At 62.4% G+C, this 52,297-nt stretch carries 47 protein-coding genes (1 of these 47 cut by a window edge); 31 read left to right on the top strand and 16 right to left on the bottom strand.

Features of this window, described 5'->3' with window-relative positions:
- From ACUCV0_RS19090 to ACUCV0_RS19080, 3 genes are all read left to right on the top strand, one after another.
- Positions 1-316, top strand: a 316-nt coding sequence (locus ACUCV0_RS19090; RefSeq protein ID WP_482213278.1) for an aldehyde dehydrogenase family protein, incomplete at its 5' end; no start/stop codon positions are given.
- A gap of 227 nt (positions 317-543) precedes the next feature.
- The gene (gene gabT / locus ACUCV0_RS19085) at positions 544-1,824 is read left to right on the top strand and encodes a 4-aminobutyrate--2-oxoglutarate transaminase (RefSeq protein ID WP_313648322.1); all 1,281 of its coding nucleotides are present in this window, start codon (positions 544-546) and stop codon (positions 1,822-1,824) included.
- Between the two features lie 188 nt (positions 1,825-2,012).
- The gene (locus ACUCV0_RS19080) at positions 2,013-3,209 is read left to right on the top strand and encodes an HDOD domain-containing protein (protein WP_482213383.1); all 1,197 of its coding nucleotides are present in this window, start codon (positions 2,013-2,015) and stop codon (positions 3,207-3,209) included.
- Here ACUCV0_RS19080 and ACUCV0_RS19075 read toward each other — a convergent pair.
- From ACUCV0_RS19075 to oscA, 6 genes are all read right to left on the bottom strand, one after another.
- Complete coding sequence (locus tag ACUCV0_RS19075; protein WP_482213382.1) at positions 3,206-4,756, bottom strand: methyl-accepting chemotaxis protein; 1,551 nt, start codon at positions 4,754-4,756, stop codon at positions 3,206-3,208. The two genes, ACUCV0_RS19080 and ACUCV0_RS19075, sit on opposite strands and share 4 nt — an antisense overlap.
- A 145-nt stretch (positions 4,757-4,901) precedes the next feature.
- Positions 4,902-5,870 (bottom strand): sulfate/molybdate ABC transporter ATP-binding protein, encoded by a 969-nt coding sequence (locus tag ACUCV0_RS19070; RefSeq protein WP_323147939.1) that lies wholly within the window; start codon positions 5,868-5,870, stop codon positions 4,902-4,904.
- A gap of 6 nt (positions 5,871-5,876) precedes the next feature.
- Positions 5,877-6,743: a sulfate ABC transporter permease subunit CysW gene (cysW, locus tag ACUCV0_RS19065; protein ID WP_271652973.1), complete on the bottom strand. Its 867-nt coding sequence runs from the start codon at positions 6,741-6,743 to the stop codon at positions 5,877-5,879.
- A 10-nt stretch (positions 6,744-6,753) separates the two neighbouring features.
- The gene (gene cysT / locus ACUCV0_RS19060; protein ID WP_133861341.1) at positions 6,754-7,566 is read right to left on the bottom strand and encodes a sulfate ABC transporter permease subunit CysT; all 813 of its coding nucleotides are present in this window, start codon (positions 7,564-7,566) and stop codon (positions 6,754-6,756) included.
- A 106-nt stretch (positions 7,567-7,672) separates the two neighbouring features.
- Positions 7,673-8,674: a sulfate ABC transporter substrate-binding protein gene (locus ACUCV0_RS19055; RefSeq protein ID WP_482213381.1), complete on the bottom strand. Its 1,002-nt coding sequence runs from the start codon at positions 8,672-8,674 to the stop codon at positions 7,673-7,675.
- 76 nt (positions 8,675-8,750) lie between these two features.
- A complete protein-coding gene (gene oscA, locus ACUCV0_RS19050) occupies positions 8,751-8,936 on the bottom strand; it encodes a sulfur starvation response protein OscA (protein WP_059316129.1) in 186 nt (61 codons plus the stop codon).
- Between the two features lie 249 nt (positions 8,937-9,185).
- Between oscA and desA the strand changes: the two genes are divergently transcribed.
- From desA to ACUCV0_RS19035, 3 genes are all read left to right on the top strand, one after another.
- Entirely contained in the window at positions 9,186-10,379 is a 1,194-nt protein-coding gene (gene desA / locus ACUCV0_RS19045; RefSeq protein WP_059316128.1) for a delta-9 fatty acid desaturase DesA, read from the top strand.
- Positions 10,380-10,492: 113 nt separating this feature from the next.
- The gene (locus ACUCV0_RS19040) at positions 10,493-11,470 is read left to right on the top strand and encodes a sensor domain-containing diguanylate cyclase (protein WP_059316127.1); all 978 of its coding nucleotides are present in this window, start codon (positions 10,493-10,495) and stop codon (positions 11,468-11,470) included.
- A gap of 840 nt (positions 11,471-12,310) precedes the next feature.
- The gene (locus tag ACUCV0_RS19035; RefSeq protein WP_482213380.1) at positions 12,311-13,681 is read left to right on the top strand and encodes an OprD family porin; all 1,371 of its coding nucleotides are present in this window, start codon (positions 12,311-12,313) and stop codon (positions 13,679-13,681) included.
- A 60-nt stretch (positions 13,682-13,741) separates the two neighbouring features.
- On the opposite strand, the gene aguA is transcribed toward ACUCV0_RS19035, so the two are convergent.
- Positions 13,742-14,839 carry an agmatine deiminase gene (gene aguA, locus ACUCV0_RS19030; protein WP_482213379.1) on the bottom strand — a complete coding sequence of 366 codons (1,098 nt, stop codon included), beginning with the start codon at positions 14,837-14,839 and terminating at the stop codon, positions 13,742-13,744.
- Positions 14,840-15,094: 255 nt separating this feature from the next.
- Positions 15,095-16,471: a glutamine synthetase family protein gene (locus ACUCV0_RS19025; protein ID WP_007160769.1), complete on the bottom strand. Its 1,377-nt coding sequence runs from the start codon at positions 16,469-16,471 to the stop codon at positions 15,095-15,097.
- A 405-nt stretch (positions 16,472-16,876) separates the two neighbouring features.
- On the opposite strand from ACUCV0_RS19025, the gene ACUCV0_RS19020 reads away from it, so the two are divergent.
- The 9 genes from ACUCV0_RS19020 to ACUCV0_RS18980 all read left to right on the top strand — a co-directional run bounded on the left by ACUCV0_RS19020 (position 16,877) and on the right by ACUCV0_RS18980 (position 26,742).
- Positions 16,877-17,626 (top strand): gamma-glutamyl-gamma-aminobutyrate hydrolase family protein, encoded by a 750-nt coding sequence (locus tag ACUCV0_RS19020; protein WP_482213378.1) that lies wholly within the window; start codon positions 16,877-16,879, stop codon positions 17,624-17,626.
- A 36-nt stretch (positions 17,627-17,662) separates the two neighbouring features.
- Positions 17,663-19,021 (top strand): glutamine synthetase family protein, encoded by a 1,359-nt coding sequence (locus ACUCV0_RS19015; protein WP_017640877.1) that lies wholly within the window; start codon positions 17,663-17,665, stop codon positions 19,019-19,021.
- A 22-nt stretch (positions 19,022-19,043) separates the two neighbouring features.
- Positions 19,044-20,402, top strand: a complete 1,359-nt coding sequence (locus ACUCV0_RS19010) for an aspartate aminotransferase family protein (protein ID WP_482213377.1) — start codon at positions 19,044-19,046, stop codon at positions 20,400-20,402.
- Between the two features lie 105 nt (positions 20,403-20,507).
- Positions 20,508-21,605 carry a polyamine ABC transporter substrate-binding protein gene (locus tag ACUCV0_RS19005; RefSeq protein WP_059316122.1) on the top strand — a complete coding sequence of 366 codons (1,098 nt, stop codon included), beginning with the start codon at positions 20,508-20,510 and terminating at the stop codon, positions 21,603-21,605.
- A gap of 148 nt (positions 21,606-21,753) precedes the next feature.
- Entirely contained in the window at positions 21,754-22,812 is a 1,059-nt protein-coding gene (locus ACUCV0_RS19000) for a polyamine ABC transporter substrate-binding protein (RefSeq protein ID WP_169853377.1), read from the top strand.
- 54 nt (positions 22,813-22,866) lie between these two features.
- A complete protein-coding gene (potA, locus tag ACUCV0_RS18995) occupies positions 22,867-24,021 on the top strand; it encodes a polyamine ABC transporter ATP-binding protein (protein WP_059316120.1) in 1,155 nt (384 codons plus the stop codon).
- Positions 24,018-24,926, top strand: a complete 909-nt coding sequence (locus tag ACUCV0_RS18990; RefSeq protein ID WP_059316119.1) for an ABC transporter permease subunit — start codon at positions 24,018-24,020, stop codon at positions 24,924-24,926. The genes potA and ACUCV0_RS18990 overlap by 4 nt, the downstream gene beginning before the upstream one ends.
- The gene (locus ACUCV0_RS18985; protein ID WP_059316118.1) at positions 24,923-25,819 is read left to right on the top strand and encodes an ABC transporter permease subunit; all 897 of its coding nucleotides are present in this window, start codon (positions 24,923-24,925) and stop codon (positions 25,817-25,819) included. Before ACUCV0_RS18990 ends, ACUCV0_RS18985 begins: the two co-directional genes overlap by 4 nt.
- 128 nt (positions 25,820-25,947) lie before the next feature.
- Positions 25,948-26,742, top strand: coding sequence for a thymidylate synthase (locus ACUCV0_RS18980; protein WP_017640870.1), 795 nt, complete (start codon positions 25,948-25,950; stop codon positions 26,740-26,742).
- A 17-nt stretch (positions 26,743-26,759) separates the two neighbouring features.
- Here the strand turns inward: ACUCV0_RS18980 and ACUCV0_RS18975 are convergent, their stop codons facing one another.
- The 3 genes from ACUCV0_RS18975 to ACUCV0_RS18965 all read right to left on the bottom strand — a co-directional run bounded on the left by ACUCV0_RS18975 (position 26,760) and on the right by ACUCV0_RS18965 (position 28,573).
- The gene (locus ACUCV0_RS18975) at positions 26,760-27,254 is read right to left on the bottom strand and encodes a gluconokinase (RefSeq protein ID WP_059316117.1); all 495 of its coding nucleotides are present in this window, start codon (positions 27,252-27,254) and stop codon (positions 26,760-26,762) included.
- A 41-nt stretch (positions 27,255-27,295) separates the two neighbouring features.
- Positions 27,296-28,159, bottom strand: a complete 864-nt coding sequence (locus ACUCV0_RS18970; protein ID WP_059316116.1) for an EamA family transporter — start codon at positions 28,157-28,159, stop codon at positions 27,296-27,298.
- Between the two features lie 69 nt (positions 28,160-28,228).
- On the bottom strand, positions 28,229-28,573 hold the full coding sequence (locus ACUCV0_RS18965) for a hypothetical protein (RefSeq protein WP_059316115.1): 345 nt from the start codon (positions 28,571-28,573) through the stop codon (positions 28,229-28,231).
- A 228-nt stretch (positions 28,574-28,801) separates the two neighbouring features.
- Here ACUCV0_RS18965 and ACUCV0_RS18960 point away from each other — a divergent pair, with 228 nt between their 5' ends.
- From ACUCV0_RS18960 to bamJ, 6 genes are all read left to right on the top strand, one after another.
- Positions 28,802-31,246, top strand: a complete 2,445-nt coding sequence (locus tag ACUCV0_RS18960; protein WP_059316114.1) for a Lon protease family protein — start codon at positions 28,802-28,804, stop codon at positions 31,244-31,246.
- A 162-nt stretch (positions 31,247-31,408) separates the two neighbouring features.
- Entirely contained in the window at positions 31,409-31,750 is a 342-nt protein-coding gene (locus ACUCV0_RS18955) for a PA4575 family protein (RefSeq protein WP_007160783.1), read from the top strand.
- A gap of 80 nt (positions 31,751-31,830) precedes the next feature.
- Positions 31,831-32,319, top strand: coding sequence for a TIGR00645 family protein (locus ACUCV0_RS18950; protein WP_017640865.1), 489 nt, complete (start codon positions 31,831-31,833; stop codon positions 32,317-32,319).
- A gap of 144 nt (positions 32,320-32,463) precedes the next feature.
- On the top strand, positions 32,464-32,769 hold the full coding sequence (locus ACUCV0_RS18945) for a DUF6482 family protein (protein ID WP_017640864.1): 306 nt from the start codon (positions 32,464-32,466) through the stop codon (positions 32,767-32,769).
- A gap of 90 nt (positions 32,770-32,859) precedes the next feature.
- A complete protein-coding gene (locus tag ACUCV0_RS18940) occupies positions 32,860-33,018 on the top strand; it encodes a DUF2256 domain-containing protein (RefSeq protein ID WP_271652965.1) in 159 nt (52 codons plus the stop codon).
- Between the two features lie 40 nt (positions 33,019-33,058).
- Positions 33,059-33,676 carry a BamJ family beta-barrel-assembly machinery protein gene (gene bamJ, locus ACUCV0_RS18935; protein WP_482213376.1) on the top strand — a complete coding sequence of 206 codons (618 nt, stop codon included), beginning with the start codon at positions 33,059-33,061 and terminating at the stop codon, positions 33,674-33,676.
- A 4-nt stretch (positions 33,677-33,680) separates the two neighbouring features.
- Here bamJ and ACUCV0_RS18930 read toward each other — a convergent pair whose 3' ends face one another.
- Both ACUCV0_RS18930 and ACUCV0_RS18925 read right to left on the bottom strand, forming a co-directional pair.
- Positions 33,681-33,935, bottom strand: a complete 255-nt coding sequence (locus ACUCV0_RS18930; protein ID WP_059316112.1) for a hypothetical protein — start codon at positions 33,933-33,935, stop codon at positions 33,681-33,683.
- Between the two features lie 135 nt (positions 33,936-34,070).
- Positions 34,071-35,045, bottom strand: a complete 975-nt coding sequence (locus ACUCV0_RS18925; RefSeq protein WP_059316111.1) for a polyprenyl synthetase family protein — start codon at positions 35,043-35,045, stop codon at positions 34,071-34,073.
- A gap of 399 nt (positions 35,046-35,444) precedes the next feature.
- Between ACUCV0_RS18925 and rplU the strand changes: the two genes are divergently transcribed.
- The 4 genes from rplU to proB all read left to right on the top strand — a co-directional run bounded on the left by rplU (position 35,445) and on the right by proB (position 38,657).
- A complete protein-coding gene (gene rplU / locus ACUCV0_RS18920) occupies positions 35,445-35,759 on the top strand; it encodes a 50S ribosomal protein L21 (RefSeq protein WP_007160791.1) in 315 nt (104 codons plus the stop codon).
- A 26-nt stretch (positions 35,760-35,785) separates the two neighbouring features.
- Positions 35,786-36,046 carry a 50S ribosomal protein L27 gene (rpmA, locus tag ACUCV0_RS18915; protein ID WP_059316110.1) on the top strand — a complete coding sequence of 87 codons (261 nt, stop codon included), beginning with the start codon at positions 35,786-35,788 and terminating at the stop codon, positions 36,044-36,046.
- 265 nt (positions 36,047-36,311) lie between these two features.
- A complete protein-coding gene (gene cgtA, locus ACUCV0_RS18910; protein ID WP_059316109.1) occupies positions 36,312-37,523 on the top strand; it encodes an Obg family GTPase CgtA in 1,212 nt (403 codons plus the stop codon).
- A gap of 15 nt (positions 37,524-37,538) precedes the next feature.
- Positions 37,539-38,657, top strand: a complete 1,119-nt coding sequence (gene proB, locus ACUCV0_RS18905; protein WP_271652963.1) for a glutamate 5-kinase — start codon at positions 37,539-37,541, stop codon at positions 38,655-38,657.
- Positions 38,658-38,753: 96 nt separating this feature from the next.
- Here the strand turns inward: proB and rpsT are convergent, their stop codons facing one another.
- A complete protein-coding gene (gene rpsT, locus ACUCV0_RS18900) occupies positions 38,754-39,032 on the bottom strand; it encodes a 30S ribosomal protein S20 (protein ID WP_059316107.1) in 279 nt (92 codons plus the stop codon).
- Between the two features lie 243 nt (positions 39,033-39,275).
- On the opposite strand from rpsT, the gene murJ reads away from it, so the two are divergent.
- The 6 genes from murJ to ispH all read left to right on the top strand — a co-directional run bounded on the left by murJ (position 39,276) and on the right by ispH (position 46,602).
- Complete coding sequence (gene murJ, locus ACUCV0_RS18895; RefSeq protein ID WP_059316106.1) at positions 39,276-40,814, top strand: murein biosynthesis integral membrane protein MurJ; 1,539 nt, start codon at positions 39,276-39,278, stop codon at positions 40,812-40,814.
- A gap of 90 nt (positions 40,815-40,904) precedes the next feature.
- Positions 40,905-41,852 carry a bifunctional riboflavin kinase/FAD synthetase gene (gene ribF / locus ACUCV0_RS18890; protein WP_271652962.1) on the top strand — a complete coding sequence of 316 codons (948 nt, stop codon included), beginning with the start codon at positions 40,905-40,907 and terminating at the stop codon, positions 41,850-41,852.
- Position 41,853: 1 nt separating this feature from the next.
- Positions 41,854-44,688 (top strand): isoleucine--tRNA ligase, encoded by a 2,835-nt coding sequence (ileS, locus tag ACUCV0_RS18885; protein ID WP_482213375.1) that lies wholly within the window; start codon positions 41,854-41,856, stop codon positions 44,686-44,688.
- The gene (gene lspA / locus ACUCV0_RS18880; protein ID WP_271652960.1) at positions 44,681-45,184 is read left to right on the top strand and encodes a signal peptidase II; all 504 of its coding nucleotides are present in this window, start codon (positions 44,681-44,683) and stop codon (positions 45,182-45,184) included. The genes ileS and lspA overlap by 8 nt, the downstream gene beginning before the upstream one ends.
- Positions 45,177-45,623 (top strand): FKBP-type peptidyl-prolyl cis-trans isomerase, encoded by a 447-nt coding sequence (locus tag ACUCV0_RS18875; RefSeq protein WP_482213374.1) that lies wholly within the window; start codon positions 45,177-45,179, stop codon positions 45,621-45,623. The genes lspA and ACUCV0_RS18875 overlap by 8 nt, the downstream gene beginning before the upstream one ends.
- A 34-nt stretch (positions 45,624-45,657) precedes the next feature.
- Positions 45,658-46,602 carry a 4-hydroxy-3-methylbut-2-enyl diphosphate reductase gene (gene ispH, locus ACUCV0_RS18870; protein WP_482213373.1) on the top strand — a complete coding sequence of 315 codons (945 nt, stop codon included), beginning with the start codon at positions 45,658-45,660 and terminating at the stop codon, positions 46,600-46,602.
- 59 nt (positions 46,603-46,661) lie between these two features.
- Here the strand turns inward: ispH and ACUCV0_RS18865 are convergent, their stop codons facing one another.
- On the bottom strand, positions 46,662-51,797 hold the full coding sequence (locus tag ACUCV0_RS18865) for a PilC/PilY family type IV pilus protein (RefSeq protein ID WP_482213372.1): 5,136 nt from the start codon (positions 51,795-51,797) through the stop codon (positions 46,662-46,664).
- A gap of 17 nt (positions 51,798-51,814) precedes the next feature.
- Positions 51,815-52,297, bottom strand: partial view of a pilus assembly PilX family protein gene (locus ACUCV0_RS18860; protein ID WP_482213371.1) — the 3' portion only. 66 nt of this gene lie beyond the right edge of the window; only the last 483 of its 549 coding nucleotides appear in the window; its start codon lies off the right edge, out of view — the gene reads right to left on this strand; the stop codon is at positions 51,815-51,817.

Raw genomic sequence — 52,297 nt, 5'->3', positions numbered from 1 at the left:
AAGCGCCAAGGTGTCCAAGGAAGAGACCTTTGGCCCGCTGGCGCCGCTGTTCCGCTTCAAGGACGAGGCCGAGGTCATCGAGCTGGCCAACGACACCGAGTTCGGCCTGGCCTCCTATTTCTACGCCCGCGACCTGTCCCGCGTATTCCGCGTGGCCGAGGCGCTGGAGTACGGCATGGTCGGCATCAACACCGGCCTGATCTCCAACGAAGTCGCGCCCTTTGGTGGCGTCAAGGCTTCGGGCCTGGGCCGCGAGGGCTCCAAGTACGGCATCGAGGAATACCTCGAGATCAAGTACCTCTGCCTGGGCGTCTGATCCCGCCAGTCTGTTGGGCTTCGCTACGCTCAGCCCAACCTACGCTAGATACGTAGGTTGGGCTGAAACGGCTTCATCGTCGAAGCCCAACGGGGCCCGCCCGATCCAAAGATTTCTCCCGGCGCGGACGCCGGGCCGTTGGCAGTCGATCATCGTATGCTGCCCGGAATCCGGTCCGCGTTTTTCCCGTAGCCGGCCGCCACGATGAGCGGCCATCGAGGACTGCAATGAGCCACACCAATGATTCCCTGATGCACCGTCGCAGCGCCGCCGTCGCCCGTGGCGTCGGCCAGACCCACCCGATCTTCGTCGCCCGTGCGGAGAACGCCAAGGTCTGGGACGTCGAGGGCAACGAGTTCCTGGACTTCGCCGGCGGCATCGCCGTGCTCAATACCGGTCACCTGCATCCGCGCGTGGTGGCGGCCGTGCAGGAGCAGCTGACCAAGGTCTCCCACACCTGCTTCCAGGTGCTGGCCTACGAGCCCTACGTCGAGGTCTGCGAAAAGCTCAACGAGCTGGTACCAGGCAACTTCCCGAAGAAAACCGCACTGTTCAACTCCGGCTCCGAGGCCGTGGAGAATGCCGTCAAGATCGCCCGCGCCGCCACCCAGCGCGCCGGTGTCATCGCCTTCTCCAGCGCCTACCACGGCCGCACCATGATGACCCTGTCACTGACCGGCAAGGTCGCGCCCTATTCGGCCGGCATGGGCCTGATGCCCGGCGGCGTCTATCGCGCGCTCTACCCCTGCGAACTGCATGGCATCAGCGTTGATGACGCCATCGCCAGTGTCGAGCGCATCTTCAAGAACGATGCCGCGCCTGGCGACATCGCCGCCATCATCCTTGAGCCTGTGCAGGGCGAAGGCGGTTTCTATGCCGCGCCCAAGGAGTTCATGCAGCGCCTGCGCAAGCTGTGCGACACCCACGGCATCCTGCTGATCGCTGACGAAGTCCAGTCCGGCGCCGGTCGTACCGGCACCTTCTTCGCCATGGAGCAGATGGGCGTCGATGCCGATCTGCTGACTTTCGCCAAGTCCATCGCCGGCGGCTTCCCACTATCGGGCGTGACCGGTCGCGCCACGGTAATGGATGCCGTCACCCCTGGTGGCTTGGGCGGCACCTATGCCGGTAGCCCCATCGCCTGCGCCGCAGCCCTGGCGGTGATCGAGACCTTCGAGGAAGAGAAGCTGCTGGACCGGTCCAAGGCCGTGGGCGAGCGCCTTACCGCCGGCCTGCGCGAATTGGCCGCCAAGCACACGCAGATCTGCGACGTGCGCGGCCTGGGCGCCATGATCGCCATGGAACTGGGCAAGGGCGGCGACGTCGAGCAGCCCGATGCCGAGCTGACCAGCCAGATCGTGGTCCGGGCGCGCCAGAAGGGCCTGATCCTGCTCAGCTGCGGTAGCTACGGCAACGTGCTGCGCATCCTGGTCCCCCTGACCGCCAGCGATGAAGAGCTGGATCGCGGCCTGGCCATCATCGGCGAGTGTTTTGCCGAACTGGCCTGAGTCCTGACCAAACCGCCCTGCAACAGGGCGGTTTTTTTTCGCCTGCTCATCCCCGTCGGCCACCCTTCCGGCGCTAACCAAGCGGGTGAAAAACCCCATTACAGACGCTTTGTGTGGCCTGCTTGGCATAATGCCCGCTTTGCCGCATCATCCGCCGCTTCGCTTGCCTCATGCAGGAGTGGGTTGGGATGCCGCCCCTGATACTCATCGTCGATGCCAATCCTTGGACCCGTGATTTGCTCAAGTCACTCGTCCTGGCCGTGCGTGCCGATGCCGCTGTCCATGAATATGGCCATGGCTACCAGGCCCTCGCCGAACTGGATCAGTGCAAGAGATGCGCCCTGGTCATCGTCGAACGCCCCGCTGATTGCGATGGAGTCGATCTCCTGCGGCGGATCCGCCAGCGTGGCGCCCAGCCCCTGCAGCCGGTGATTCTGCTATCCGATCAGGCCGATGCCGCCTATGTGCGCGCTGCCCTGCGCCTGGCACCCACGGCCTATCTGGTCAAACCCTATGCCGCCGAAGAGGTGTTGCGCCGCCTGCGCAGCCTGTTGCCGCCTGCGGGTGACGAGACGCAGACGACCATTGCTACGGCGCTGGGCACGCTGGGTGACCATCTGCAGCGCATGGCAGCCGAGATCGATGCGGTGCCGCTGTTCGCCGACCTGCCCGCCATCATTCAGCGCTGTCGCGATAGCGCCAATTGCAGCCTGGGCGAGCTGGAAACCGAGTTCGGCCAGGATCCACTGGTCACGGCGACCCTGATCGCCGCGGCCAACAGTGCCTCCCAGCGCGTCGGACAGTCCTGCCAGACGCTTGGCCAGGCCCTGCCGCGCCTGGGCGTCGGCTTTACCCTGAACCTGGTCCTGGGTCTGAGTCTGAGGCGCGCGACACGCCTGGCCGAGCCGCTGCTGGCCGGGCGTGCCGAAGGCTATCTGCACCTGGCCCAGCGCGCCGCCGACTGTGCTCGCTTGCTGGCGCTGCGCTATGCCCGTGAGGACGCCGAGCGCTGCTATACCGCAGGCCTGCTGCACCGGCTGGGTGAGTTGGCCGTACTGCAAGGCGTGCAGCGCTGGTGCGAGGAGGGCGGTGCCATCGATGAGGCTGCGCTGGAGCGTGCCTTGCTGAGCTACAGTCTGGAATTCTCTGCGGAGTTGCAGCGGCACTGGCGCCTGCCGCTGGAGTTGCGCGAGCTGGTAGCCGCCGTGCACAGCCTGCACGGCGTGCTGCCCAAGCCGTCGCTGATCCTGCATCTGGCCGCTCAGGCAGCGAATCTGGCGCCTGGCGAAGCCCTCGACGATCTGCTCGAACACAAGGCCGGGCGCATGCTGGGCCTGGAGGCGCCGGTGTGGAAATTGGCCGTCACCCAGCTGCAGGTGACCTAGCGCGCGGTATCGGGGCGATAGCCCAGGCGCAGTCCGCCCCAGTGGCGACCGTTCACCAGGATGGGTACCGAGAGGTCGTGCATCACCTCGCCGGTGTCCCTCATGTAGGTCTGCAGCAACAGGCGGCGCTGATGGCTGCCACAACGCTTGCCGGTGCGATCGCTGAACAGTCGCTTGCTGCGGCTGCGCGCCGTGTCCACTGCCAGATCCCCGGTAGGCGGATGAGCGAAGGCGCGGTTGTGGGTGGGCACATAACCCTCCGGCGTACAGGCAATGGCGAACACCAGGCCGGGATGCTGCTCCAGCAGCGGCTCCTGGATCGCCGGTAGCACGCCATCGGTATAGCTGTCGAAGCGGGTGCGGTACTTGGCGGGTTGGCTGCCCTGAACGGGCTGGTACTGACGGTCGAAGAGGGCGTCCTGGGTGATGCGCCCGGCGGCCAGATCCTCTTCGAAGCGCCTGCCGATGGCATCCGCCCCCTGGCGCGCCAGTTCGAAGATACGCTGGTGATAGCTGTCCAGCCCGACCTCGGCCAGGCGCTCGCTGCTGGCTTCGGCCATGTCCACCAGCTCGTCGGCGGCGCTGCTGAGGCGGCTGGTCTGGCGTTCGCTGTCGGCCAGATCGCTATGCACCTGTTCCACTGCCTGGGCCAGGCTTTCCAGCTGCGCAAGATTGGCCGAGGTGCCCTGGGCGATGTCCTCGGCCTGGCGCTCGGCGGTCTGCGCCAGCTGGGCGATCTCCTGCAGGCCTTCGCCGGTGCGCTCCACCTGGCGGACACCGTCTTCCAGCGCCTGGGCCAGTTCCTGAATCTGGGCGACCACGGCATCGGTCTGCTGGCTGATGTCGGCGACGATCACCCCCACCTCACCGGTGGCGGTGGAGGTCCGCGCCGCCAGGCCACGGACTTCGTCGGCCACCACGGCGAAGCCGCGACCGTGCTCGCCGGCCCGCGCCGCTTCGATGGCAGCATTGAGCGCCAGCAGATTGGTCTGGCTGGCGATGGCCTGGATGACTTCGGTGACCTGCTGGATCTTGTCGGTGCGGGCACTCAGGCCGGCGATCAGTTCGCGGCTCTGGCGGGCGTGATTGCTCAGTGCGCGAATGGCGGCGATCGCCGAACTCAGCGCTTCGCGACCGATCTCGCTGCGCGCATGGACCTGCTGCGCCACTTCCAGGGCCTGGCGGGCGCTGCCGGCGCTGTCCTGCTCGGTCCGGGTGAGGGCAGTGGCACTGCTGGAAATTTGCGCAGCCGTGCTGGCCTGAGATTGCACCCGGGCTGCCAGCTGCTGGGCAGCAAAGGCCACGCCGGCGATGGCCACCGCATTGCGCGCGGTACTGCGCGACAGGTCGCTGGTGAGGTCGTCGAGCGCCAGGGGAGGGGCAGGCGGTGGCGCGGGGGAGCGCACCAGCAGCCAGGGCCACAGGGCGGCGACAGCGGTCAGGCCGAGGCCAAGGACGCTGGGCAGCGCCAGGAGTTGCCACGCCAGCAGGGCCCCGACCAGGGTGGCCAGGTGAAGCGACAACACGATCAGCCAGCGCCTGGGCATGGGACCTCCTTGTTATTCTGCTCGGATCGATGTCAAAGCGTGATGGCTGTCAGCTTTTATCGATCATGGAGCCAGCTTTCCGGAGGTTGCAACCGTTGTCTGACCTTGGCGGCTACGACTTTCGTCGTAGCTGCCCGCCCCGGATTCAGGGGGTGCGCGGCAGGAAATGCAGGGGCGTGCCCCGTTGCAGCCCGCTCAGCACCGGGTGGTCCTTGACCAGCTCCACCTCGATCACCTCGGTTTGCTCCGGTACTCGCAGGGTCACCCGGGTGATGGCCCCAAGCGGGCGGATGTCGCGCACTTCGGCCGCGTGATAACCCGGCCGCGGCTCGCGCTCCAGCTCCACCTCGTGGGGGCGGAACAACACCTCCTGTTCGCCCAGCGCCAGGCGATTGGAGTCACCCAGGAAGTGATAGACGAAGTCGCTTGCCGGCTGCTCGTAGACCTCGCCGGGCGAGCCCACCTGCTCGATCTGGCCCTTGTTCATAACCACGATGCGGTCGGCCACCTCCATGGCTTCTTCCTGGTCGTGGGTGACGAATACCGAGGTCAGGTGGATCTCCTCGTGCAGGCGCGCCAGCCAGCGCCGCAATTCCTTGCGCACCTTGGCATCCAGCGCGCCGAAGGGTTCGTCGAGCAGCAGGATCTTGGGTTCCACCGCCAGGGCACGGGCCAGGGCGATGCGCTGGCGCTGGCCGCCGGAGAGCTGCTCGGGATAGCGGTCGGCCAGCCAGTCGAGCTGCACCATGTTCAGCAATTCATGCACCTTGCTGGCGATTTGCGCCTCGCTCGGCCGCTCGCGGCGCGGCTTCATGCGCAGGCCGAAGGCCACGTTGTCGAACACCGTCATGTGGCGGAACAGCGCGTAGTGCTGGAAGACGAAGCCGACGTTGCGATCGCGCACGTCGCGTCCGGAGACGTCTTCGCCATGGAAACCGATGTTGCCGGTGTCCGGCGCTTCCAGGCCGGCGATGATGCGCAGCAGGGTGGTCTTGCCGCAGCCGGAGGGGCCGAGCAGGGCGACCAGCTCGCCGCTCTCGATGTGCAGATTGATGTCCTTGAGCGCCTGGAAGGCGCCGAACCTCTTGTTGATGCCCTGGATCTCGATGCTCATGGCGCCTTATTCCTCGTCACGGTGCTGCAGTTGGCGGCTCAGGCGACTCTCGCTCCACTGCCGCAGCAGCAGGATCACCAGGGCCATCATCAGCAGCAGGATCGCCACGCTGAAGGCGGCGACGATGTTGTATTCGTTGTAGAGAATCTCGATGTGCAGCGGCAGGGTGTTGGTCAGGCCGCGGATGTGGCCGGAGACCACCGACACCGCGCCGAACTCGCCCATGGCCCGCGCGGTGCAGAGCACCACGCCATAGATCAGCGCCCATTTCACGTTGGGCAGGGTCACGTGCCAGAACAGTTGCCAGCCACTGGCGCCCAGCAACCGCGCCGCCTCTTCCTCCTGGGTGCCCTGTTCCTGCATCAGCGGGATCAGTTCGCGGGCGACATAGGGAAAGGTGACGAAGATCGTCGCCAGTACGATGCCGGGCACGGCGAAGACGATCTGCACGTTCACGCTCTGCAGATAGGGGCCCATCAGCCCCTGGGCGCCGAACAGCAGCACATAGATGAGACCGGCGATCACCGGCGAGACCGAGAAGGGCAGATCGATCAGGGTGATCAGCAGGCTCTTGCCGGTGAACTCGAACTTGGTGACGCACCAGGCCGCTGCCAGGCCGAAGGCCAGGTTCAGGGGGACCGAGATGGCGGTGGCGAACAGCGTCAGCTTGAGCGCCGAGATCGCATCCGGTTCGCTGATGGCGTTCCAGAAGGCGCCGATGCCGTTGGCCAGGCCCTGGCTCAGCACCATGTACAGCGGCAGCACCAGGATCAGCAGGAAGATCAGCCAGGCGCTGGCGATCAGGGCGATGGCCACCGGGGTGCGCTGCTTGCTGGCGCGCGCATCGGCCTTGGTCGAAGTCATGAGGCTCATGCGGTCGTCCTTAGATGTTGGGCTGGATGCGGCGCTGCAGGATGTTGATCAGCAGCAGCATGACGAAGGACACCAGCAGCATGAACACGCCGATGCCGGTGGCACCCGTGTAGTCGTACTGGTCCAGCTTGGAGACGATGAGCAGCGGCAGGATCTCGGTCTTGAACGGGATGTTGCCGGCGATGAACACCACCGAGCCGTACTCGCCCACGCCGCGGGCGAAGGCCAGGGCGAAGCCGGTCAGCCAGGCCGGCAGCAGGGTCGGCACCAGCACGTAGCGGAACACCTGCCAGGGGCGCGCGCCCAGGCAGGTGGCGGCTTCCTCGATTTCCTTGGGAATGTCCGCCAGCACCGGCTGCAGGGTGCGCACCACGAAGGGCAGGGTGACGAAGATCAGCGCCAGGGTGATACCGATCGGGGTATAGGCGATCTTGAAGGGAAACAGCGAACCTATCATGCCGTTGGGCGCATAGAGCGCGGTCAGGGCGATGCCGGCCACCGCGGTGGGCAGGGCGAAGGGCAGGTCGACCATGGCATCGATCAGCTTGCGCCCGGGAAACTCGTAGCGCACCAGCACCCAGGCCAGCAGGGTGCCGAGGATGCCGTTGACCAGGGCGGCGAGCAGGGCCGTGCCAAAGGACAGCTGCAGCGCGGCCAGCACCTGGCGCCCGGTGATCAGCGACCAGAACTGGCCGAGGGTCAGCTGGCTGGCATGGAGGAACATGGCGCCCAGCGGGATCAGCACGATCAGCGCCAGGTAGGTCAGGGAAAAGCCCAGGGTCAACCCGAAGCCGGGTATGACCGGAGAGAGGCGGCGAGACATGAGACGTCCTTCTGCAAGGCGCCCCGGCGATGCCTTCGCCAGGGCGCAGAGGGGTGGAACGATACCTGTTCCGGGCTGGTCGGCGTGAGCCGTCCCGGCCGGGGTGCTATTTGTTGATGTCGGCGAAGATCTTGTCGAACACGCCGCCGTCGGCGAAGTACTTCGGCTGCGCCGCTTTCCAGCCGCCGAATGCCTGGTCGATGGTCACCAGCTTGACCGGCTTGAACTGATCCTTGAATTCCGCCGCCACCTTGGCATCGCGGGGCCGATAGAAATTCTCTGCGGCGATGCGTTGGCCCTCGGGGCTGTAGAGGTACTTGAGGTAGGCCTCTGCCTCTTTGCGGGTGCCCTTCCTGTCTACCACCTTGTCCACCACGGCCACCGGCGGCTCGGCCAGGATCGACAGCGACGGCGTGACGATCTCCAGCTGGTCGCCACCTTCTTCCTTGAGCGACAGATAGGCTTCGTTCTCCCAGGCGATCAGCACGTCGCCGAGCTGGCGCTGTACGAAGCTGATGGTGGCGCCGCGCGCGCCGGTATCCAGCACCGGCGCATGGCGATAGAGCTCGGTGACGAATTTCAGTGTCTCGGCATCGCTGCCGTAGGTGGCCTTGGCATAGGCCCAGGCGGCAAGGAAGTTCCAGCGTGCGCCGCCGGAGGTCTTGGGATTGGGGGTGATGACCTGGACGTCTTTCTTCACCAGGTCGTCCCAGTCCTTGATGCCCTTGGGATTGCCCTTGCGCACCAGGAAGACGATGGTCGAGGTATAGGGCGTGCTGTTGTCCGGCAGACGCTGTTGCCAGCTAGGGTCGACCAGCTGCTGGTGCAGGTTGAGGGCATCAATGTCACCAGACAGTGCCAAGGTGACGACATCGGCCTGCAGGCCATCGATCACCGAGCGGGCCTGCTTGCCGGAGCCACCATGGGAATTCTTGATGCTCACGTCTTCGCCGGTCTCGGCCTTCCAGTGCTTGGCGAAGGCGGCGTTGTACTGCTGGTAGAGCTCACGGGTCGGATCGTAGGACACGTTGAGCAACTCGACGGCCTGGACCTGACTGGTGAGCAAGGCGCCGGCAAGTGCGGCCATGGCGAAGCGGCGAAGGGACATGGGAAGGCTCCTTGACGTGGAAAGGCGGACACCGTCTGGCGGGCACCTTGCCCGCTCGTCCACTAATCTCGTGAACTCAATGCTTGTTTGACGGACCGGTCTGAGGCCGGAATTTTTCCTTGCGCTCGATCTGCACCACCTGGCCGTTGTGCACGGTGATCTCGATGGCGCCGAACCTGAGGCCACGCAAGGCCTGCTGGATGTCGCGGAGCAGTGCGGTTTCGTCCTGGTTTTCCAGGCTGCGGAACGGAGCGGAGCTCATGGGATGGCGTCCTCGAAGGAGGGGTAAGTGAAGAGGTGACGCCATCTTAGAAGGAGGTTTGTTATTTCTTAAAATTGCTAATAATGCTTTGTTTATGCGCTTTTAGAATTAGCGGTTTGTGAAGGACACGTTGTGTAGCAAAAGGTAGGGCTGGATTTATCGCCAACCCCGGCAATAATGCGCGAACGCCTGTTCACTGAACTTTCAGTGACAGTTGCACTACAACATCCGCGCGAGGTCCTCTGCGTCATGAGCTACAACGGCCTGCTCGACCTGACGGTCTGGCAACTGGTGGTGGTCACCCTGGTGCTGACTCACCTGACCATTGTCAGTGTCACCGTCTACCTGCATCGTTACTCCGCCCACCGCTCGCTGGAGCTGCATCCGGCGCTCAAGCACGCCTTCCGCTTCTGGCTGTGGCTGACCACGGCGATGAACACCCGCGAGTGGACCGCCATCCACCGCAAGCACCACGCCAAGTGCGAAACCGAAGACGACCCGCACAGCCCGGTGCACAAGGGGCTCGCCACCGTGGTTCGGCGCGGCGCCGAGTTGTACAAGGCCGAGGCGAACAACGCCGACACCTTGCGCATCTATGGCAAGAACTGCCCGGACGACTGGATCGAGCGCAAGCTTTATTCCAATCCGCGTACCCGCAATCTGGGGGTCGTGTTGCTGCTGCTGATCGACGTGGCTCTGTTCGGCGCCCTGGGTCTCACTGTCTGGGCAGTGCAGATGGTCTGGATTCCCTTCTGGGCCGCCGGTGTGGTCAATGGCCTGGGGCACGCGGTGGGCTATCGCAACTTCGAATGCCGCGACGCCGCCACCAACCTCGTTCCCTGGGGCATCGTCATCGGGGGTGAAGAGCTGCACAACAACCACCACACCTATCCCAACTCGGCCAAGCTGTCGGTCAAGCGCTGGGAATTCGACATGGGCTGGGCCTGGATCAAGCTGTTCACCTGGCTGCGCCTGGCCAAGGTCAATCGCGTCGCGCCCATCGCCCACCGTATCGAGGGCAAGGGACAGTTGGACATGGATACCGCCATGGCCATCCTCAACAACCGTTTCCAGATCATGGCCCAGTACCGCAAGCAGGTAATAGGTCCGCTGCTCCGGCAGGAGCGCGTCAGCGCCGCACCCTCCCAGCGCCCGCTGTTTCGTCGGGCGCGTGGTCTGCTAGCGCGAGAGACCAGTCTGCTCAAGGCGCGCCACCAGGTACGCATCGATGAGTTGCTCGAGCACAGCCAGACGCTGAAGCTGATCTACGAAAAGCGCCTGGCGCTGCAGCAGATCTGGGCCCGCACCAGTGCCAATGGCCACGACATGCTGGCCGCGACCCGGCAGTGGATCGGCGAGGCCGAAGCCAGCGGTATCCAGTCGCTGCGCGAGTTCGCCGAACAGCTGAAGACCTATTCGCTGCGACCGGCTGGGACCGCCTGAGAAAGGCTTCACAAAAGCCCACCGAAGCGGTGGGCTGCGCTGCGCGGGGATTGAACCAGCTTGCTTTCAGCTGTCTCTAATTCCCTCAGGACCCCGCGTAGGCGCATGTGTATATGGATGAACAACCCCCGCTGTCTGCTCTTCCCACTCCGGAAGAGAATCTTCTGGCGCTCCTGCACTCGCGGGCCGAAGCAGATCGCCTGCGTGATCGCGAACAGCTGTTCAGTGCGCTCCTGGAAAGCGTCAACGCCGTACTGTGGGCGCTGGACTGGCGCACTCGCCAGATCATCTACGTCAGCCCCGCCTACCAGCAGATCTTCGGTCGCTCCCAATCGCAGGTGTTGAGCGATTACAGTACCTGGCTCAACAACATCTATCCCGATGACCTCGAATACGCGCAACGAACCCTGGAACAGGTGATAGAGCAGGGCGCTATCGAATCGCGTGAGTACCGCATCATCCGTGCCGACGGCGAGATTCGCTGGCTCAGTGACAAATGCTTTGTCAGTCAGCGCAGCGAAGCCGGTATGCCGCTCCTGGTGGTGGGAATCGCCGAAGACATCACCGAGAAGAAGCGTATGGAGGAAGAGCTGCAGCGGCTCGCCACCACCGATGTCTTGACGCGAAGCAGCAACCGCCGCCATTTCTTCGAAAGCGCGCAACGTGCCTTCGAATTCGCCCGCAGCGAAGGGGAGCCGCTCGCCTTCCTGCTGCTCGATATTGACGACTTCAAGAAGATCAATGATCGCTTCGGCCACCAGATGGGCGATCAAGTGTTACAGCGTGTTGCCGAATGTGGGGCTCAAACTACCCGTCGCGGTGATCTTTTCGGCCGCATCGGTGGTGAAGAATTCGCCCTGTTGCTGCCGGGGTGTGACAGCGACCTCGCGCTGCAAATAGGCAGCCGCCTGCAGCGTGCCGTCCGGCAACTGGCGGTGCCCACTGCTGAAGGTCCACTGAAAGTTACCATCAGTCAGGGGGTCACCGTCCTGCGCGAAGAGGATGAGTCGCTGGATACCCTCTATGTTCGCGCTGACGAGGCCATGTACCGAGCCAAGCGCCAGGGTAAGGATCAGGTGGTTCAGGGCTAGCACGCCGTTGCCAGGCCCTGCTGTCCTTGGCTTCGCTGCGCTGACCAGCTCTCCCGACCGCTCTAGCAGGGCGGTTGCCCGGTAAAGGGCCTGCATCCTGGCAGGCCTTTCTACGTTCTACTCCCGCGCTCGATCTTGACGCGTCTCAAGAGCAACATCGCCCGTTAGCTGGCGCCTTCCTCGCCTGCCGTCAGTATCAACGCCTTTGCTTCATAGGCCGGCGCTCGGCATGAATTGACCGACGTCATGAATAGACTTTCGGACCTTTTCGTAACCAGACGAGCATGGTTCCGCGCGGACATTCTTACCGGCAGGTAAGGCAAGAATGCCTTCGGCTGTAGGGAGCAACCTTAGGGTCGACGGAAAAAAGCTGCAAGCCATTGAAATATATACAGAACTCTAATGGGTTTAGAGTGTGGTAGATCAGGGCGTGTGCTTTCTGAAGCGCTGAGATAGAGCGCGAAACTACCGTCCCAGAGCGTCCGGGAAGGGAAGGGGTCGAAGATATCAGGGAAAAGATTCGTCTTTACCACAGGTGCGGAAGAACAGGTTCCCCTTGTTCATGACCGACCGGTTACAGGGGAAGACCTTAGGGCGGTTTTTCGACCACGTATTGCTAGACGAAATGCTTTTTTGCAATTAGCTTTCGCAACGTGGAAGACGGTAGCAGAGGTCCTGTGCCGGAGGTCGCAACTCAAAAGTCGACCAGGCCCGGGAAAATTCTCGAAAATGAAACAAAAGCCCTCTAGCTTTCCCTTCCGCACGGCCCGTCGGGCATACCACCAGCAGGCGCTGACACCTCTGGTGGCTGCATAACAACGATTCACCCCTGGAGCACTCATGGTCAAGAAGCCACTGGTGGTCGCGGTCTCCGCGGCCTGTCTGAACCTGTCCCTTATTGCCGCCACTCAAGCTGCCGGCTTCGTCGAAGACAGCAAAGCAACGCTTAGTCTGCGTAACTTCTACATCAACACAGACAACCGTAACGGTACCGCCAATCCTTCTCGCGTGATGGATTGGGGTCAGGGCTTCATGCTGAACTACCAGTCGGGTTTCACCCAAGGCACTGTTGGCTTCGGCGTCGATGCGGTCGGCATGCTGGGCCTGCGTCTGGACAGCGGTGGCAAGGCTACCAATGCCAGTAGTGTGCAGAACGGGGGCATGTTCCCGCGCGATACCGATAACAGTGCCGTCGACGAGTTCAGCAGCCTGGGCGCTACTGCCAAGATGAAGATCTCCGAAACCGAGTTCCGCTACGGCACTCTGATGCCGAAGTTGCCGGTGGTGGTATCCAACGACGGTCGTCTGCTGCCACAGACCTATCAGGGTGCTCAGGTCACGTCCAAGGACATCAAGAACCTGACTCTGACCGCCGGCCAGCTTGAGCGTGCCAAGAACCGTAACTCCACCGACGAAGACGATCTGTCCATCGCTGGCTCCAACGGTGCGGCGAATGCCGCTCTGCGTCGCAACAGCGACCATTTCCGCTTCGTCGGTGCCGATTACAAGGTCACCAAAGACCTGACCCTGCAGTACTACTTTGGTCAGCTGGAAGACTTCTACAACCAGCACTTCCTGGGCCTGGTTCACAACGTCAAGCTGGGCGACGGTACCTTCAAGACCGACCTTCGCTATTTCGATAGCAACAGCCAGGGCGAGAACCGCAAGGCCGACAGCACCGGTCTCTACGTGTCCAGCGGCTACTACGGTGGTACCCGTACCACTGGCGAGATCGACAACCGCCTCTACAGCGGCCTGTTCACCTACTCGATCTACGGCCACACCTTTGGTCTGGGCTATCAGGGCAGCAACGGCAACAGCGCCTTCCCCTACCTGAACGAGAACGGTGGCGCTTCGACCTATGCCATCACCGATATTCAGATCAACAACTTCACCCGTTCCGGCGAAGACACCTGGCAGGCTCGCTACTCCTATGACTTCGCTCAGCTGGGCGTCAAGGGTCTGACCGCTGGCGTCATCTATCAGCGCGGTGACAACATCCGTACCCGTACTGGCGACGCCATGGAATGGGAACGCGACCTGACCGTCAGCTACGTGATCCCGGAAGGCCAGCTGAAAGGTCTGGGCTTCACCTGGCGTAACGCCATGCTGCGTTCCGACCTGCCGGCCGTTTCCCAAGCCGGTGTGCCGGGCCAGCGCGATGTCGACGAAAACCGTCTGATCGTCAGCTACACCCTGCCGCTGCTCTAAGCCGCGCTCAGGTCAAGAAAAAGCCCGTCGCAAGACGGGCTTTTTCGTTTCTACCGGAAGTCAGCGACCGGTTGGCTGCTGCTGGGTGATGCAATGGATGTTGCCGCCGCCTAGCAGGATCTCGCGGCCAGGCACCTGCACCACCTCGTGCTTCGGGAAGCAGGCCTGCAGGGTGCTCAAAGCCTCCGCATCCTCGGGGACGCCAAAGTTCGGTGCGATGATGCCGCCGTTGACGATCAGGAAGTTGACGTAGGAGGCCGCCAGGCGCTCGCCGGCACGACGTGGCTGGGTGCCGAGGCAGGCGTCCACGTCGCGGCATTCGTCCTCGCTGGCGAACAGCGGACCCGGGGTGACGATGCGGTGCACCTTGAAGGTGCGGCCACGGGCATCGGTCTCGCGCTCCAGCACGGCCAGCGCCTCGCGACAGCGGCTGTAGTTGGGGTCGGCCTGGTCGTCGCACCAGCTCAGCAGCACCTCGCCCGGGCGCACGTAGCAGCAGAAGTTGTCCACGTGGCCGTTGGTTTCATCGTTGTAGAGACCGTGGGGCAGCCAGACGACCTTGTCCACCGCCAGGTAGTCGCTCAGATAACGCTCGATCTGCGCGCGATCCAGGTGTGGATTGCGGTTGGCGTTGAGCAGGCATTCCTCGGTGGTGATCAGGGTGCCTTCGCCGTCGACATGGATGGAGCCGCCTTCGAGAACGAAATCCGGGGTGCGGTAGCCCGGAAGATTCTCGATTGCCAGGATCTTGCCCGCTACCTGGTCGTCGCGCTGCCAGGGGAAGTAGAGGCCACCGTCCAGGCCGCCCCAGGCATTGAAACTCCAGTCCACTCCGCGCACACCACCCTGGCCATCGCTGACGAAGGTCGGGCCGGTATCGCGGCACCAGGCGTCGTCATTGCTGATTTCCACCACCCGGATATTGGGATGCTGCAGGCGGGCGCGGGCGTTTTCGTACTGCTGCGCCGAGGCACCGATGGTGACCGGCTCGAAGCGGGCGATGGCCTGGGCGACCGCGGTGAAGGCCGCCTGGGCGGGTTTGCCGCCGAGGCGCCAGTTGTCGGGGCGCTCGGGCCAGACCATCCAGATCTGGCGCTGGTCGGCCCATTCGGCCGGCATGTGGAAGCCGTCGGCACGCGGCGTGGTGAGGGTAGTCATGGCGAGGCTCTCCATCCAGAGTCTTCGGGGGGCTGAAAGGGAAAAGTGCCGGCAGATCGCCTCAGGCGCAAAGGCGCGGGCGGGCTGGCGCAGTACGGCGGGAAACGTTCGAGGTCCGCAGTTTATCTCCTGTAACGGTAGGAGCGTCGGCGAGGGTGTTGCGGCGAGCGATGGGGCGATCGACCAGGCTCGGGGCGGGCGGTACGCAGCGCAGGTGCCTGCCGACCGGCGCGGGGCCGGTCGGCAGGCATACGCCTACACGGTGTGCAGGTACCAGTTGTACTCGAGGTCGGAGATGGAGTGTTCGAACTCCTCTAGCTCGTGCTCCTTGCAGGCGACAAAGATGTCGATGTACTTCGGATCGATGTACTCCGCCATCACCGAGCTGTCGTCCAGGTAGCGCAAGGCATCACGCAGGTTGTTCGGCAGGCTCTGCTCGTGCTGCTCGTAGGAGTTGCCCTCGGTCACCGGGCCGGGCTCGATCTGTCGGGTCAGGCCGTGGTGCACGCCAGCCAGGACACCGGCCAGCAGCAGGTAGGGGTTGGCGTCGGCGCCGGCTACCCGATGCTCGATGCGGTGCGCTTCCGGTGTACCGGTAGGCACGCGCAGGGCGGTGGTACGGTTGTCCAGGCCCCAGCTTGGTGCATTGGGCACGAAGAACTGCGAGCCGAAGCGGCGATAGCTGTTCACGTTGGGGCAGAGGAAGGCCATGCAGGCGGGCAGGGTCTCGAGCACACCGCCGATGGCGTGACGCAATGCGGCGTTCTGCTCGGGATCCTCGCCGGCAAAGATGTTGCGGCCTTCCTTGTCCAGCAGGGAAATATGCACGTGCAAGCCGTTGCCCGCCTGGCCCGGGTAGGGCTTGGCCATGAAGGTGGTATCCATTTCATGGTCGTAGGCGACGTTCTTGATCAGACGCTTGAGCAGCACGGCGTAGTCGCAGGCCTTGATCGGATCGGCGACGTGATTGAGGTTGACCTCGAATTGCGCTGGCGCTGATTCGGCGACGATGGCGTCGGCTGGAATGCCCTGGGCGCGGGCGCCGTCGATGATGTCCTGCAGGCAGTCGGCGTATTCGTCCAGATCGTCCATGGAGTAGACCTGGACCGACTGGGGACGCTTGCCGGAGATGGGTGAGCGCGGTGGCTGCGGACGGCCGTTGATGTTCTCCTGATCGATCAGATAGAACTCCAGCTCGAAGGCGGCGCAGACGGTGAGTCCGAGTTCGTCGAAGCGCTGCACGACCTGGCGCAGGACCTCGCGGGGATCGGCGAAAAAGGGCTCGCCTTCCATCTCGTGCATGGTCATCAGCAATTGCGCGGTGGGGCGCTTCTGCCAGGGCTCCATGGAGAGGGTGTCGGTGATGGGGAAACAGACGCGGTCGGCATCGCCGATGTCGAGACCGAGACCGGTGCTTTCGACGGTGGAGCCGGTGATGTCGAGGGCAAACAGCGAAGCGGGGAGGTTGATTCCTTTCTCGAAGACTTTGGGCAGATTGTTGCGCTCGATGCGTTTGCCACGCACCACGCCATTCATATCTGCAATCAGAAGATCGACGAACTGAACCTCAGGATGTTCCCTGAGGAAGTCGGTCGCTTCATCCAAACGAACGGCACGCGGGGGTACCGACATGATGAAACACCTTTGCTTTTGGCTGCGCTCGACAAAACGGTTAGCGCCTGACGCGCCTGTTTGCCCAGTGGGCCAACCGCAGTGAGGGCACGAGTGCCCGCTGTCGATCCGACAGCGACCTGAGAGTACGGTCTCGCCTGCGCTCCGACGCTTTGCCAGCGCCCCTGTTAAAAATATCAATCAGCGGAGTTACCACCCTGGAGTCAATCCGAAAGGCGGACCAAAGTCAACTGGCGGCAGCGGCGCTCAAGGGTGGTGCGGAGGTGCCTGTTTTTGGCGCACTCATGGGCGGTCGAGGACCTCTGTTTCGCTGCTTCTGTGCAGAATCTCGAAACTTTTTGGCGGTGGTTGTGAAAAATAACGAACAAGACTAGGCTCGGGTGATCCTGATCACCCCGGTGTCCCATGTCTGCGCTGCCGCTCATTGGTGTCACAGCCTGTACCCGACAACTAGGTCTGCATCCTTTCCATATCGCGGGCGACAAGTATCTGCGCGCGGTGGTGGAGGGGGCCGAAGGCATGCCGCTGGTGATTCCCGCGCTAGCCGATCTGATCGCAACCGAGGCGTTGGTCCAGCGCCTGGACGGTCTGCTGTTCACCGGTTCGCCGTCCAATGTGGAGCCCCAACACTACCAGGGCGCTCCCAGCGAGCCCGGTACCCTGCACGACGCGGCTCGTGATGCCGTGACCCTGCCACTGCTGCGTGCGGCCGTGGCGGCCGGTGTGCCGGTGTTGGGCATCTGCCGGGGCTTCCAGGAAATGAACGTGGCCTTTGGCGGTAGCCTGCACCAGAAGGTGCACGAGGCAGGGCCTTTCATGGATCACCGCGAGCGCGGCGAAACCCTGGAGGAGCACTATGGCCTGCACCACCCGGTCGAGGTCCAGCCGGGTGGCCTGTTCGAGGCCCTGGACCTGCCGGCGCGCTTCGAGGTGAATTCCATTCATGGCCAGGGCATCGAGCGCCTGGCACCGGGGTTGCGCGCCGAGGCGCTGGCTCCCGATGGCCTCATCGAGGCCGTCTCGGTCCGTGAAGCCCAGGTCTTCGCCTGTGGTGTGCAGTGGCACCCGGAATGGCAGGTGCGCAGTCATCCCGTGTACCTTGCCCTGTTCCAGGCGTTCGGGAGTGCCTGCAAGGAGCGCGCTGCCCATCGCTGATGTTCTCTATCCCCCGCTCGAACCTTCGAGGTCTTTATGAGCACCCCGCTTGACCGGCTGACCGCCTGGTTGAAAGAACGCAAGATCACTGAAGTGGAATGCCTGGTAGCCGACCTGACCGGCATTGCCCGCGGCAAGATTTCCCCCACCGCCAAGTTCCTCAATGAAAAGGGCATGCGCCTGCCGGAGAGTGTGCTCCTGCAGAGCGTGACCGGGGACTATGTCGACGACGACATCTACTACGAACTGCTCGACCCGGCCGACATCGACATGCACTGTCGCCCGGACGATCGCGCGGTGTTCCTGGTGCCCTGGGCGCTGGAGCCCACGGCCCTGGTGATCCACGATACCTACGACAAGCGCGGCATCCCCATCGAGCTGTCGCCGCGCAATCTGCTGAAAAAGGTGCTCAAGCTCTATGCCGAGCACGGCTGGCAGCCCATCGTCGCGCCGGAAATGGAGTTCTACCTGACCAAGCGCAGCGACGACCCCGATTATCCGCTGCAGCCTCCGGTGGGCCGCTCAGGCCGCCAGGAAACGGGGCGCCAATCCTTTTCCATCGATGCGGCCAACGAATTCGATCCGCTGTTCGAAGACATGTACGACTGGTGCGAGGCCCAGGAGCTGGATCTGGATACCCTGATCCACGAAGAAGGCACCGCCCAGATGGAGATCAACTTCCGTCACGGTGATCCGCTGCACCTGGCCGACCAGATCTTCGTCTTCAAGCGCACCCTGCGCGAGGCCGCGCTCAAGCACAACGTCACCGCCACCTTCATGGCCAAACCCATGACCGGCGAGCCCGGCAGCGCCATGCACCTGCACCAGAGCGTGGTGGATCTCAAGACCGGCAAGACGGTGTTTTCCAATCCCGATGGCAGCATGAGCGAGCTCTTCCTGCACCACATCGGCGGTCTGCAGAAATACATTCCCGAGGCGCTGCCGCTGTTCGCGCCCAACGTGAACTCCTTCCGCCGCTTCCTGCCCGATACCTCGGCGCCGGTCAACGTGGAGTGGGGTGAAGAGAACCGCACCGTGGGCCTGCGGGTACCGGATTCCGATCCGCAGAATCGTCGGGTGGAAAACCGCCTGGCCGGGGCCGATGCCAACCCCTATCTGGCCCTGGCGGCCAGCCTGCTGTGTGGCTACCTGGGCATGGTCGAGAACGTCTCGCCCAGTGCTCCGGTACAAGGCCGCGGCTATGAGCGCCGCAACCTGCGCCTGCCACTGACCCTGGAAGCCGCCCTGGAGCGCATGGAGCAGTCGGCCACCCTGGAGCGTTATCTGGGGAGTCGTTTCACCCGTGGCTACGTCGCGGTGAAGCGCGCCGAACATGAGAATTACAAGCGCGTGATCAGTTCGTGGGAGCGGGAATTCCTGCTGCTCAGCGTCTGACAGCGATTCAAGGAGAGGCTTCGTGACTACCTTTACCACCGCCCATTGGCAGGACCTGAGTCGCCGGCACCTGCTGGCGCCCTTCACCGATTATCGCCAGCTCAACGAGAAGGGCGCACGCATCATTACCCGTGCCGAGGGCGTGCACCTCTGGGACAGCGAGGGTCAGCGCATCCTCGACGGTATGGCCGGGCTCTGGTGCGTGAACGTCGGCTACGGCCGTGAAGAGCTGGTCGAGGCAGCCAGTCGCCAGATGCGTGAGCTGCCCTACTACAACCTATTCTTCCAGACCGCCCACCCGCCAGCGCTGGAGCTGGCCAAGGCCATCGCCGAGCTGGCACCGGAAGGCATGAATCACGTGTTCTTCACCGGTTCGGGCTCGGAGGCCAACGATACGGTGCTGCGTCTGGTGCGCCATTACTGGGCAACCAAGGGCCAGCCGGAGAAGCGGGTGGTCATCGGCCGCTGGAATGGCTACCACGGCTCGACCATGGCCGGCGCCAGCCTGGGCGGCATGGCGGCGATGCACGAGCAGGGCGGTCTGCTGCCCGACATCGTGCATATCCCGCAGCCCTACTGGTTCGGTGAAGGCGGCGAGATGAGTCCGGAGGAATTCGGCGTCTGGGCGGCCGATCAGCTGGAGCGGAAGATCCTCGAGGTCGGCGAAGAACGTGTCGCCGCCTTTATCGCCGAGCCCATCCAGGGTGCCGGCGGGGTGATCGTCCCGCCCGAAAGCTACTGGCCGCGAGTGCGCCAGATCCTGGATAAGTACGACATCCTCTTCATCGCCGACGAGGTCATCTGCGGCTTCGGCCGTACCGGCGAATGGTTCGGCAGCCAGTATTACGGCAACGCCCCGGACCTGATGCCCATCGCCAAGGGTCTCACCTCTGGCTACGTGCCCATGGGTGGAGTGGTGGTGCGCGACGAAGTGGTCAAGGTGCTGGACGAGGGCGGCGAGTTCTACCACGGCTTCACCTATTCGGGGCATCCGGTGGCGGCTGCCGTGGCCCTGGAAAACATCCGCATCCTGCGTGACGAGGGCATCGTCGACCGGGTTCGCAGCGCCACGGCACCCTATTTGCAAAAACGCTGGGCGGAGCTGGCCGACCACCCGCTGGTGGGCGAGACCCGCGGCGTCGGGATGGTGGCGGCGCTGGAGTTGGTGTGCGACAAGAAGACGCGGACCAGGTACGAGGGTGGGGCGGGCATGCTCTGCCGCGAGCATTGCTTCCGCAATGGTCTGGTCATGCGTGCGGTGGGCGATACCATGATCATCGCCCCGCCCTTGGTCATCACGCCGGAGTCCATCGACGAGCTCGTCACCCTGGCGCGCCTGAGTCTCGATCAGACCCATGCGGTGCTGCGTCAACGTGGCTAATGGCCGGCAAGGCTTGAGCCTAGCGGCGGACCTTGCCAGACTGCGCGCGGGCGCTGGCCGCGCACCGAATCGAAAGACCAACGATGACTTGAGGAGCACCACCGCATGAATGTTTTTGGCAAGACTCTTCTAGCGCTGAGCCTGGCCGGTCTCTTCGCCGGCAACGCCTCGGCGGACCCCAAGGTCCTGCACGTCTACAACTGGAACGACTACATTGCCGAAGACACCATCGCCAACTTCGAGAAGGAGTCGGGGATCAAGGTGGTCTATGACGTCTACGACAGCAACGAAACCCTCGAGGCCAAGCTGCTGGCCGGCCGTTCCGGCTACGACGTGGTGGTGCCGTCCAACTCCTTCCTGGCCAAGCAGATCAAGGCCGGCGTCTACCAGCCGCTGGACAGATCCAAGCTGCCCAATTACCAGAATCTCGATCCGCAGCTGATGAAGACCCTGGAAGTCAGCGACCCGGGCAACCAGTACGCCATCCCCTACCTGTGGGGCACCATCGGCATCGGCTACAACCCGGCCAAGGTCAAGGCGGCCCTGGGCGACAATGCGCCGGTGGATTCCTGGGACCTGATCTTCAAGCCGGAGAACCTCTCCAAACTCAAGGGCTGCGGCGTGGCGGTACTGGATTCGCCCACCGAGATCATTCCCGCCGGCCTGCACTATCTCGGCTACAAGCCGGATAGCCAGGATCCCAAGGAGATCAAGGCGGCCGAGGAGCTGTTCCTCAAGGTCCGTCCGTACATCACCTATTTCCACAGCTCCAAGTACATCTCGGACCTGGCCAACGGCAACGTCTGCGTGGCCGTCGGTTATTCCGGCGACATCGCCCAGGCCAAGGCCCGCGCGGCCGATGCCAAGAACGGTGTGACCGTGGCCTACAACATTCCCAAGGAAGGCGCTGGTACCTTCTTCGATACCATGGCCATTCCCAAGGATGCCGAGAATCCCGAGGGCGCGCTCAAGTTCATCAACTACCTGATGGAGCCCAAGGTAATCGCTGCGGTCAGCGACTATGTGCAGTATCCCAACGGCAACAAAGAGGCGACTCCGCTCGTAGCCGAAGAGATCCGCACCAACCCGGGCATCTACCCGACCCAGGAAACCATGAGCAAGCTGTACGCCTTCCCGGATCTTCCGGCCAAGACCCAGCGTCTGATGACCCGCACCTGGACCACCATCAAGTCCGGTAAGTGATGTCTGCCGCCATGTGCGGATAAAAGGACGGCACGCCGGGGTTGCTCCGGCGTGCCGTACGTCTGTATGGACCGCTGAAAGGGTGTCGCCCCGATGCCCACCATGAAAGGAGCCGCCCGTGCTTTCGTTGCGTAAAACCCTGCTGGCCATGACCACCCTGACCGTCATGGGAACTGCTGTCGCCGAGCCGACGGTACGCGTCTACAACTGGAGCGATTACGTCGGCGAGACCACGCTCGAGGATTTCCAGAAGGCCACCGGTATCACCCCGGTCTATGACGTCTTCGATTCTAACGAGACCCTCGAAGGCAAGCTGCTGGCCGGCCATACCGGCTACGACGTGGTGGTGCCTTCGAGCAACTTCCTGGCCAAGCAGATCAAGGCGGGCGCCTTCCAGAAGCTGGACAAGAGCCAGCTGCCGAATTGGCAGAACCTCGATCCGGCGTTGCTCAAGCAACTGGAAAAGAGTGATCCGGGCAATCAATACGGCGTTCCCTACCTGTGGGGTACCAACGGCATCGGGTACAATGTCGACAAGGTCAAGGCTGCGCTGGGAACCGACAAGCTGGATTCCTGGGCCATCCTGTTCGAACCCGAGAACCTCAAGAAACTGAGTAAGTGCGGCGTCTCCTTCATGGATTCGCCCGATGAGGTCTATCCAGCAGTACTGCAATACCTGGGGCTCGACCCCAACAGCACCAACCCTGACGACTACAAGAAGGCCGAGGCACAGCTGCTCAAGGTGCGGCCGTACATCACCTATTTCCATTCCTCCAAGTACATCTCGGATCTGGCCAACGGCAACATCTGTGTGGCCTTTGGTTATTCCGGGGATGTCTTTCAGGCGCGCTCGCGTGCCGAGGAAGCGAAGAAGGGCGTCAATATCGGCTACGCGATTCCCAAGGAGGGTGCGAACCTCTGGTTCGACCTCTTGGCCATCCCCAAGGATGCGAAGAACGTGAAGGAGGCCCATGCCTTCATCAACTATCTTCTGCAGCCCGAGGTGATTGCCAAGGTCAGTGACTATGTCGGCTATGCCAACCCCAATCCCAAGGCAGGCGAGTTGATGAATGCCGAATTGCGGCAGGACGAGACCGTCTATCCACCACAAGCGGTGATGGACAAGCTTTACGTCATGAAGGAGCTGCCCCCGCAACTCCTGCGCCTGGAAACCCGTAGCTGGACGCGGGTCAAGTCCGGCAAATAACCAACGCTAAGCGGACCGGCCAGGCCGGTCCCCGATTTTCCTGGGGAGATGTACATGGCGACCGCCACCAGTGCCTTCAAGAAAGCCGCCACCGGCGACAAGAAAGCCAAGGAAGTCCTGGTCAAGATCGACCGGGTCACCAAGAAATTCGACGAAACCGTCGCTGTAGACGACGTCTCCCTGACCATCAACAAGGGCGAGATATTTGCCCTGCTCGGCGGCTCGGGCTCGGGCAAGTCGACCCTACTGCGCATGCTGGCCGGCTTCGAGCGACCCAGCGAAGGGCGCATCTTCCTCGATGGCGTGGACATCACCGACATGCCGCCCTACGAGCGGCCGATCAACATGATGTTCCAGTCCTATGCGCTGTTCCCGCACATGAGCGTGGAGCAGAACATCGCCTTTGGTCTCAAGCAGGACAAGCTGCCCAGGGCCGAGATCGACGCACGCGTGGCCGAGATGCTCAAGCTGGTGCACATGACCCAGTACGCCAAGCGCAAACCGCACCAGCTCTCCGGTGGCCAACGCCAGCGGGTGGCCCTGGCACGCTCCCTGGCCAAGCGGCCCAAGCTCTTGCTGCTCGACGAACCCATGGGCGCCCTGGACAAGAAGCTGCGTTCGCAGATGCAGCTGGAACTGGTGGAGATCATCGAGCGCGTGGGCGTGACCTGCGTCATGGTGACCCACGACCAGGAAGAGGCCATGACCATGGCCGAGCGCATCGCCATCATGCACCTGGGTTGGATCGCCCAGGTGGGCAGCCCCATGGACATCTACGAGACCCCGGCGAGCCGGCTGGTCTGTGAGTTCATCGGTAGCGTCAACATCTTCGACGGCGAGCTGACCGACGATGGCGCCGACCACGCCATCATCCACAGCCCGCAGCTGGAACGGCCGATCTACATCGGTCACGGCATCAGCACCCGGGCCCAGGAAAAGCAGGTCACCTTCGCCCTGCGTCCCGAGAAACTGCTGATGGGCACCAGCCTGCCGGCCGATCACGAGCATCCCAACTACAACTGGTGCAGCGGTACCGTGCACGACATCGCCTACCTGGGCGGGCACTCGGTGTATCACGTCAAGCTGGGGACCGGGCCCATCGTGCAGTGCTTCATCGCCAACGCCGAGCGGCTCGGCAAGCGACCCACCTGGGATGACGCCGTGGTGGTGTACTGGGAAGACGACAGCGGCGTGGTACTGCAAGCATGACCAGACCTCCCTTGCTCAAGCGCCTGCTGGATGGCCGCCGCCTGACCATTGGCGTGCCCTTCGTCTGGCTGTTCCTGTTCTTCCTGCTGCCCTTCCTGATCGTGCTCAAGATCAGTTTCTCGGTAGCGGACGTGGCCATTCCTCCCTATACCGAGCTGTTCAGCTACGCCGATCAGCAACTGGATATCGCGCTCAACTTCGGCAACTACATGATGTTCGCCGACGATCCGCTGTATCTGGATGCCTATCTCGGCTCGCTGAAGATGGCCGGTATCAGCACCCTGATCTGCCTGCTGATCGGCTATCCCATGGCCTATTCCATCGCCCGCGCCAGTCGCGAGAAGCAGACGGTGCTGCTGCTGCTGATCATGATGCCGACCTGGACCGCCATCCTCATCCGCGTCTATGCCTGGATGGGCCTGCTCTCCACCAACGGCCTGATCAACAGCTTCCTGATGAATCTGGGGATCATCAGCAGTCCGCTGCAGATGCTCAACACCAACTTCGCGGTGTACCTGGGGATCGTCTATTCCTACCTGCCGTTCATGATCCTGCCGTTGTTCGCCAACCTGGTGAAGCACGACCTGACCCTGCTGGAAGCCGCTGGCGACCTGGGAGCCAGCCGTTTCACCAGCTTCTGGAAGATCACCGTGCCGCTGTCCAAGAATGGCATCATCGCCGGCTGCATGCTGGTGTTCATTCCGGCGGTGGGAGAATTCGTCATTCCCGAGCTGCTGGGTGGCCCGGAGACCCTGATGATCGGCCGCGTGCTCTGGCAGGAGTTCTTCAACAACCGTGACTGGCCGGTGGCCTCGGCGCTGGCCGTGGTGATGCTGTTGATCCTGATCGTGCCCATCGTGCTGTTCAACAGGAACCAAGCCAAGGAACTGGAGGGCAAGCTATGAGAGGCCTCAAGTTCACCAACCTGATGCTGGTGCTCGGGCTGCTGTTCATCTACCTGCCGATGGTCATCCTGGTCATCTACTCCTTCAACGAGTCACGCCTGGTGACCGTCTGGGGTGGCTGGTCGGTGAAGTGGTATGTCGGACTGCTGGACAACACCCAGCTGATGAGTGCGGTGTTCCGCTCCCTGGAAATCGCCTTCTACACGGCCATCTCCTCGGTGATCCTCGGGACCCTGGCGGCCTTCGTGCTGACCCGCATCCCACGCTTCCGTGGCCGCACCGTGTTCGGCGGCATGGTCACGGCGCCGTTGGTAATGCCCGAGGTGATCACCGGTCTGTCGCTGCTGCTGCTGTTCGTCTCCATGGCGCAGCTGATCGGCTGGCCGCAGGACCGTGGCGTGACCACCATCTGGATCGCCCACACCAGCTTCTGTGCCTCCTATGTGGCGGTGGTGGTGTCTTCGCGCCTGCGCGAACTGGACCTATCCATCGAAGAGGCGGCCATGGACCTGGGCGCACGCCCCTGGAAGGTGTTCCTGCTGATCACCATTCCCATGATCGCGCCGTCGCTGGCGGCGGGTGGCATGATGTCCTTCGCCCTGTCGCTGGACGACCTGGTGCTGGCGAGCTTCGTGTCCGGTCCCGGCTCCACTACGCTGCCCATGGAGGTGTTCTCCGCGGTGCGCCTGGGCGTGAAGCCGGAGATCAATGCCATTGCCAGCCTGATCCTGCTGGCGGTCTCGCTGTTCACCTTCTTCGCCTGGTATTTCACCCGGCGTGCCGAGAAGAAGCGCCTGCAGGGGCTGCAGGAGGCCATGGACGCCACGGCCTCGGAGATCACCCAGCGCGAACGCGAGACGGCGACCCTCACGGCGCCGCCGGCCAACAGCTAACAACTAAGCGACGAGAAGCGGCCTTCGGGCCGCTTTTTTTGTGCCCCGCTGCTGGCTGCGACAAGCGCGACCGCTCCCGCAGGGCGCGATTTGATACCATTTGGCTTTTGCCAGGTAGCGCTCCCGCCATGAAACAGTACCTCGACCTGATGCGCCACGTGCGTGAACACGGCACCTTCAAGAGCGACCGCACTGGCACCGGGACCTACAGCGTCTTCGGCTACCAGATGAGATTCGACCTGGCCGAGGGCTTTCCCCTGGTCACCACCAAGAAATGCCATCTCAGATCCATCATCCATGAGCTGCTGTGGTTCCTGCAGGGCGAGACCAATATCCGCTACCTGAAGGACAACGGCGTCTCCATCTGGGACGAATGGGCCGACGAGAACGGTGAGCTGGGACCGGTCTACGGCTACCAGTGGCGCAGTTGGCCGGCACCGGATGGTCGCCATATCGACCAGATCGCCGGGGTGGTGGACATGATCCGCGCCAAGCCCGATTCACGCCGGCTGATCGTCTCGGCCTGGAACCCGGCGCTGGTGGACGAGATGGCGTTGCCGCCGTGCCATGCACTGTTCCAGTTCTATGTCGCCGACGGCCGCCTGAGCTGCCAGCTCTATCAGAGATCCGCCGACATCTTCCTCGGCGTACCCTTCAACATCGCCAGCTATGCGCTCCTGACCCTGATGGTCGCCCAGGTGACCGGTTTGCAGCCTGGCGAATTCATCTGGACCGGGGGTGATTGCCATCTCTATGCCAATCACCTGGAGCAGACCGATCTGCAGCTGACCCGCGAACCGCTGCCGCTGCCGACCATGAAGCTCAATCCGGCGGTCCAGGACCTGTTTGCCTTCCGCTTCGAGGATTTCGAGCTGGAAGGCTACCAGGCCCATCCGCACATCAAGGCACCGGTCGCGGTCTGACGCCGTGACCGCAACGCTCAGGCGCTGCGGTCGTGCTCCAGCACCTCGTCCACCAGTTGCTCGGGCGGCTTGCGTACGTCCAGTACCTGGGCCTCCAGGTGGTCGGGTGCTTCCAGGGTATCGAGTTGGCTCTGCAACAGCTTGGGATCGAAGAAGTGCCCACGGCGGCTGCCGATACGCTCGGCGAGCAGCTCCGGGGAGCCCTTGAGAAACAGCAGGCGCACGCCTTCGAGACCGTTCAGCAGGCGATCGCGATAGACCTTCTTCAACGCCGAGCAGGCGAACACCCGGGTGGTGCCCTCGGTCCGCGCCTGCTGCATGGCATCGTGGATGGCATCCAGCCAAGGCCAGCGATCCTCGTCGGTGAGGGCGATGCCCTTGGCCATCTTGTCTTTGTTGGCCTGGCTGTGAAAGGTGTCGGCATCGTCGAAACGACAGCCCAGCCGGCTGGCCAGGAGTTCGCCCAGGGTAGTCTTGCCACTACCCGAAACGCCCATTATCAGATAGATCATCGTCGGCACTCCGCTTAAGGGTTCGCCTCGTTATAGAGTCCCTAGAGCGGCGTTTGCTCCGGAGTCAGGCGGCTGCTCCAGGTGGCGCCGATCGATGCCACGATGATGCAGGCGAGGGCGAACCACTGGGCGACGCCGAGGATCTCGCCGAGAAATACCCAGCCGGAGAGCGCGCCCAGCGCGGGCTCCAGACTCATCAGGGTGCCAAAGGTAGAGGCGGGCAGGCGGGTCAGTACGACCATTTCCAGGGCGTAGGGGATGGCCGTGGACATCAGCGCCAGGGCCAGTGCCAACGGCCAGATTTCCGGTATCAAGAGGTTGCTGCCGCTGTGCAGGATGCCGATGGGCAGGATGACCAGGGCGGCGATGGTGGCGCCAAAGGCTACCGTGGCAGTGCCATGGACCGCGCCCGCGCGCTTGCCCAGCACGATGTACAGGGCCCAGCAGGCACCGGCGCCCAGGGCCAGGGCGGTACCCAACGGATCCAATGCCGAGGCGCTGTGGCCGAAGGGCAACAGCACGGCCAGGCCGGCGACCACCAGGACGATCCATAACAGGTCCAGCCAGCGGCGCAGCGCACACAAGGCCACCACCAGAGGGCCGACGAATTCCAAGCCGACGGCGATGCCGATCGGCAGCCGCTGCATGGCCATGTAGATGGTCAGGTTCATCACGCCCATGGCGACACCATAGCCCAGCAGGCTGCCCAGGGCCTCGCGACGAAAATTGCGCCAGGGCCGCAACACGATCAGCAGCACCAGGGCGGCGAAGATCAGGCGGAGGGTGGTAACGCCGACCGGGTCGAGGCGCAGGAACAGGGTCTTGGCCAGACTCGCACTGGTCTGGATGGAGGTCATGGCGACCAGCAGCAGGGCGACGGCGAACAGCGGCGAACGGGCAGACATCGGCAGGGCTCGACAAGCGGGCCCGCCAGCATAGGTCATCCTATCCGCGCTGCAAGGTTGGCTGCGACCTCAACGTGTTTTGGAGCGCAGGTGCAGTTGCTCGGCGCCTTCGCGGTTTTCCCGAACCTGGTCCATGAAGCGTTGTTGTTCTTCGCGCTGGGCCACCTGCACGCACTGTGCGTAGCCTGCGTCCCAGCCCTGTTGATAGGGCTTCTCCGCGGCGAAGCGGCGCGCATCCTTGTGCTCGTACCCTATGCCGTTGACCGCCTGCTTGCCGGTCTGGCAGCCGTCGCTGAAGCCGTCGGCATAGGCCGGCGGATAGCCTTTGGCGATCAATTGGTCGTGATAGCTGGTACAGGCCGCGAGCGCGGACAGCAGGGCGAACAACGGTATGAAACGACGAGAGACAGCCATCGGGCCTCCTCACGGGATCCTACGACTGATCCCCATGAACAGAGCTTAGTTGGCGGCTGGTGAGAAATTCGTCAAAAAACGCTGCCACTGAAAAATACCGACGGACGTTGCAGTCGCGTGTTCGAGACACGCTGCCGAAAGCGACCGCGGCGCGCTACTTGCCTTGCCTCGGTTGTCATCCCGGTCGCAGAATGCGGACACTGCCTGCATGCCTGACAAGGACTTACGATGCACGATCCCGTCGCGGCCGGTCTCCGGCTCGCTCCCGATGAGCTGACCCGCCCTTTCGCTCCCGAACAATTTTCCTTCGCCGATACCGATCAGCTCGAACCCTTCCGCGGCATCCTGGGCCAGGAGCGTGCGGTAGAGGCGCTGCAGTTCGGGGTGGCGATGCCACGGCCCGGCTACAACGTCTTTGTCATGGGCGAGCCGGGCACCGGCCGCTTCTCCTTCGTTCAGCGCTACCTCAAGGCCGAAGCCAAACGCCAGCCCACGCCGAACGACTGGGTGTACCTGAATCATTTCGAAGAGCCGCGCGCTCCCGGCGCCCTGGAACTGCCACCTGGTGAAGGCGAGGCCTTCGTGGCCGACATGGCGCAGTTCATCGACAACCTGCTGGCCACCTTTCCGGCGGTGTTCGAGCATCCGGCATTCCAACAGAAGAAAAACGCCATCGAACGTGCGTTCAATCAGCGCTACGACCAGGCCCTGGACGTGGTGGAAAAGCTCGCGCTGGAAAAGGAGATCGCCCTCTATCGCGATGCCAACAATGTCGCCTTCACGCCGATGAAGGAGGGCAAGGCGCTGGATGAAGCCGAATTCGCCCAGCTGCCCGAGGCCGAGCGCGAACGCTTTCACGCCGATATCTCCAGTCTCGAAGAACGTCTCAACGAAGAGCTGTCCAGCCTGCCGCAATGGCGGCGCGAGTCGAGCAATCAGCTGCGGGCGCTGAACGAGGACACCATCATCCAGGCCCTGCAGCCGCTCCTGGCGCCGCTGTCGGAGAAGTACAACGACAACCCCGGCGTCTGTGCCTATCTGCAGGCCATGCAGGTGGATCTGCTCAAGACGGTGGTCGAGCAACTGGCCGACGACGCCAAGCCCGACATGCAGCGGCGCAAGGAACTGCGCGAGCAGTACGAGCCCAATCTCATCATCGGCCACCATGTCACTGGTGGTGCCCCGGTGGTGTTCGAGCCCCATCCGACCTACGACAACCTCTTCGGCCGCATCGAATACCAGTCCGACCAGGGGGCGCTCTACACCAATTATCGCCAGCTGCGCCCGGGTGCGTTGCATCGCGCCAATGGCGGTTTCCTGATCGTCGAGGCGGACAAGCTGCTGACCGAGCCCTTCGTCTGGGACGCGCTCAAGCGTGCCCTGCATTCACGCCAGCTGAAGATGGAGTCGCCGCTGGCCGAGCTGGGGCGACTCACCGCCATGAGCCTGGCGCCGCAGCAGATTCCGCTGCAGCTCAAGGTCATCATCATCGGCTCGCGCAACATCTACTACACCCTGCAAGAGCTGGATTCGGACTTCCAGGAGATGTTCCGGGTGCTGGTGGACTTCGATGAAGAGCTGCCGCTGCGCGACGAGAGCCTGGAGCAGTTCGCCCAGTTGCTCAAGACGCGCACCTCGGAAGAGGGCATGGCGCCTCTGACCTCGGCCGCGGTGGCGCGCCTGGCCACCTACAGCGCCCGCCTGGCCGAACACCAGGGGCGGCTGTCGGCGCGCATCGGCGATCTCTTCCAGCTGGTCAGCGAAGCCGATTTCATCCGCCATCTGGCCGGTGACGAGCGCACCGACAAGGGCCATGTGGAGCGCGCCCTCAAGGCCAAGGAAACCCGCACCGGACGCGTCTGCGCCAGGGTGCTGGACGACATGCTCACCGGGCTTATCCTCATCGACACCCAGGGCGCCGCGGTGGGCAAGTGCAACGGCCTGACGGTGCTGGAAGTGGCCGACTCCGCCTTTGGCATGCCGGCGCGCATCTCCGCCACCGTCTACCCGGGCGCCAGCGGCATCCTCGACATCGAGCGCGAGGTCAGCCTGGGCCAGCCCATCCACTCCAAGGGCGTGATGATCCTGACCGGCTACCTGGGGAGTCGCTATGCCCAGGAATTCCCCCTGTCGATCTCGGCCAGCATTGCCCTGGAGCAGTCCTATGGCTATGTCGATGGCGACAGTGCCTCCCTTGGCGAGGCCTGCACCCTGATCTCCGCGCTGTCGCGCACACCGCTCAAGCAGTGCTTCGCCATCACCGGCTCCATCAACCAGTTCGGGGAGGTGCAGCCAGTCGGCGGTGTGAACGAGAAGATCGAAGGCTTCTTCCGCCTCTGCAAGGCCCGTGGCCTGACCGGCGAGCAGGGCGTGATCATTCCACGCGCCAACGTCACCAATCTGATGCTCGACGAAACGGTGCTGGAAGCGGTCCGCGAGGGGCTGTTCCATGTCTATGCCGTACGTCAGGCGGACGAGGCCCTGTCGCTGCTGGTGGGTGAGCCTGCCGGTGCGCCCGATGCCAAGGGCCGCTTCCCCGATGGCAGCGTGAATGCCCGTGTGGTGCAGCGTCTCAAGGAAATCGCCGAGCTCGAGCTGGAAGATGAACTGGCCGACAAACTCAGTGATAACTCCCAGGCAAAAGGGAAAAACAACGAAGCGGAGGAGAACTGAGGTCCAGGGGGCAGGTCGGATTTTGTACAAGGCGTCGCAGCCCAAGTAGCACGGCGCCCAGACCCGCTTGCCCCCTGTTGACCAACAGGGTTGTCCACAGCCTCTGTGGATACCTCTGGCCCTAGGACCGGCGAGCATCGAGCGCTTCGAGAGGATGACGCCATGTCCCGCACCATTACCCTGATCCGCCCCTGCCTGGGCCTCGTCACCCGTATCGAATGCGAAATCAAGCCGCTCGGTCAGGAGCAGGGCCTTTGGACCCTGTTGTGCGCCGCTGGCCTCAACGGTCAGCAGCCTACCGCCATAAAGGCGCAGGGCCCCTTCCATGGTCCTAAGGCCGCTGAAGGTGTCATGACCGCCATTGCCGAGAACCTGGTCGAGCAGGGCTACATCCAGGTCGAAGAGACCCAGATCTGGCGCCTGCACATGCAAAGCGAGCTGCGCAAGATGAATGGCGAGCGTGCTCATCAGCAGGTGCGTTTCCAGGTCGGCCCCGACGCCTGAGTCAGGTACAACCTGCCGCATTGGTCCGCCTGCAACGCCCCGGTATACTCGCCCGGCCCTGGTAATCCGAGCGAGTCTGCATGGAACGTCTGATCGAAAAAGCCCTTTACGCCTCCCGCTGGCTGCTGGCCCCAATCTATCTGGGGCTATCCTTGGCGCTGGTCCTATTGGCGCTGAAGTTCTTTCAGGAAGTCTTCCACGTCCTGCCGCATATCTTCGAGTCCACCGAGGCCGAGCTGATCCTGCTGGTGCTGTCGCTCATCGACATGGCGCTGGTGGGTGGTCTGCTGGTCATGGTGATGATCTCCGGCTATGAGAACTTCGTGTCCCAGCTGGATATCGACGAAGGGTCGGAAAAGCTCAGCTGGCTGGGCAAGATGGATTCGGGTTCGCTCAAGAACAAGGTGGCCGCCTCCATCGTCGCCATCTCCTCGATCCATCTCCTGCGCATCTTCATGGACGCTCAGAACACCAATCCCGAATACCTCAAGTGGTACGTGATCATCCACCTGGTGTTCGTGGTGTCTGCCTTTGCCATGGGCTACCTGGATCGTCTGACCAAGCACTAGGGTAGGGCAGCCGCTCGTCCGTTCCGGGCATCTCCGCTTACGCTTTGTGGATTGCGCCGCTGCGCTTGCCTGTCCTAGGTTGTCGAATGCTCACAGCAGCCGTTCGGCACCATCCCGGTTGCCGATCTCGACCCGGAGGTTTCCATGCAATTGCCGGAATTGACCCAGCGCGCCCAGGCCGGTGAGGTTCGTGAACTCAATCTGTTGTCCATCGAGGGCGGCTTCTATGTACTCGAAGTGCTCACTCAGGACGGTCGTACACGGCTGACCGGGCGTGATGGCCACTTCTATCGCCTGGGCTCGGCCGCCCAGGCGCGACGCCTGCTGGCCGACCTGCCGGCGCTGCCATGCTTTCTCATCCAGCACAGCGCCTACGACGAGATGGTCGGTATGGCGCCACGCTCGACAGAACCACTGAAAATTCCGTTGAATTATCGGAACGCTTCTTGAGCGAGGGCGCCGCCCGGCACTGCAGCGGCGGCAGGCACTGAGGCGGTCAGCCGAGGAATTGCTGGTGCGTCTCGACGCAGGGAAATCCCTATGAAGAAGGGCGATCTGCCCACCAAGTTCTGTCCGGTCTGCCAGCGCCCCTTCACCTGGCGCAAGAAGTGGGAGCGTAACTGGGCCGAGGTGCGCTATTGCTCCGAGCGCTGTCGACGGCAGCGCGGCACCCAGGGCGGCGGCGAGCCGAGCCGCTGATGTGCTAGGCTCGGCTCCTTTTTCATGATGGAAAACTGCTATGAACGACATCCTGCTCGATACCGACGAAGCCCGCGTCAGCTATGGCATCGGCCGCCAGCTGGGCGATCAGCTGCGTCAGAATCCGGTCCCCGGCATGCAGCTGGCCGCTGTGCTCGCCGGTCTCAACGAGGCCTTCGACGGCCAGGACTCCCGGGTGGATGTCGAGGCGCTGAACGCCAGCTTTCGCGTCATTCGCGAGCGTATGCAGGCGGAAGCCCAAGCCAAGGCAACGGCCGCGGTCCAGGAAGGCGTCGACTACCTGAAGGCCAATGCCGAGCGCCCCGGTGTCGTGGTGCTGCCGTCCGGTCTGCAGTACGAGGTGCTCACCCAGGGCGAGGGCGCCACGCCTACCCGTGAAGACCAGGTGCGTACCCACTACCACGGCACCCTCATCGACGGCAGTGTGTTCGACAGCTCCTACCAGCGCGGCCAGCCAGCCGAGTTTCCGGTCGGTGGCGTGATCGCCGGTTGGACCGAAGCCCTGCAGCTGATGCCGGCTGGCAGCAAGTGGCGCCTGCATGTCCCCAGCGAGCTGGCCTATGGCGCCCAGGGCGTCGGTGGTATCCCGCCACATAGCGTGCTGGTGTTCGACGTCGAGCTCCTCGACGTCCTCTAGATTTTCAGCAGTCCAGGCGCAGCCCGTCGTTTTCCGGGCGCAACGCCAGAGCGTAGCTGAACAGGAAGACCTGGCGGATCTGCTCCTTCACCACCCGCGGTTCGCTGGAGGTAAGGCTGTGCAGATCCAGTTCGCCTAGATCCTTGAGTTCTTCCAAGGCGGTTTCGTCCAGCTCCGCGCAGACTTTGCCGGTTTCCCGATTGAGAATGCGTAGATAGGGCTGAGGCCGGTCCAGCCAGGCGTCGATGAGATAGGTCATGGCAAGGGCTCCTGAGGGCTATCTATGAGAATAATTCTTATTCAATAAATAGCAAGCCATTGCCTGACTTTTTTGGTCGGACATGAAAAAGCCCGCAGTCTGACGACGGCGGGCTTGCTCTATCGGTAACGAACCTCAGTGGGTACGGGCCACCGAAAAACGACCTAGGTCGGCCAGGGCATCGCGGTAGGGGCTGGCGGGGAGGGCGTCCAGGCAGGCAATGGCACGCTCGGCGAATTCCTGCGCCTTGCGAGCGGTATAGTCCAGAGCGCCAGCGGCTTCGACGGCGGCGCGCACGCTTTCCAGGTCCTGGCTGCCGCCCTGGCGAATCGCCTGGCGCACCAGGGCAGCCTGTTCGGCATTGCCTTCGCGCATGGTCACGATCAACGGCAGGGTCGGTTTGCCCTCGGCCAGGTCGTCGCCCACGTTCTTCCCCAGGGCCACGGCATCACCCTGGTAGTCGAGCAGGTCATCTACCAGCTGGAAGGCCACGCCCAGGTGATCGCCATAACGGCGCAGGGCTTCGGCCTGTTCCGCGCTCGCGCCGGCCAGGATCGCCGCGCTATGGGTGGAGGCTTCGAAGAGCATGGCGGTCTTGCCGCGAATGACCTCCATGTAGATTTCTTCGGTGGTGCTGGCGTCGCGGATCTTCGACAGCTGCAGTACCTCGCCCTCGGCGATGACGCGGGTCGCCTGGGAAATGATGCGCATCACCTCCATGGAGCCCAACGCCACCATCATCTCGAAGGAGCGGGCATAGAGAAAGTCGCCGACCAGGACGCTGGGGGCGTTGCCCCAGAGGGCATTGGCGGTGGAGCGGCCACGGCGCATCCCCGAGGCATCGACGACGTCGTCGTGCAGCAGGGTGGAGGTGTGCAGGAATTCAATGGTGGCCGCTAGCAGTTGGAGGTCATGATCGGCGCGCCCCAGCGCCTTGCCGGCCAGCAGCACCAGGAGCGGACGCAGGCGTTTGCCGCCGGCGGAGACGATGTAGTCGCCAATCTTCTCGACCAGCGGCACGCGCGAGGTCAGCTGCTGGCGGATGATGCCGTCTACGGCGGCGAAATCGTCCGTCACCACACGATAGAAGGACTGGGATTGCTGCGTCATTGAGAGGTGTCCACTGGAGGTCCGGGCAATATTCAGGCGGCCGGATGGCGCATGACCGCCAGACTATGCCCTAGGGACCGGCCAAAGTGCCATCCCAGGGAATGCCATCGCGCTCCCGCGGCTCGCCGCTCCTGCCGATTCGGATGGGCACCGACCCGGCATGGCCGCTGAACGAGGTTGCGCGGCATGCTAGGGGTGGGGTGGGGGCGTGTCAAGGCACGGCCTGGCGGCTCTTGCCTCTTGGTCATTGCTTGCGTAGAATCGCGGGCCCTGAACATTCCTAGGGTTAACCCCCTGTCTTACGCAATTGCGCGGCGCTCCTTCCGGTCCCGTGCAGCCATGCCGGTCGACGATTCCTCTTATAAAGCACCGGGTGAGCAGGTTTAACGGAGATTTACCATGTCCTACGCAGTTATCGTTACTGGTGGCAAGCAATACAAGGTCGCCGAAGGCGAATACCTGAAGGTCGAGAAGCTCGACATCGCCACTGGTGAAACCGTCACCTTCGACCAGGTTCTGCTGGTTGGCAACGGTGACGACGTCAAGATCGGTCTGCCGGTCGTTGATGGTGCCAAAGTGACCGCCGAAGTGACTGCCCAGGGCCGTCACGACAAGGTCACCATCATCAAATTCCGTCGTCGTAAGCACCACATGAAGCGTCAGGGCCACCGTCAGTGGTTCACTGAAATCAAGATCACTGGCATTCAGGCCTGATCTCGCCTTTACCGGAGAATTGACTCATGGCACACAAAAAAGCGGGTGGTTCTACTCGTAACGGTCGCGATTCCGAAAGCAAACGCCTTGGCGTGAAGCTGTACGGCGGCCAGGTCGTCAAGGCCGGCAACATCATCGTGCGTCAGCGCGGCACCCAGTTCCATGCCGGTTACGGCGTGGGCCTCGGCAAGGATCACACCCTGTTCGCGAAAGTGGATGGCGTGATCAAGTTCGACGTGAAGGGCGCCTTTGGTCGTCGTTACGTGAGCATCGTCGCCGCCGCCTAAGGCTCGTGACGAAAGAAAAGCCCTGTCTACCCGACGGGGCTTTTTCGTTTGTAGTTAAGCTAGTGTGGTGTTTCAGAAATTACCTGCACAATTTTGGCGGCGCTTTTTCGGCCTGGGTGTTGTTGCCACTCCTCGCCATAGCCCTGCTATGACTCGTCGCGGCGCCTAGCCCAGGTCAAAAAATCACTCGCCAATTCTTGCGCGAACTTCTGAAACACCACACTAGTTCCTTGTTTGCAGCGGCCCGCGAGCGCGGGAGGTCCAGATGAAATTCGTCGATGAAGTATCCATACACGTAAAAGCGGGTGACGGCGGCAACGGCATGATGAGTTTCCGCCGGGAGAAATTCATCGAGAAGGGTGGCCCCAATGGCGGTGACGGTGGCGACGGCGGGTCGATCTGGCTCGAAGCCGACATCAACCTCAACACCCTGGTCGACTACCGTTACACCCGCCGTTTCACCGCGCAGAACGGTGAGAAGGGCGGCAGCACCGAGTGCACCGGTGCCAAGGGTGAAGACCTGGTGCTGCCGGTGCCCGTCGGTACCACGGTGATCGATGCAGCCACCCAGGAAATCATTGGCGACCTGACTCAGCCCGGCCAGCGCATCCGCGTGGTCCAGGGTGGCTGGCACGGTCTGGGCAATACCCGGTTCAAGTCCAGTACCAACCGTGCGCCGCGGCAGACCACGCCAGGCAAGCCTGGCGAAGAGCGCGATCTCAAGCTGGAGCTCAAGGTGCTGGCGGACATCGGTCTGCTTGGCTTGCCCAATGCCGGCAAGAGCACCTTCATTCGTGCGGTGTCGGCCGCCAAGCCCAAGGTGGCGGACTATCCCTTCACCACCCTGGTGCCGAATCTGGGTGTGGTCAGCGTGGGTCGCTTCAAGAGTTTCGTGGTCGCCGACATTCCGGGGTTGATCGAGGGTGCCTCCGAGGGCGCCGGTCTGGGGATCCGCTTCCTCAAGCACCTGGCGCGGACCCGGCTGCTGCTGCATCTCGTCGACATGGCGCCGCTGGATGAAAGCGATCCGGCTGAAGCCGCCGAGACCATCATCAACGAGCTGACCAAGTTCAGTCCGGCGCTGGGCGAGCGCGATCGCTGGCTGGTGTTGAACAAGGCCGATCAGCTGCTCGACGACGAGCGCGAGGAGCGCCTGCAGGCGGTCGTCGAGCACCTGGACTGGAAGGGGCCGGTATTCGTCATCTCCGCGCTGGAGCGTGAAGGGACCGAGAAGCTTTGCCAGGCGATCATGCAGTACCTGGACGAGCGCTCCCTGCGCATCGCCGAGGATCCGGCCTACGCCGAGGCGCTGCAGGAGCTCGATCAGCGGATCGAGGACGAGGCGCGCTCGCGGTTGCAGGCGCTGGATGATCAGCGTGCCCTGCGACGCTCCGGCGTCAAGGCGGTGGACGATGCCGATGACGACTTCGATGACGAAGACGACGGTGACGGTCCGGAAATCTTCTACGTACGGTAAGAAAGGAGCTCGCCCATGCGTGATCAGGTGTCTGGCGCCCAGCGCTGGGTAGTGAAGATTGGCAGTGCCCTGCTGACCGACGACGGTCGTTGTCTGGATGGTGGGGCCATGGCCGGTTGGGTCGAGCAGATGGTGGCCCTGCACCAGGCGGGTATCGAGCTGGTGCTGGTGTCCTCTGGTGCGGTGGCGGCCGGCATGAGTCGACTCGGCTGGGCGCAGCGCCCAACTGCCATCAATGAGTTGCAGGCGGCGGCGGCGGTGGGGCAGATGGGGTTGGTGCAGGCTTGGGAATCCAGCTTTGCCGAGCACCAGGTGCAGACCGCCCAGATCCTGCTGACCCATGACGACCTGTCCGATCGCAAGCGCTATCTCAATGCCCGCAGCACCCTGCGCACCCTGGTGAGCCTGGGCGTGGTGCCGGTGATCAACGAGAACGATACCGTCGTCACCGACGAGATCCGCTTCGGCGACAACGATACCCTGGCCGCACTGGTGGCCAATCTGGTCGAGGCCGATCTACTGGTTATCCTCACCGATCGCGATGGCATGTTCGACGCCGATCCGCGCAACAATCCTGACGCCAGTCTCATCAGCGAGGCGCGGGCCGACGATCCTGCCCTGGATCTGGTTGCCGGCGGTACCGGGGGTGCCCTGGGTCGTGGCGGCATGCAGACCAAGCTGCGCGCTGCCCGTCTGGCGGCGCGTTCCGGTGCCTATACCGTTATCGTCGGCGGGCGTATCCAGCAGGTGCTCAGTCGCCTGCAGCAGGGCGAGCAGCTGGGCACCCTGCTGTCGCCCGAGCGAGGCTTGGTAGCGGCGCGCAAGCAGTGGCTGGCTGGCCACCTGCAGGTACGTGGCACCCTACGCCTGGATGCGGGTGCGGTTCAGGCGCTGGTGGGCGGGCATCGCAGTCTGCTGCCCGTAGGCGTGCAGGAGCTGGAAGGCAGTTTCCGTCGTGGCGAGATGGTCGCCTGCGTCGGCCCGGACGGGCGCGAAGTGGCGCGCGGTCTGGTCAACTACAGTGCGACCGAAGCACGGCGCATCCTGGGTCGGCCTTCGGATGCCATCGTCGTCGAGCTGGGCTATGTCTATGAGCCCGAGCTGATCCACAGGGATAATCTGGTCCTGGTCTGAGGCTTGAAGGTCCTGGCGCCTCCCCGGAGGTGTCAGGATCGACGAATCGCAGGCAATAAAAAACCGGCCTAGGCCGGTTTTTTATTCGAACGCCTATCAGGCAGCGGCTGGGGTAGCCAGGGCCTTGATGTGGGCGTTCAGGCGGCTCTTGTGACGAGCGGCCTTGTTCTTGTCGATGATGCCCTTGTCGGCCATGCGGTCGATGACCGGAACGGCAGCAACATAAGCGGACTTGGCTTTTTCCAGGTCCTTGGCGTCGATCGCCTTGACGACGTTCTTGATGTAGGTGCGCACCATGGAGCGCAGGCTCGCATTGTGGCTGCGACGCTTCTCAGCCTGTTTGGCGCGTTTTTTGGCGGAGGGGGAGTTAGCCACCGTGGAGCTCCTTCGAAAAAGACTGTATTGGGTACAGAGCGAACTCTGTAGCGAGTACAGAGCTAAATTAAGGTCGCGAATCTTGACGCCCCTGGCGCCGCCTGTCAAGGCTGTCTGGATGGATATCCGGCTGGTCGCCGATGAAGTGCGTCGTTACACTCGATCGCTTGTGCCCATTGCGCGACTGCGCCCAGGGGCCTTCTTCGTCACGTCCCGCTGCGTTCACCGAGTCCTTCCCAAGCCATGAATCTGCTCAAGTCCCTGGCCGCCGTCAGCTCCATGACCATGCTGTCCCGCGTGCTGGGTTTCGTGCGTGACACCATCGTCGCCCGAACCTTTGGCGCCGGCATGGCCACCGATGCCTTCTTCGTCGCCTTCAAGCTGCCCAACCTCCTGCGCCGCATCTTCGCCGAAGGCGCTTTCTCCCAGGCCTTCGTGCCCATCCTGGCCGAATACAAGGCCCAGCAGGGCGAGGAGGCCACGCGGACCTTTCTGGCCTACGTCAGCGGCCTGCTGACCCTGGTGCTGGCCGTGGTCACGGTGCTCGGCATGCTGGCGGCACCCCTGGTGATCTGGATCACCGCGCCCGGTTTCGCCGATACCCCGGAAAAATTCGCTCTCACCTCCAACCTGCTGCGGGTGACCTTCCCCTACATCCTGCTGATCTCCCTGGCCTCGCTGGCCGGCGCCGTGCTCAACACCTGGAACAGATTCAGCGTGCCGGCCTTCGTGCCGACCCTGCTCAACATCAGCATGATCATCTTCGCGCTGTTCCTGACACCCTATTTCAACCCGCCGATCATGGCCCTGGCCTGGGCGACGCTGGCGGGCGGTCTGGCGCAGTTCCTCTATCAGCTGCCGCACCTCAAGCGCATCGGCATGCTGGTGCTGCCGCGCCTGAATCTGCGTGATACCGGTGTCTGGCGTGTGCTTAGGCAGATGGGGCCGGCGATCCTCGGGGTCTCGGTCAGCCAGATCTCACTGATCATCAACACCATCTTCGCTTCCTTCCTGGTCGCCGGTTCCGTGTCCTGGATGTACTACGCCGACCGTCTCATGGAGCTACCCTCGGGGGTGCTTGGCGTGGCCCTGGGGACCATCCTGCTGCCAGCCCTGTCGCGTACCTATGCCAAGGCCGACCGCCAGGAGTATTCGCGGCTGCTCGACTGGGGGCTGCGGCTGTGTTTCCTGCTGGTGATGCCCTGTTCCGCGGCCCTGGCGCTGCTGTCCGAGCCGCTGACCGTTTCCCTGTTCCAGTACGGTCGCTTCGATGCCCATGACGCCCTGATGACCCAACGGGCACTGGTTGCCTATGCCGTGGGCCTGCTTGGCATCATCCTGGTCAAGGTGCTGGCGCCGGGCTTCTATGCCCAGCAGAACATCAAGACGCCGGTGAAGATCGCGCTCTTCACCCTGGCCGTGACCCAGGTGCTCAACCTGATCCTGATCGGACCGCTGCAGCATGTCGGTCTGGCGCTGGCCATTGGTCTTGCGGCCTGTCTCAACGCGGGCCTTTTATTCTGGCAGTTGCGCCGCCATAACCTGTTTACGCCCCAACCAGGTTGGACGGGCTTCCTGCTACGGTTGCTGATTGCCGTGGCGATCATGAGCGCGGTGCTGTTCGGCTTGATGCAGATTTTGCCGAGCTGGAGCGAGGGATTGATGTGGCAGCGGCTGCTGCGGCTGGGCGGTTTGGTCGCGGCAGGCGTGCTGGCCTATTTCGCCAGTCTTTTCCTGCTTGGTTTCCGTGTACGTGACTTCAATCGACGGGCCTTGCTGTAACGGCCAGAGGATTGCACGAGACCGGGTGTGCGCCTGTCCTCAAGGCGGGCATCCGGATATAATCGATTAATTTCTGAGCAATACCTACCCATGCAGCTGTTTCGCGGTCTCCATCATCTCGACGCCTTTCCCAAGGGCTGCGTTGCCACCATCGGCAACTTCGACGGGGTTCACCTGGGGCACCAGGCCATCCTCGCGCGGCTGCGTGAGCGGGCGGCGGAGCTTGGAGTGCCCAGTTGCGTGGTGATCTTCGAGCCTCAGCCGCGTGAATTCTTCCTGCCCGACATCGCGCCGGTGCGCCTGACCCGCCTGCGCGAGAAGCTGGAATGCTTTGCGCGCCATGGCGTCGACAACGTGCTCTGCCTGAACTTCAATCGGCGGCTGCGCGAGTTGTCCGCGGAGGCCTTCGTCCAGCAGGTGCTGGTGGAGGGGCTAGGGGTGAAGCATCTGGAGATCGGCGACGATTTCCGCTTCGGTTGTGATCGCGCAGGCGACTTCACCTTTCTGAATCTGGCTGCCCGTGACCATGGTTTCACCCTGGAAGCCGCCACTACCGTCGAGCTCGATGGCCTGCGGGTGAGCAGCACCCTGATTCGTCAGGCGCTGGACGACGGTGATCTGGACCTGGCCGCGCGTATGCTGGGGCGACCCTACAGCCTCTCGGGCCGGGTATTGCACGGCCAGAAGCTGGCACGCCAGCTGGGTTGGCCCACCGCCAACGTCCAACTCAAGCGGCGCCGGCCGCCGTTGCGCGGCGTCTATCTGGTCAGCAGCCTGATCGATGGGCGGGTGGTACCGGGCGTGGCCAACATCGGCCAGCGACCGACGGTGCAGGGCGATGGCCGTCCGCACCTGGAGATCCATCTGCTGGACTTTTCCGGCGACCTCTATGGTCGCCACCTCAGCGTGACCTTCGTGCAGAAGGTCCGCGACGAACAGAAATTCGCCTCTCTGGAGGCCCTCAAGGCGGCGATCGAAGCGGACGTCGCCACGGCCCGCGCCTACTGGCAGGGGCAACCGTCAACGAGCCTGGACTGACATGACCGATTACAAAGCGACGCTCAACCTGCCGGAAACGGCATTCCCGATGAAAGCCGGCCTGCCGCAGCGCGAGCCGGAAGCGCTCAAGCGCTGGCAGGACATCGACCTGTACGGGAAGCTGCGCGCCATCGGCAAGGGCCGGCCGACCTTCATCCTGCATGACGGTCCGCCCTATGCCAACGGCAGCATTCACATCGGTCATGCGCTGAACAAGATCCTCAAGGACATCATCACCCGTTCCAAGACACTGGCCGGCTACGACGCCCCCTATGTGCCGGGCTGGGACTGCCATGGTCTGCCCATCGAGCACAAGGTGGAGACCACCTTTGGCAAGAATCAGCCGGCGGACCTGACCCGCGAGCGTTGCCGCGCCTATGCCAGCGAGCAGATCGAAGAGCAGAAGGCCGGCTTCGTCCGCCTGGGCGTGCTGGGTGACTGGAGCAATCCCTACCTGACCATGAACTTCGCCAACGAGGCTGGCGAGATCCGCGCCCTGAGCGAGCTGGTCAAGAAGGGCTTCGTCTTCAAGGGCCTCAAGCCGGTCAACTTCTGCTTCGACTGCGGCTCGGCCCTGGCCGAGGCCGAGGTGGAGTACCAGGACAAGCGTTCCGACGCCATCGACGTGGCCTTCCCGGTCGCCGATGCCGACAAGCTGGCGGCCGCCTTCGGCCTCGACGCGCTGGCCAAGCCCACCGCCATCGTCATCTGGACCACCACCCCCTGGACCATCCCGGCCAACCAGGCGCTCAACGTGCACCCGGAATTCACCTATGCGCTGGTGGACGTGGGCGACCGCCAGCTGCTGCTGGCCGAGGAATTGGTGGAAAGCTGCCTGGCACGCTATGGCTTGCAGGGGGAAGTGATCGCCACCGCGCCGGGTATCGCCCTGGAGCTGATCAACTTCCGCCATCCGCTGTATGAGCGGCTGTCACCCATCTACCTGGCCGAGTATGTCGAGCTGGGCGCGGGCACGGGTGTCGTGCATTGCTCGCCCGCCTATGGCGAGGACGACTTCCGCATCTGCAAGCAGTACGGCTTGAGCAACGACGACATCCTCAATCCGGTACAGAGCAACGGTGTCTATGTCGAGTCGCTGCCGCTGTTTGGTGGCCAGTTCATCTGGAAGGCCAATCCGGCCATCGTCGCCGCGCTGGAAGAGGCAGGTGCCCTGCTCAAGCACGAGGCGATCAATCACAGCTACATGCACTGCTGGCGCCACAAGACCCCACTGATCTATCGCGCTACCGCCCAGTGGTTCGTCGGCATGGACAAGCAGCCCAACGAGGGCGCCACCCTGCGCGAGCGTTCTCTGGCAGCCATCGAGCAGACCCAGTTCGTCCCCGCCTGGGGCCAGGCGCGCCTGCACGGCATGATCGCCGGTCGTCCCGACTGGTGCATCTCGCGTCAGCGCAACTGGGGTGTGCCGATTCCTTTCTTCACCCACAAGGAAAGCGGCGAGCTGCACCCGCGCACCGTCGAGCTGATGGAGGAGGTCGCCCAGCGCGTCGAGCGTGAAGGCATCGAAGCCTGGTTCAAGCTCGATCCGGTCGAACTGCTTGGCGAAGAAGCCAGCCAGTACGACAAGAGCCGCGACACCCTCGACGTCTGGTTCGACTCGGGTACCACCCACTGGCACGTCCTGCGCGGCTCCCATGCCGAACTGGCGCACCAGCAGGGTCCGGCGGCCGATCTCTACCTTGAGGGCTCTGACCAGCACCGTGGCTGGTTCCACTCCTCGCTGCTGACCGGTTGCGCCATCGACGGCCATGCCCCCTACAAGGAATTGCTGACCCACGGCTTCACCGTGGACGAGCAGGGTCGCAAGCAGTCCAAGTCGCTGGGCAACGTGGTCGCTCCGCAAAAGGTCATCGACAGCCTGGGCGCCGACATCCTGCGCCTCTGGGTCGCTTCGACCGACTACACCGGCGAGATGGCGGTCTCCGACCAGATCCTGCAGCGCAGCGCCGACTCCTATCGCCGCATCCGTAATACCGCGCGCTTCCTGCTCTCCAACCTGTCCGGCTTCGATCCGGCGGTCAACCGGGTCGCCCCCGAGGACATGATCGACCTGGACCGCTGGGCGGTGGATCGCGCCCTGCTGCTGCAGCAGGAAATCGAACAGGCCTACGCCGAGTACCGCTTCCTCAACGTCTACCAGAAGGTGCACAACTTCTGCGTACAGGAACTGGGCGGTTTCTACCTGGACATCATCAAGGACCGCCAGTACACCACTGGGGCCGACAGCCTGCCGCGGCGCTCCTGCCAGACCGCGCTGTACCTCATCGCCGAGGCCCTGGTGCGCTGGATCGCGCCCATCCTGTCCTTTACCGCCGACGAGATCTGGCAGTACCTGCCAGGCCAGCGGGAAGAGTCGGTGATGCTGACCACCTGGTATGACGGCCTCTTCGCCCTGCCCGAGGGTGCGTCCCTTGATCGCGCCTATTGGGATCAGGTCATGGCGGTCAAGGCCGCGGTCAACAAGGAGCTGGAGAACCAGCGCGCGGCCAAGACCCTGGGCGGTAGCCTGCAGGCGGAGATCACCCTCTATGCCGACAGCGCCCTGCAGACCGTGCTGGAGGCCCTGGGCAACGAGCTCAGGTTCGTGCTGATCTCTTCCCAGGCGGCTGTCCAGCCGCTGGAAAAGGCTCCGGAAGGCGCCGTCGCCAGCGAGCTGAGCGGCCTCAAGCTGGTCGTCCGCAAGTCCGAGGCGCCCAAATGCGCTCGCTGCTGGCACCACAGCCACAGCGTCGGCCAGGACGCCGCGCATCCGGAGATCTGCGAGCGCTGCGTGACCAACGTCTATGGTTCGGGCGAGGTGCGCGAGCATGCGTGACACGCAGCGTTTCGGCGCCTTGCCCTGGTTGGTCTTGAGCGTGGTGGTGATCCTGCTGGATCAGCTGAGCAAGGCCTATTTCCAGAACAACCTGTCGCTCTACCAACAGGTACCGGTCATCACCGATCTGTTCAGCTGGACCCTGGCCTACAACACCGGGGCCGCCTTCAGCTTCCTGGCCGACCATTCAGGCTGGCAGCGCTGGTTCTTTGCCGGCATCGCGCTGGTAGTGAGCGTGGTGCTGGTGGTCTGGCTCAAGCGCCTGCGCAACGATACCTGGACCGCGATCGCCTTGGCCCTGATCCTCGGCGGTGCCTTGGGCAATCTCTATGACCGCATGGTCCTAGGCCACGTCGTCGACTTCATCCTGGTGCACTGGCGTCAGGAGTGGCGCTTCCCGGCCTTCAACCTGGCCGATAGCGCCATTACCGTTGGCGCCATCATGTTGGCCCTGGATATGTTCCGCAAGAAAACGCCCGAGGAAGCCCATGGCTGAGATCACCATCGGCCCGGACACCCGGGTCACCCTGCATTTTGCCATCAAGCTGCAGAACGGCGACGTGGTGGACAGCACCTTCGACAAGGCACCGGCCACCTTCACCGTCGGTGACGGCAATCTGTTGCCTGGTTTCGAGCAGGCGCTGTTCGGCCTTGAAGCCGGTGCCAAAACCAGTCTGACCGTCCCGCCGGAGCGCGGCTTTGGACAGCCAAACGACGGCAACCTGCAGACCATGGCACGCGACGACTTCAATGACATGGAGCTGTCGCCCGGTCTGCTGATCATTTTCAGCGATGCCGCCGGTGGCGAGATGCCCGGCGTGGTCAAGAGCTACGACGACGAGCAGGTGGTCATCGACTTCAATCACCCGCTGGCCGGCCGTGTGCTTACCTTCGACGTGGAAATCCTGGCCATCGAACCTGCCGTCTCCCACTGATCTACCGCCGCCCGTGAAGCGGGCAGAGGAGCCTATGCAGATCAAGCTCGCCAATCCCCGCGGCTTCTGCGCCGGCGTGGACCGCGCTATCGACATCGTCGACCGTGCGCTGGATGTTTTCGGTCCGCCCATCTATGTGCGTCATGAAGTGGTGCACAACAAGTTCGTGGTCGACAACCTGCGCGCCCGCGGCGCCATTTTCGTCGAAGACGTGGCCGATGTGCCGGACGATGTCATTCTCATCTTCAGCGCCCACGGTGTCTCTCAGGCCGTGCGCCGTGAGGCCGCCGAGCGTGGCCTCAAGGTGTTCGATGCCACCTGCCCGCTGGTAACCAAGGTGCATATGGAAGTCGCGCGCTATAGCCGCGACGGCCAGGAATGCATCCTCATCGGCCACGCCGGGCATCCGGAGGTGGAGGGCACCATGGGCCAGTACGACGACCGCGCTGGCGGTGCCATCTACCTGGTGGAAGACGAAGAGGACGTGGAAAAGCTAGAGGTGCGTAATCCCGAGGCCCTGTTCTACGTCTCCCAGACCACCCTGTCGATGGACGACACCCGCAAGGTGATCGACGCCCTGCGTGCCAAGTTTCCGCACATCAACGGCCCGCGCAAGAACGACATCTGCTACGCCACCACCAACCGCCAGGACGCGGTAAAGACCCTGGCGCTGGAGAGCGACGTGGTCCTGGTAGTGGGCAGTCCCAGCAGCTCCAACTCCAACCGCCTGCGCGAACTCGCTGAACGCCTGGGCACCCCGGCCTATCTCATCGATGGTGCCGAGGATATGCAGCAGGGCTGGTTCGAAGGCGTGCAGCGTATCGGCGTTACCGCTGGTGCCTCGGCTCCCGAAGTCCTGGTGCGCGGCGTCATCGACCGGCTGCAGAGCTGGGGTGCCACTGGCGAAGTGGAGCTGGAAGGCGAGCCGGAGAACATCACCTTCACCCTGCCGCGCGAGCTCAGGATAAAGGCGGTATAACGCCTCGGCACAGCAGGTAAACAAAAAGGCCGCTGCTCCCAAGAGTAGCGGCCTTTTTGTTATTGAGCGGGAAGCAGCATCCGCCAGGACTGACGTCCATTGGCTGTAAGACCTGTCGTGGCCGAAATGCAGTTGCCGCTGGAATCACAGATCAGCGTGGTGAGGTTGGTGTTGCCCGTTCGGGTTCCGGTGAGAGAGTTATCTCCGATGGTGCCATCCGTACCTGAAATGGAGCCGGAACTCAGGCTGTCTGCCCCATCTATTCGACCGTCATTGTTGAGGTCGAAAACGTTGTGCAAGGTTCGCCCCCCCGCTTTGGCATCTGTTGCATAGAGGATGCTATCCAAGCCCGCGGAACAGGGATCAGCGTTGGGTGTAATGCTCGTGAATACCAGAGCGTCACCCAGGGTACGCAGCGGAAACACTATCCTTTCACCGGTATTCGTCGTGCTGCCAACCAGTTTGAGGTCGACATACCAGCCGGATTTGTCGACATCGGCATCTGTTTCACCGCTCGCGCTGTACCAGTTGATTGGGTTGGCGGAAAGGAGCCGAACGTTTCTCGTCACGCCGTTGTTCGAGTAGGTGGCGGCGGTGAGGGTTTGCTGTTGCAGAGATGAGCGGTTTCGAGTCTTCACCATGTTGTTAGTGGTGGTTTGACCTAGTGTCCAGCGGTCCCAGACGCCATAAACGGTCTGAACATCGAAGGGCGAGACCTTGTCATTGACGCCCAGGTAGCGACCCGTCCCGAAGGCGACCAGATAGCCCGTTAGGGTGGGATGCTGAATCAGCACGGGCGCCACCGTGATCGCTTGCGGCTTACCGGCGCCAGACCCCGTGGTCTGGTCATTGGTAGTGGCACGGTAGAGCGGGGCTCCACCAAAAGCTACCTGGAAACTTCTGGCACTGTCTGCACCATCGTTGTCTCGGGCAAAGGGGGTATCCGCTGACGTCGGCTTGAACAGATCGAATCGCCACAGGTTACCCAGCAAGTCCCCTGCGTAGGCTGCGTCAGTCACGATATCCGCGTTGTAATCCGCGGCTTGAATCGTAGAAAGGCCATTGCTGCCTCCGGTGGGGCTCTTTGCTTCCAGCGCTTTTATCAAGGTGCCGTCTTCGATCTTCAAGGCGTAGAGGATGGCCTTGCCGCTATTGGCGTTGGCGCTGTAGTAGCCGTTACCGAAAATGGCCGCCCAATTACCGTCGTGTAGGCGCTCGATAGATGGCTTACCGAAGCTATAACCTAGGTTGCTTAACTTGGTGGCTGCATCAAGTGTTGCTGCGCTATCGGACGTAAACTCCCAGAGCAGTTTGATTTTGGCAGGATCTGGATCCGTGATATCCAGGGCAAACAAGCCCCGTCCACCACCGCCAAGCGTCCCAACCAGGACCGTGCGCCACGTACTGTCACTCTTGAAGTAGACGTCTCTGACCGTGATGGGCCCATCTACATAGTAATGGTGGGCAAGATTGGCTGTGCCGTAGTCCTTTGCCATCAATCGGTTGAGATTGGGTATGACCGGCGTGGGTACGAAAGCAAAGGTCTCCTTTAGAGTGGCCGCATCGAAGGCATGCAGCATGCCATCGTTGGCACCGACATAGATCTGGGCACGTCGCGAGGCCTGAGTCTTTTGAAATTCGGTATAGCTGGCTGCCGTCCCATCGACCTTGCCGATCCGGTACGCTAGATACTGAGCGGGTCCTACCAAGACCGGTGAGGAATTGACGATGTCACCCAGCAGCGAGGTTCGAGTGCGGAAATTCGGGCATCCTGAAGAAGTACATTGGCCCAGCAGGAACCTGACCCGATCGGCGCCTTGTCCATCCCTATTGCCAGAAGGCGTACTGTCGAGCGAGTCCCGAAGATTTGTACCGTCGAAGCTTCTGTCTTTGAGATTTTCATAAGAGAAATCTTGCAGGCTCTTGCCGTCGGCACCGGCCATCTTGACGATACGGCCATCGGGGAAGTTGGCTCTGATGGTTGAGTTGATCGTCTTGCCATCGCTCTTGTAGGTGTCCCTGATCAGATCTCCCGTCCAGCCATCGGCGTTGAAGGACGTCCGATAGACGACCCGATTTCCCAGCCCGGTATCGTCGGTCTGGCCGCCCTGAACGGTAACGCGGGTAACGGAGGAGTTCTTCTGAACGATGCTGTTGAAGGCCTTGGCCAACTGGTCCTTTAGCGTAAGGGCATTGGTCACCAAGAGATAATTATCGGGCACCTGATCACCATCTGTATCCCAGTTGCCAGTAGTACCGTATTTGGCGGCGTACCACAGCGGGTCCTTGAGTACCCCGGCGCCTACGCCGGTCGCGCTGAATTGGCGTACTGCCGTGGGCGGCAGGCCCTTGCACTCGGGGTTATCCAGGTTGGCGATACACCAGCCAGCAGGTCGATTGGGCGGGGTATTGAGACGGTAGGCGGTCTGACTATCACATACACTTCTCTGACCGTTATTGACGGTGCCGTCTCTTAGGTCACAGACCTCGAGATAGAGTCCGTCCTTATCGGTGCCGGAAATCGTGTAACCCATGTGCTGCTGGGCGCCGCCCGCAGCGTATTCGGAGGTTAGGGTTATATTGAGCTTGAGCCTTCCACCATCATTCGGATCGGGAGCGACCGCGAGGGTATAGAGGACGATAGCGTCCATGTCGAAGTCTGCGCCCTCTTCACTGTCCTCCCAGTTGATCCGAAACTCTGCATAGGGACGGCCACCGTTGACGGTGCTGTCGGTATTTGCCGTCGTAGTGTTGGCTAGCTTCTGCACGTAGAAATCAGCGATCTGGTTGGTGGCCTGATACTGATTCTGCCCCGGATTCTGTACGGATTTGGCGAAGGGAACGAGAGTGATCTTGTTGTCCCCAACTGGAAATTCGATCTTGGGAAAAGGCGAAGCAAGGGCAACCGCATAGGTCAGCAAGGGCTTGCTGCCACCTATGTTGTGCATGGCGCCAAAGCGGGCTATCCCAGCCGAGTAGTAGGTGCCTTGCTTGCCTGGCTCTTCAGGCGCGAGGCCGCGAACGCGAGAGAGTGTCGTCAGCGTTTTTTGCGTGGGTGCACTGTCGGCAGCTGATTCGGTTTCGCCGATAAAGACCTTGGTATCGTTCAGGCCCTCTGCGGCGCCGATTGCATCCGTTTCGGTGCTTACGTTGAGATCGCTGATGGATTTGGGATTACCACTGCCGTCCGTCGTGTTGTCCCAGCGACTGCCCGGCAGTTTCCAATCGTAATTGGGATTGATATCACTCAGAACCGTCATGGCCGGGACAGAGCAGCGCGGATAGCCAGAACCGCCATTGCCTTTGGAATAGGGCGGTAGCCAATCCGGTTGTGAAAGTCCAAGCTTGGAATCAGGAGTGGTGGTCGTTTTGGAATAAGCGAAGCTTGGCGTCGGCCCTGAGGCGCCAGCAAAGTAGCGCAGCGCCTCATACATCATTTCCGCGGTAGGTGTGCCCCACATATAGCAGGGGTCGGTTGCCAGGTTGCTGGTAGGGTTGCGGTTGTAACCACAGCTGTCCTGGTCGTACTGGAAGTTGTTCGTGCCGTTGGAATTGTAGTAGGTGAAACCAACAGTCCGGAATTTGTTGATCGTGTCGACTATGCCACTGACGTCATTGCCAGCACCACAATTGCCATTGAGACAAAACTGCCCGGTGCTTAGGGTGAGCTCCCGGGCAAAGCTCTGGATGTTGGATCTCAGCACGCCGCCATAAAAGTGGTTTTTGTACGATCCGGTCAGCAAGCCGAAATACATCTTGTCGGTTTCGCCATAGTCATGAAGGATGCCGGTCGGTTTGTAGTTTCCTTTAAGATAAAGGCGGCAGTTGCTCTCGCGTAGGGCGGAATTACTGGTATTGCCCACGTCATTAGGGCACACCTCTACCTGGACGTTGTAGTCAACCCTTTTGGCGTTCTCGGGTATGCCTGCCGGTGTTTGCCAATACAATCCCCAGGAGTCACCGCCATCCACTTCCTCGTGGCGGAAAACGATATCGTAGTTGACGCCCGCTTGAAGGCTGACGCTTCCCGAGTGAGCATCGCTGCCACTGTCAAGAGGACCATGGCCGCCGTACCAACCTACTGTGGTGCCTCCCAGCTTTACTTCAACGGCATCATCGCCGTCGACAGAAATTTTATAGGTGCCAGTCGTGTCGACTTTTATCGTTCCGGTAATTTCGGTTATATAGTAGTCATTGCCGCATGTTTGCTTTCCAGAGGTTACAGCGCCGTTGAAAGGGTTATTATTCGAACCGGGTGCGTAGATGCCATTGCTGATGGCTTTTGATCCACACAGTCTGCTGCTTTGCCCATCGGTATTGAACAGGGTCGTCATGCCGGCGGCATTGGTGGGGTGAGTATTGTTGGACTTTGCCCAGGTCGAAATCTTTAGGTTTGTAAACGTCTCAGGCGGTATCAGCGTCCAGCCGTTCTTGGGGCCTGCATTCGTACAGATGATCCGAGCGCCGCTGGCATTGACACATTCATCGCCTCCCACGGGGCGTTCAATGGATACCCAGTTCCAAATCCGCAAGTTGACGTTAGTCAACACCCGCATTTGCGGAACGCCGGTTTCACTCAGAGATGCCACGGCTATCAAGTGCCGATAACCTACAGTCGGCGCCTTGAACGGTGTGAACTTACTGATGTCGTAACCATCAACTGCAACGCTGGTATATTCCTTGCCCCAGGTGTGAGCGTCCTGAGGAATGTGCGCGCCTTGCAGAACGGTAGTGGTAGCGTCATCGGTACTGCGATAGCCGCCAAAGAGTACCTTGCGCAGCGCATCCATACGGGAAGTGGCGATATAGTTTAGGAAATCGCCACTCCATTGACCGGTACATTCCTTGCCTGTGGTACCTGAGCCTACACCGGTGGGAACAAAGCGATTGCTGGTATAGGTATAGCAGAGCTTGGAGTTGAAATAGCCGTAGTAATCTATGCCCTTGTCGGCCTTGGTTTTGTAACCCTTGTAGCCGATGTCTAGAATGCCATCGCCGTTCAGGTCGGAGGCATCATTGTAGGCTTCATAGAAAAGTTTGTGATCACGCCCCATTACCAAGAGATTTAGTGGCGGAACGGAGTCGGTCACGAACAAAGGACTTTGCGCCACGTTGACATCATCCGCGGCACTCGACAGCAAAGGCGATACTAGGGCGCCAACGGTTATCAGCGATCTCGCCAAGAAGGTTTTCATTATCAATTCCCTGCTGTCTAGAATTGCCTGGAGATCACCGCTCGCAAGCAAACCACGTCAACCGAACAAGGCTTGGCATCGGCTGAACTGACGTCTGATTTGTAAGCCTGAGCGTTGACCTCGTAATAGGACACGCAGCCCTCACCCCTGGCATTTTTCTCCGGATCGCTGCAGCTGCTATTGGCGCCCTGAGGAATATCACGCAGGTACCAATGAACGTTTCTGTCCAATTTTGTCGGATTGCTGGTATCTCCATAGGCCAGCGACTTACTGACAAAGTCGGTTTTGTAACCATCGGCAGTGCTAGGAACGAAGCCCTGAATACAAGGCTTCTGCGTTAGAGGATTCGGACAGCCATCGGGCGCGCCGTTTTTACTGAGTCGGCGTTCAGCATCGCGGAGACCGGCTTCAGCGGCGGCAAGCAGATTCTTCTCTTCAAGCAGATTGCCGGTAATCCGGGTTTGCAGCGTACTTTCCTGGATGCTCGACACTGCCAGCAG

It is taken from the genome of Pseudomonas sp. VMV1, from assembly GCF_056790235.1.
This window is presented reverse-complemented; position numbering and strand designations above follow the sequence as displayed.

Bases quoted from the DNA above. Each gene is read 5' to 3' on its own strand.
- gabT (WP_313648322.1), top strand. From the start codon at position 544: ATGAGCCACACCAATGATTCCCTGATGCACCGTCGCAGCGCCGCCGTC.
- ACUCV0_RS19080 (WP_482213383.1), top strand. From the start codon at position 2,013: ATGCCGCCCCTGATACTCATCGTCGATGCCAATCCTTGGACCCGTGAT.
- ACUCV0_RS19075 (WP_482213382.1), bottom strand. From the start codon at position 4,756: ATGCCCAGGCGCTGGCTGATCGTGTTGTCGCTTCACCTGGCCACCCTG.
- ACUCV0_RS19070 (WP_323147939.1), bottom strand. From the start codon at position 5,870: ATGAGCATCGAGATCCAGGGCATCAACAAGAGGTTCGGCGCCTTCCAG.
- cysW (WP_271652973.1), bottom strand. From the start codon at position 6,743: ATGAGCCTCATGACTTCGACCAAGGCCGATGCGCGCGCCAGCAAGCAG.
- cysT (WP_133861341.1), bottom strand. From the start codon at position 7,566: ATGTCTCGCCGCCTCTCTCCGGTCATACCCGGCTTCGGGTTGACCCTG.
- ACUCV0_RS19055 (WP_482213381.1), bottom strand. From the start codon at position 8,674: ATGTCCCTTCGCCGCTTCGCCATGGCCGCACTTGCCGGCGCCTTGCTC.
- oscA (WP_059316129.1), bottom strand. From the start codon at position 8,936: ATGAGCTCCGCTCCGTTCCGCAGCCTGGAAAACCAGGACGAAACCGCA.
- desA (WP_059316128.1), top strand. From the start codon at position 9,186: ATGAGCTACAACGGCCTGCTCGACCTGACGGTCTGGCAACTGGTGGTG.
- ACUCV0_RS19040 (WP_059316127.1), top strand. From the start codon at position 10,493: ATGGATGAACAACCCCCGCTGTCTGCTCTTCCCACTCCGGAAGAGAAT.
- ACUCV0_RS19035 (WP_482213380.1), top strand. From the start codon at position 12,311: ATGGTCAAGAAGCCACTGGTGGTCGCGGTCTCCGCGGCCTGTCTGAAC.
- aguA (WP_482213379.1), bottom strand. From the start codon at position 14,839: ATGACTACCCTCACCACGCCGCGTGCCGACGGCTTCCACATGCCGGCC.
- ACUCV0_RS19025 (WP_007160769.1), bottom strand. From the start codon at position 16,471: ATGTCGGTACCCCCGCGTGCCGTTCGTTTGGATGAAGCGACCGACTTC.
- ACUCV0_RS19020 (WP_482213378.1), top strand. From the start codon at position 16,877: ATGTCTGCGCTGCCGCTCATTGGTGTCACAGCCTGTACCCGACAACTA.
- ACUCV0_RS19015 (WP_017640877.1), top strand. From the start codon at position 17,663: ATGAGCACCCCGCTTGACCGGCTGACCGCCTGGTTGAAAGAACGCAAG.
- ACUCV0_RS19005 (WP_059316122.1), top strand. From the start codon at position 20,508: ATGAATGTTTTTGGCAAGACTCTTCTAGCGCTGAGCCTGGCCGGTCTC.
- ACUCV0_RS19000 (WP_169853377.1), top strand. From the start codon at position 21,754: ATGACCACCCTGACCGTCATGGGAACTGCTGTCGCCGAGCCGACGGTA.
- potA (WP_059316120.1), top strand. From the start codon at position 22,867: ATGGCGACCGCCACCAGTGCCTTCAAGAAAGCCGCCACCGGCGACAAG.
- ACUCV0_RS18990 (WP_059316119.1), top strand. From the start codon at position 24,018: ATGACCAGACCTCCCTTGCTCAAGCGCCTGCTGGATGGCCGCCGCCTG.
- ACUCV0_RS18985 (WP_059316118.1), top strand. From the start codon at position 24,923: ATGAGAGGCCTCAAGTTCACCAACCTGATGCTGGTGCTCGGGCTGCTG.
- ACUCV0_RS18980 (WP_017640870.1), top strand. From the start codon at position 25,948: ATGAAACAGTACCTCGACCTGATGCGCCACGTGCGTGAACACGGCACC.
- ACUCV0_RS18975 (WP_059316117.1), bottom strand. From the start codon at position 27,254: ATGATCTATCTGATAATGGGCGTTTCGGGTAGTGGCAAGACTACCCTG.
- ACUCV0_RS18970 (WP_059316116.1), bottom strand. From the start codon at position 28,159: ATGTCTGCCCGTTCGCCGCTGTTCGCCGTCGCCCTGCTGCTGGTCGCC.
- ACUCV0_RS18965 (WP_059316115.1), bottom strand. From the start codon at position 28,573: ATGGCTGTCTCTCGTCGTTTCATACCGTTGTTCGCCCTGCTGTCCGCG.
- ACUCV0_RS18960 (WP_059316114.1), top strand. From the start codon at position 28,802: ATGCACGATCCCGTCGCGGCCGGTCTCCGGCTCGCTCCCGATGAGCTG.
- ACUCV0_RS18955 (WP_007160783.1), top strand. From the start codon at position 31,409: ATGTCCCGCACCATTACCCTGATCCGCCCCTGCCTGGGCCTCGTCACC.
- ACUCV0_RS18950 (WP_017640865.1), top strand. From the start codon at position 31,831: ATGGAACGTCTGATCGAAAAAGCCCTTTACGCCTCCCGCTGGCTGCTG.
- ACUCV0_RS18945 (WP_017640864.1), top strand. From the start codon at position 32,464: ATGCAATTGCCGGAATTGACCCAGCGCGCCCAGGCCGGTGAGGTTCGT.
- ACUCV0_RS18940 (WP_271652965.1), top strand. From the start codon at position 32,860: ATGAAGAAGGGCGATCTGCCCACCAAGTTCTGTCCGGTCTGCCAGCGC.
- bamJ (WP_482213376.1), top strand. From the start codon at position 33,059: ATGAACGACATCCTGCTCGATACCGACGAAGCCCGCGTCAGCTATGGC.
- ACUCV0_RS18930 (WP_059316112.1), bottom strand. From the start codon at position 33,935: ATGACCTATCTCATCGACGCCTGGCTGGACCGGCCTCAGCCCTATCTA.
- ACUCV0_RS18925 (WP_059316111.1), bottom strand. From the start codon at position 35,045: ATGACGCAGCAATCCCAGTCCTTCTATCGTGTGGTGACGGACGATTTC.
- rplU (WP_007160791.1), top strand. From the start codon at position 35,445: ATGTCCTACGCAGTTATCGTTACTGGTGGCAAGCAATACAAGGTCGCC.
- rpmA (WP_059316110.1), top strand. From the start codon at position 35,786: ATGGCACACAAAAAAGCGGGTGGTTCTACTCGTAACGGTCGCGATTCC.
- cgtA (WP_059316109.1), top strand. From the start codon at position 36,312: ATGAAATTCGTCGATGAAGTATCCATACACGTAAAAGCGGGTGACGGC.
- proB (WP_271652963.1), top strand. From the start codon at position 37,539: ATGCGTGATCAGGTGTCTGGCGCCCAGCGCTGGGTAGTGAAGATTGGC.
- murJ (WP_059316106.1), top strand. From the start codon at position 39,276: ATGAATCTGCTCAAGTCCCTGGCCGCCGTCAGCTCCATGACCATGCTG.
- ribF (WP_271652962.1), top strand. From the start codon at position 40,905: ATGCAGCTGTTTCGCGGTCTCCATCATCTCGACGCCTTTCCCAAGGGC.
- ileS (WP_482213375.1), top strand. From the start codon at position 41,854: ATGACCGATTACAAAGCGACGCTCAACCTGCCGGAAACGGCATTCCCG.
- lspA (WP_271652960.1), top strand. From the start codon at position 44,681: ATGCGTGACACGCAGCGTTTCGGCGCCTTGCCCTGGTTGGTCTTGAGC.
- ACUCV0_RS18875 (WP_482213374.1), top strand. From the start codon at position 45,177: ATGGCTGAGATCACCATCGGCCCGGACACCCGGGTCACCCTGCATTTT.
- ispH (WP_482213373.1), top strand. From the start codon at position 45,658: ATGCAGATCAAGCTCGCCAATCCCCGCGGCTTCTGCGCCGGCGTGGAC.
- ACUCV0_RS18865 (WP_482213372.1), bottom strand. From the start codon at position 51,797: ATGAAAACCTTCTTGGCGAGATCGCTGATAACCGTTGGCGCCCTAGTA.